Genomic DNA, 57,554 nt, shown 5'->3' with positions numbered 1-57,554 from the left:
TCACCTTTACCGGGGGCGACCCGGTCGTGCTGGACGACTTCCGGGCGCTTTGCGACAGGCTCCGCTATACCCACAAGACGCGTCCGAACTCCGCTCGGAGCGAACTGATCCGGATCTCCGGGCTCAAACCCTGGTTGCAGGAGACCGGTCTGCTCGGCAAGACCGCCTGGCAGAAGCGGGTTCCCGGGTTCGTGTTCCGGGGGGACGCCTGGCAGGTCAGTGCCTTTCTGGCCGCCTACTTCGCGTGTGACGGCTCCGTGACCCGGCGTGGCCGGGACCGGTATGACGTGCTCATCGAGTACTACAGCGTTTCCCGTGGCCTTCTCGAAGACACCCAGCACCTGCTGCTGCGGCTCGGCATCCAGTCGCGGCTGAAGCTCAAGCGCGGCCGCTACCAGGGCCGCCCGCACGAGTCCTGGCGGTTGTCGATCACCAGCCAGGACGACGCGGCGCGGTTCGTCGAGCGGGTCACGCCGATCGGGGAGCGCGGCGTGCGGCTGCGCGAGTGGGCACCGCGCCGGGATCGCTTCGACGAGCGGCTCGCGCCGGACCGGGTGGTATCGGTCGAACCGGCCGGCCTGCACGAGTGCCGCTGCCTCACCGTCGACGGCGACCACACGTTCACGGTCAATGACCTGGTCGTGCACAACACCACCCTGGCCAACATCGTGGCGGCCGAGCTGGCGACCGGGATCCGGACCACCAGCGGGCCGGTGATCGAGCGTTCCGGCGACCTGGCCGCGATCCTCACCAGCCTCGGGCCCGGTGACGTGCTGTTCATCGACGAGATTCACCGGATCGCCAAGCCGGCCGAGGAGCTGCTCTACAGCGCCATGGAGGACTTCCGGGTCGACGTGGTGGTGGGCAAGGGGCCGGGTGCCACCGCGATCCCGCTCGACGTCGAGCCGTTCACGCTGGTGGGTGCGACCACCCGGGCCGGGCTGCTGTCCGGGCCGATGCGAGACCGGTTCGGGTTCGTCGCGCACCTCGACTTCTACTCACCGGCCGATCTGGACGCCCTGCTGCACCGGTCGGCGCGGATTCTCGGGGTGCCGATCACCGACGCGGGAGCCGCGGAGATCGCCGGGCGGTCGCGCGGCACGCCGCGCATCGCGAACCGGCTGCTGCGGCGGGTCCGGGACTACGCCGAGGTGCGGGCCGACGGGGTGGTCACCGAGGAAAGCGCCCGCGAGGCCCTCAAGGTGTACGACGTGGACGCGCTCGGCCTCGACCGGCTGGACCGGGCCGTGCTGCGGGCGCTGATCGACTCGTTCCGTGGCGGTCCGGTGGGTTTGTCCACACTTGCCGTGGCGGTCGGTGAGCAATCCGACACCGTCGAGGAGGTCTGCGAGCCGTTCCTGGTGCGTGCCGGCCTGTTGGCGCGCACGCCGCGCGGGCGGGTGGCGACCGAGGCGGGCTGGTTGCATCTCGGCAAGACGCCGCCGTCGGGGACGATGCAGGGGGATCTCTTCGCACGAGACGTATGAAATCCCCTCGTAATGTGAACGTGATGTGTGCCGCATTCGGACTTCCCAGGTTGACCGATTAGACTCGCCGCGGTTCAACCGGGTTGTGTATATCGCCCCGACGCGTACCGCGACGTCGGCGGCCTACGGAAGGCTTTCTTGTGGTTCAGGCAGAACCTGCCGCCGGCTCGGCAGGAAACGGGTTCACCACGATCCTGTTCCTGCTCCTGCTCTTCGGCGTCGTCTATTTCCTGATGATCCGCCCGCAGCAGAAGCGGCGTCGTGAGGCTTTGCAGATGCAGTCGGCGCTCGGCCCGGGCGACCGGATCGTCACGATCGGCGGTCTGCACGGCACGGTAGTATCGATCGTCGACGATGTCGCAACCCTGGAGATCTCTCCGGGCGTGACCGTTCAGTTCGCTCGCCAGGCGATCTCCCGCATTCTTCCGCGGGAGGACGCCGCCGCCGAGACGGAGGCCGCCGATGAGGCGGCCCTCGTCGAGGAGCCGGTGGACGACACGATCACCGACACGCGTAAAAAGGACTGACAAATAGTTTCCGGATCGGCCCGCGGCGTGTTGAGCCGACGGGCCGATCCGTCCGGCCGCTGACCGGCCACTCACATCGGACTGACGCTGCCCGCGGGCGGCTGTGACAAACAGGGAGACCGAACGCCGTGGCACGACCACCACAGGGACAGATGCATCCCGGGCGGCAGCTTGCCGTGCTCGGCCTGGTCACCATTGTCCTGTTTCTACTGGCCTTCTTCGCGGCTGACGCCAAGGGCAGCTTCACCCAGCGGCTCGAACCCAAGCTGGGCCTGGACCTGATCGGCGGCACGCAGGCCACCTACATCGCGTCCGTGCAGGGCGGCCAGGTGCCGTCGAAGGAAAGCATGGAGCAGGCCCGCGGGATCATCGAGCAGCGGGTCAACGCGCTCGGTGTCTCCGAGGCCGAGGTGGTGATTCAGGGCGACCGCAACATCGTGGTGTCCCTGGCCGGCGAGGCCGACGACCAGCTCAAGGACCTGGCGCAGGCCGCGCAGATGCGGTTCCGGCTGCTCGTCGGGGTGACCGGCGATGTCGCGCAGACCGCGCTGAACCCGGCTTCCGCGGCGCCCAGTGCCCCGGCGTCGGGCGCGCCCAGCGCCCCGGCGGGTGCGCCCGCCTCGGGTGCTGCCAGCGCGCCGGCCGCCGTGCCCAGCGCCGCGCCGTCGGCCGGCGGCCAGGGCGGTGGCGAGATGGCCAAGGCACCGAGCCCGAGCACCAGCCCGTCGGCCGCGCCGAGCGCCGCACCGAGTGCCCCGGCCGCCGCGCCCGGGCCCGGCGACGAGCAGGTCACCAAGGCGGACGTGCAGAAGAAGATCGGCCCGGCCGCCTGGGCCGCCGCCGAGAAGCTGACCGCGCCGGTGGACCTGTCCGCGGACCCGAAGGCGGGCCTGCCGTTCGCCGGGTTCGGCAAGCTGTCCGGCGCCGAGGTGAGCGTGCTCGGCCCGGAGATGCAGTTCAACGTCCCGACGATCAGCTGCACCCAGCTGGACGCCCGGCCGAACGGCTCGATGGACGACGTCAACTCCCAGCAGACCGCCTGCTACATGGGCGCGAAGATCAAGCTGGACAAGGCGCCGGTGGTCGGTGACGACATCTCCAAGGCCAGCCCGCAGCTCGACCAGCAGTCCGGCCAGTGGGTGGTCTCGCTCGACTTCAAGAGCGAGGGCCAGACCAAGTGGGCCAACCTGACCCGGCAGGCGTTCCAGGCCACCTCGAACGACCCGTGCTACCAGGCGGCCACCGCGCTGTACTCGACCATCGAGCACTGCGCCGTGGCGGTGGTGCTGGACAAGACCGTGATCTCGGCGCCGCAGATCCAGGGCGTGCTGACCAGCACCTCGCAGATCACCGGCCAGTTCAACGCGGGTTCCGCCAAGGAGCTGGCCGACCAGCTCAACTTCGGTGCCATCCCGGTGACGTTCAGCTCCGGCCCGGCGCAGACCGTCTCCGCGACGCTGGGCATCGCGCAGCTGAAGGCCGGTCTGCTGGCCGCCGCGATCGGCATGGCCCTGGTGGCGGTCTACGCGTTCTTCTACTACCGCCTGCTCGGCTCGGTCATCTTCCTGAGCCTGGCGATCTCCGGTCTGATGACCTTCCTGGCCCTGGTCTTCCTCGGCCGGGCGGTGGGCTTCACGCTGACCCTCGCGGGAATCGCCGGATTCATCGTGTCATTGGGTGTGGCCGCGGACTCGTTCGTCATCTACTTCGAAAGATTGAAGGACGAGATCCACGAGGGTCGAAGTCCGCGCAGTGCGGTGCCCCGCGCCTGGGTGCGGGCCCGCCGGACGATCATCTCGGCGAACACGATCACCATCCTGGCCGCGGTCGTACTCTACGTAGTGTCGATCGGCGCGGTGCAGGGCTTCGCGTTCGCGCTGGGCCTGGCCACCGTGCTCGACCTGCTCGTGGTGTTCCTCTTCCGGCACCCGATCATGACGATGTTCGCCAACACCAAGGCGTTCCTGTCACCGCGGGTCAGTGGTCTCGGCCGCGTCCTGCGCACCGCCCAGACCGATGTCAAGGAGGCCTGAGATGGCCAAGGCCGGTCTCGCCACTCGCCTGTACCAGGGCGAAGCGAACATCAACATCGTTGGCCGCCGCAAGGTCTGGTTCCTGCTGGCGGCGCTGATCGTGGTGATCTCCGCGGGCAGCATCGCGATCAAGGGTTTCCACCTGGGTATCGAGTTCTCCGGCGGCACGTCGTTCAGCGTTCCGGCCACGACCAACGGCAAGACGGTGACGCTGGCGCAGTTCGAGGAGGCGGTGAACAGCGCCATCACGTCGGTCGACCCGGGAGCCGAGGTGCTGCCCGTCCAGGAGGTCGGCACCGGCGCCAACAAGGGCTACACGGTCCGCGCCTCGGCGCTCACCGCGCAGCAGGCCGAGCAGGCCAAGGCGCAGATCGTCGAGAGCCTCGGGGTGCCGCCCGAGCAGGTGAGTGACGACCAGGTGTCGCCGGCCTGGGGTGGTCAGGTAACCCGACAGGCCGTGATCGGTCTGATCGTCTTCCTGATCCTCGTGATGGCCTATCTGGTGGTCCGGTTCGAGTGGCGGATGGCGGCGGCGGCCGTCTGTTCGCTGATGCTCGACCTGATTCTGACGGCGGGCGTGTACTCGCTGATCGGATTCGAGGTGACGCCGTCCACCGTGATCGGCTTCCTGACAATTCTCGGTTATGCGCTCTATGACGTCGTGGTGGTGTTCGACAAGGTGCAGGAGAACACCCGCGGCATCACCGCGGGCAGTAGCCGCACCTATGCCGAGGCCACCAACCTGGCGGTCAACCAGACCCTGATGCGGTCGATCAACACCGGCCTGGTGGCGCTGCTGCCGGTCGGCGGCCTGCTCTTCATCGGTGCCGGCCTGCTCGGTGCCGGCACGCTGAAGGACCTCGGCCTGGTGCTGTTCGTCGGCATGGGCTTCGGCGTGGTGTCCTCGATCCTGTTCGCGGCGCCGGTGCTGTCCGCGTTCAAGGACCGGGAGCCCAAGATCAAGGCGCACACCGCCCGGGTCCTGGCCCGCCGGGCCGCGGCCAAGTCGGGCGACGTGGCGCCGACCGCGCGGCAGAAGCGCGAAGCGAACATGACCGCGTCCGACGAGGCGCCGGCGCTGGCGTCGTCCTCCTCGGGTGCCGGCTCGCCGGCGCCGCGGCCGGGCACCCGGCCGACCGCGAAGCGCAACGCCAACCGGGGCGGTCGTCCCGGTGGGGCCGGCAACCGGCCCAGCGGCGGCAATAAGCGCCGCTGACCTCTGCGACACCGAACGGCCCGCCGGTTCCGGCGGGCCGTTCGTCGTGTGGATAGGCTGTCGCCCGTGACCGATGAGACTCCCCGCGGCGACAGCGGGCCCGAGTTGGCGGCCGTGGTCGCGGCCGGCACGGTGGACGTGCCCGACTTCCCCAAGCCGGGCATCGTGTTCAAGGACCTGATGCCGCTTTTCGCCGACGGTGCGGCGTTCCGCCGGGTGATCGACGGCATACTGGCGCATCACCGACCGGACGGGCGGTCGGACGGTTTCGACGTGGTGGCCGGGGTGGAGGCGCGCGGCTTCGTGGTGGCCGCCGCGGTGGCGTACGCGGCCGGTTGCGGCGTGGTGCCGGTGCGCAAGGCCGGCAAGCTGCCGCGCAAGGCCCTGTCCGCCTCGTACGAGCTGGAATACGGCGAAGCCACCCTCGAGGTGCACGAGGACGCGTTCATCGCCGGACAGCGCGTTCTGGTCGTCGACGACGTGCTGGCCACCGGCGGCACGGCGGGCGCGGCGCTGGAGCTGGTCGAGCGGGCCGGCGGCACGGTGGCGGGTTTCACCGTCCTGATGGAGTTGGCCTTCCTCAAGGGCCGGGAGCGGCTCAGCCCCCGGACGGTGCACGCCCTGCTGACCGTTTGATCCGGCTTCGCCCGGACGATGCCGCTCTTTCGGAGGTTCGGCCGGGCCACCAGGGAAGACCGTACGGGTAGGATGGCGTTCCGAACCAGGTGACGAACTCTGGCAACGGACCGTTCCGGTCGACGGCGACCGGGGTGGTTCCAGGCGATGGTGTGAGGAGGCCGGTGTCCAGCGACGTCGCCCCTCCGGCGGAGGGCACGGTGCAGCCGACCGACAACTCACGGACCGGCACGGACGCAGTGGCGCCCGAGGCCGCCCCCGAGGCTGCTTCCGAGGCTCCGGCCGAGGAGGTCCGTACGCCCGCAGGCCCCCGTCCTGCGGTGCCGACGCCCGATCCGGACGTCACCCAGCCCATGCCGCCCGGCGAGGAGCCGACCGGCGGTTTCGGCCTGGCCAGCGCGCCCACCGGGCGCCGGGTCCGGGCCCGGCTCGCCCGGTTCAACGCGCCGTGGCAGAGCACCCAGGTGAGCGAGGTGCTCGAGCCGCTGATCGCGACCCACCGGGCCAGCCACCCCAAGGCCGACGGCCGCCAGCTGCAGCGCGCCTTCGACGTGGCCGCGCGCTGGCACTCGGGGCAATACCGCAAGTCCGGCGACCCGTACATCACGCACCCGCTCGCCGTGGCGACCATCCTGGCCAACCTGGGCATGGACACCACGACGCTGGTGGCGGCGCTGCTGCACGACACGATCGAGGACACCGACTACTCGCTCGACCAGATGCGCAACGACTTCGGCGCCGAGGTGGCGCTGCTGGTCGACGGCGTCACCAAGCTCGACCGGGTCAAGCTGGGTGACGCGGCCAAGGCCGAGACGATCCGCAAGATGGTCGTGGCGATGGCCAAGGACCCTCGGGTCCTGGTGATCAAGCTGGCCGACCGGCTGCACAACATGCGTACGCTGACCTTCCTGCCCCGCGCCAAGCAGGAGCAGAAGGCCAAGGAGACGCTGGAGATCCTGGCCCCGCTGGCGCACCGCCTCGGTATGAACACGATCAAGTGGGAACTCGAGGACCTGGCGTTCGGCACGCTGTTCCCCAAGCGGTTCGAGGAGATCAACCGCCTGATCGGCGAGCACCAGCCGCAGCGCGAGGCGTTGCTGCGCCAGGTGACCAACCGGGTCAGCCTCGACCTGAAATCCGCGAAGATCAAGGCGGAGACCACCGGCCGGCCCAAGCACCTCTACTCGATCTATCAAAAGATGATCGTACGGGGCCGCGACTTCAACGACATCTACGACCTGGTCGGCGTGCGCATCCTGGTCGACACGGTCCGCGACTGCTATGCCGCGCTGGGCGTCATCCACGCGAACTGGCAGCCGGTGCCGGGCCGGTTCAAGGACTACATCGCGATGCCGAAATTCAACATGTACCAGTCGTTGCACACGACGGTCATCGGCCCGACCGGCAAGCCGGTCGAGATGCAGATCCGCACGTTCGCGATGCACCGCACCGCCGAGTTCGGCATCGCCGCCCACTGGAAGTACAAGGAGCAGAAGGGCGCGACGATCGTCGGCCCGCCGGCGCACATCGACGAGATGACCTGGCTGCGGCAGCTGCTCGACTGGCAGCGTGAGGCGAGCGACCCGTCGGAGTTCCTCGACGCGTTGCGCTTCGACCTCTCCAGCCAGGAGGTGTACGTCTTCACGCCGAAGGGCGACGTCATCCCGCTGCCCACCGGGTCGACGCCGGTCGACTTCGCGTACGCGGTGCACACCCAGGTGGGGCACAAGTGCATCGGCGCGCGGGTGAACGGCAAGCTGGTGCCGCTGGAGTCGACGCTGTCCAACGGCGACGTCATCGAGATCTTCACGTCGAAGTCGTCGAACGCCGGCCCGACCCAGGACTGGCTCGGTTTCGTCAAGAGCCCGCGGGCCCGCACCAAGATCCGGCAGTTCTTCAACAAGGAGCGGCGCGAGGAAGCGATCGAGATCGGCAAGGAGGCGATCGTCAAGGCGATGCGCAAGCAGGGCCTGCCCCTGCAGCGCATGCTGACCAGCGAAAACCTCACGACCATCGCGCGCGACCTGCACCTGCCCGACGTGGCCTCGCTGTACGCGGCGGTCGGCGAGAGCACCGTCTCGGCGCAGTCCGTGGTGCAAAAGCTCGTGGCCGGCTTCGGCGGCGAGGAGGGCGCGGTCGAGGACATCGCCGAGACCGCCGTCGCGACCCGCCCGCCGCGCAACCGCAGCACCGCGCAGGACCCGGGCGTGGTGGTCAAGGACGTCAGCGACGTGTGGGTCAAGCTGGCCCGCTGCTGCACCCCGGTGCCCGGTGACGCGGTGTTCGGCTTCGTCACCCGCTCCGGCGGCGTGAGCGTGCACCGCGAGGACTGCGCCAACGCCGAGGACCTGCGCGACCAGGACGAGCGCGTGGTCGAGGTGAGCTGGAAACCGACAAGCGCGTCGACGTTCCTGGTGGCCATCCAGGTGGAGGCGCTCGACCGGCACAAGCTGCTCGCCGACGTCACCCGGGTGCTCTCCGAGGAACGGGTCAACATCCTCTCGGCGACCGTCACCACCACCCGCGACCGGGTCGCGGTCAGCCGGTTCACGTTCGAGATGGCCGACCCCAAACACCTCGGCCACCTGGTCGCCGCGGTGCGCAAGGTGGACGGCGTCTTCGACGCCTACCGCGTCACCAGCGGCGCATAGCAGGAGGGGCGGAGCCGATCGGCTCCGCCCCTCGCTATGTCACTTGCTGATCAGCCAGCAACGACCTGAAGTGTCTTGATGGTGATCTCTTTCTTCGGGTGACCGCCACCGGCCGACGCCTTGAACGCGCCGTCGTCACCCGCCTTGACCACGTCCTTGACGATGTCGAGGCCCGTGGTGATCACACCGAGCAGGGTGTAGTTGGCGGGCAGTTGGGTGTCCTCCGAGGCGATGAAGAACTGGCTGCCGGTGCTGCCCGGCTGACCGGTGTTGGCCATCGCGATCGAGCCCGCCGGGTACGGCTTGTTGGTGTCGGTCGGCAGGTTTTCCTCGGCCATCGTGTAGCTCGGGCCGCCCTGGCCGTCGGTATCCCGCCAGCCCTTGCCGGTGGCGAACGGGTCGCCGCACTGGAGCACCTTGAAGGTCTGCTCGTTCACCAGGCGGTGACACTTGGTGTTGTCCCAGAACTTCTTGTTGCCCAGGTATTCGAAGCTGGCCGTCGTGCAGGGCACCTTGGACTTGTCCAGGGTCGCCTTGATCTCGCCCAGGTTGGTGTTCATGACCAGGGTGGCGGTGCCGGTGTTCGGCACGGTCGCCGGTGGGGTGCCGACGTCCTTCACCTTGCCGCCCCCGCCCGGGTCCGGCGTCCAGGTGCAGGCCACCTGGCCGGCCGGGACGGCGGAGCCCGCCGTGGGGGTGCTGCTCTTGTCCTCGCGGGTGGCGGTCACGATCCACACCGCGGCACCGGCGATGACCACGACCGCGATCGCCGACCCGATGATCGCTTGACGCTGGCGGCGCTTGCGGGCGGACGCGGCGCGCTCGGCCATCTCCTTCTCGAGCCGGGCCCGCGCCGCCGCGCGCTGCCGGTCCTTGATCGACGACACGGTCTTCCTCCTGCTGGTTCTCGGCCTGGGGATATTAAGACTGGGCGCTAGCCGACGGCGCCGCGGAGGCGGCGGTCTCGCCGACGGTCAGGCTCTTGATGGTGATCGGGGTTTTGGGTTTGATCTTGCTGCCGACGCTGTCCTCCACCGTGGCGATCTTGCTGATCTTCGTCACCGTCTCCATGCCGCCGGAGACCGCGCCGACGATCGAGTACTCCGGGGTGGGCGGGGAGTAATCCTTGGAGAAGATGTAGAACTGGCTGCCGTTGGAACCCGGCGGGTTGCCGATCAGCGCGACCGTGCCGGCCGGGTACAGCGGGGTGTCCGCCGCCTTGGGCGCGGTGCTGGCGCTGGGCGACGGGTCCGGCGCGGCCGGAGTGTTCTCGCTGTAGACCGTGTAGGCCGGGCCGCCCATGCCGGTGCCCGTCGGGTCACCGCAGCGGATCGCGCCGAACGTCGTGATCTCGTGGCACGTGGTGTTGTCGAAGAATTTCTTCTCCGCCAGGAATCGAAGATTTTCGACGCCGCACGGTGCCTTCTCCCGGTCGAGGCTCACCGTGATCGGCCCGCCCTGATCGGTCGTGATGGTCATCGGCTGGGTGCCCAGGGTGGGGATGTCCTTGGTGGGCGGGGTGCCGACGTCTTTCAGATTGGTGTTTGTGGAAGTGCTCTGCGGGGTCCAGGCACATACGTCCTGTGCGGCCGCATCGGTCGATTCATCGGAGTCGAACGCTCCACCGATCCAGGCCACGCCCGCCACGATGACCAGCACGGCGACGCCGGAACCGACGCCGGCCAGCAGACGCCGGCGACGGCGCTCCTTGGTGGCACGCCGCGCCATCTGCCGATCGAGCTTCGCCCGCGCCAGCTTGCGCTGCCGGTCCCTACTGGAAGCCACCGAACGCTGTCCTTCCTCATACACCTTGTGACACGCCCGCAAGAGTGTACGGGTACCTCCTGAGAAAGTGGTGTGCCCCCGCCCGGCTAGGCTCGTTACGATTCGCACCTGTCTGCAGAGAGGGCTCGATGTGCTCGTCACCGGCGTGGAGGCGCAGGCCTTCGGCACCAATTGCTACGTGGTGGCCGCCGGCCCGGGTGAGCAGTGCCTGATCGTCGATCCCGGCATCGGCGTGCTCGACCGCCTCGACGAGGTGCTGGCCGAGCACCGGCTCCAACCGGCCGCCGTGCTGCTGACCCACGGCCACCTCGACCACACGTTCTCGGTGACCCCGGTGTGCGGCGCGCGCGGCATCACGGCGTACGTGCACCCCGGTGATCGAGAGATGCTCGCCGATCCCGCCAAGGGCCTGAGCGCCGACCTCACCCAGCTGTTCGGCGGCCGTCTGCCGTACGCCGAACCCGAGGACGTGGCCGAGCTGACCGACGGCGCGACGCTGGCCCTGGCCGGTCTCGAGATCCTGGTCGACCACGCGCCCGGCCATACCGGCGGGTCGGTGCTGTTCCGCCTGCCCGGAGACGACGCGCCGGTGTGCTTCTCCGGTGACGTGCTCTTCGCGGGATCGATCGGGCGCACCGACCTGCCGGGCGGCGACACGGGCACGATGATGACCAGCCTGCGGGACAAGATCCTGCCGCTGGCCGACGAAACGGTCGTGCTGCCCGGCCACGGTCCGGCCACCACCATCGGCCGCGAGCGCGCGCAGAACCCGTACCTCCGGGGTCTGGTCGCCGCGAATCCCGGCCGCGGTCTCTAGACAAAAGGAAGTTCTGTGCCTATCTCCGGCTTCCCCGAGTGGCTGCCGCCACAGCGCATGATCGAGCAGCGCGTTCTCGACCGGGTCCGCACCACCTTCGAGCTGTACGGGTTCGCCCCGCTCGAGACCCGGTCCGTCGAACCGCTGGACACCCTGCTGAGCAAGGGCGAGACGTCCAAGGAGGTCTACCTCCTGCACCGCCTGCAGGGCGGCACCGACGAGGAGGACCAGCTCGGCCTGCACTTCGACCTGACCGTGCCGTTCGCCCGCTTCGTGGTGGAGAACGCCGGCAAGCTCCAGTTCCCGTTCCGCCGCTACCAGATCCAGAAGGTGTGGCGGGGCGAGCGCCCGCAGGAGGGCCGCTACCGCGAGTTCCTGCAGGCCGACATCGACGTGGTCAACCGCGACAACCTGCCGTTCCACTACGACACCGAGATGCCGCTGGTGATCGGCGACGCGCTGGGCGGCCTGCCGATCCCGCGGGTCCGGATCCAGATCAACAACCGCAAGGTGTGCGAGGGCTTCTACCGCGGCCTGGGCCTGTCGGACACCGCGCAGGTGCTCCGCGTGGTCGACAAGCTCGACAAGATCGGCCCGGACAAGGTGACGGAGCAGCTGGTCGCGACGGCCGGCGCCACCCGGTCCCAGGCCGACGCGTGCGTCGAGCTGGCCTCGATCTCGGCCGAGGACGCCTCGTTCGCCGACGCGGTGCGCAAGCTCGGGATCACCGATCCGCTGCTCGACGAGGGCCTCGACGAGCTGGTCCGGGTGGTCGAGGCGGCCCGCGAGCACGCCCCCGGGCTGCTGGTCGCCGACCTCAAGATCGCCCGCGGGCTCGACTACTACACCGGCACCGTCTACGAGACACTGCTGACCGGGTACGAGCGGTTCGGCTCGATCTGCTCCGGCGGCCGCTACGACAACCTGGCGTCCAGCGGCAACGACCGCTTCCCGGGCGTCGGCATCTCGATCGGCGTGTCCCGGATGCTCGGCATCCTGTTCGGCCGGCAGGCCCTCGAGGTCTCCCGCAAGGTGCCGACCTGCGTGCTGGTGGCGCTGCCCCAGGAGGAGCAGCGCGCCGCCTGCGACCGGACCGCGGCGGCGCTGCGCCGGCGCGGCATCGCCACCGAGGTGGCGCCGGCCGCAGCCAAGTTCGGCAAGCAGATCCAGTACGCCGACCGGCGGGGCATTCCGTACGTCTGGTTCCCCGGCGAGCCGGACACGGTCAAGGACATCCGCTCCGGGGAGCAGGTCGAGGCGGACGCCACCACCTGGCAGCCGCCCGCCGCCGACCTGCACCCCGCGGTCACCGGCGCCTAGAAGGGGCGCGTCAGGTCGACCGTCCGCGGCAGCGCCGGCGCGGTGAACGTCTGCGCCGCGCCGGTGCCGCACAGCGCGGTCACCAGGAAATCGACGTACGCCACATCGATCGGGTGCGGCTCGGTCGGCGAGGTCTGGTACCAGGCCATGCTGTGCGCATAGGTCACCTGCCGCTCGCCGTCCGGGCTGTGCCACGAGACGGTCTGGTGCCCGACCGTGCCGCCGTCGTGGCCCCAGAACCGGCCGCACGGCAGGTCGACCGAGTACAGGCCGAGCCCGTACCCCTCCGCGCCGGTGGCGGTCTGCATCTCGGCGAGCAGGGCCGGCGACAGCACCCGGCCGGTGAGCAGTGCGCGGTAGAAGACGTTCAGGTCGCGGCCCGTCGAGATCAGCTCGCCGGCCGCCCACGCCCAGGTCATGTTGTACCGGGTGAAGTCGCGCAGATCGCCGTCCACCCAGGGCACGTACGCGTGCATGTGCGGACCCCGGATGCCCAGGTCGGACCCCTGGAAGTAGGTGTCGCGCAGGCCCAGCGGCCGGATGATCCGCCGCTGCACCTCGGCCCGGTAGCTGTGGCCGGTCACCTTCTCGACGATCAGCCCGGCCAGGATGTAGTTGGTGTTCGAGTACGAGAACGCGGCGCCCGGCTCGCCGGTGGGCGCCGCGCCCAGCCCGATCCGGACGAGTTCCGACGGGGCGAAGGTGGTCTCGCCCAGCCGGACGATGTCGTCCACGGTCTTGATCAATTCGGTGTCGTAGTCGCCGATGCCGCTCGTGTGGTTGAGCAGCATCCGGACCGTGACCTGCCGGCCGACCTCGCCGGGTACCAGCCGCGGCAGGTACCGGCCGATCGGGGTGTCCAGCCCGATCCGGCGCTCGCCGGCCAGCTGGAGCACGGTCGCCGACACGAAGGTCTTGGTGATGCTGCCGACCCGGTGCCGCATGCCGTCGCGGACCGGCGCGCCGGTGGCGACGTCGGCCACCCCCGCCGTGGGCGTCCACGTGCGACGGCGGTCGCGGACCTCGGCGAAGGCGCCGGGCATCCCGGCGGCGATCACCGCGTCGAGTTTTGCCTGGAGGGTCCGGCCGGTGTCGCCGGGCGGACCGGCGGTGGCCGGGCTCGCCGCCGCCGGCGCGATGAGCGTGGCGACCGCGGCCAAAGCGATCAGGGTGCGTCGCTGCACGTGCTGTCTCCCTACCTCGTGGCTCGGTCATCCATGGTGGTCGACGCGTGCCAGTACCGCTCTCCGGGAGAACGTGGCGGAATGTAGGAGTACCCCCGGGTAGGAGGCTACGGTTACGTAGGTTACGCAACCGTAGGGAGAGAACGAGTGGACCAGACTGCCCTGCTCATCGAGCTGGAACCCGTGGTGGCCACCAACCTGGACCGGCACCTGTCGCTGGCCAAGGAGTGGCTCCCGCACGAGTACGTGCCGTGGAGCGAGGGCCGTACCTTCGACGGCCTGCTCGGCGGTGAGGCGTGGCAGGAGGCCGACTCGAAGCTGCCCGACGTGGCCCGTACGGCGCTGATCGTCAACCTGCTGACCGAGGACAACCTGCCCTCGTACCACCATGAGATCGCCACGCTGTTCGGCCGGGACGGCGCCTGGGGCACCTGGGTGCACCGCTGGACCGCGGAGGAGGGCCGGCACGGCATCGCGATCCGGGATTACCTGACGGTGACCCGCGCGGTCGACCCGAACGCGCTGGAACGGGCCCGGATGGCCCACATGGAGTCCGGCTACAGCAACGTCAACGGCGACGACATGCTGAGCTCGATCGCCTACGTGGCGTTCCAGGAGCTGGCCACCCGCATCTCGCACCGCAACACCGGCAAGGCCACCGGCGACCCGATCGCCGAGCAACTGCTGGCCCGGGTCGCCGCGGACGAAAACCTGCACATGGTCTTCTACCGCAACCTGCTGACCGCCGCGTTCGAGCTGGACGCCGACCACGCCATGCGCGCGGTGGCCGACGTGGTCGCCGACTTCCAGATGCCCGGCGCCAACATCGACGGCTTCGGCCGCAAGGCGCTCTCGATCGCCCTGGCCGGCATCTACGACCTGCGCCAGCACCGCGACGAGGTGCTCCAGCCGGTGATCCGCCAGTGGAACATCTTCAACCGCACCGGCCTGTCCGCCGACGGTGAGAAGGCCCGCGACCGCCTCGCCGCGCACATGGACGACCTCGAGGCCCAGGCGTCCCGGTTCGAGGAGAAGCGCGAGGCCCGCCGCCTGCGGCAGATCCAGAAGCAGCAGTAACTACAGATCGAAGATCAGGCAACTGCTGGTCGCGTGTGCGGCCAGCTTGCCGCGGCCGTCCACCAGCCGGGCCTCCGCCAGCGCCGTGCGGCGGCCCCGCTGCAGCACCGACCCGGTGCAGGTTAGCCGCCCCGACGCGATCGTGATCGGGCGCAGGAACTTCACCGTGAGATCGAGACTCGTGTAGCCGACGCCGACCGGCAGCGTGGTGTGCACCGAGCACGCGGCCGCCGTGTCCAGCAGCGTCGAGATCACCCCGCCGTGCACGGTCCCCAGCGGGTTGTAGTGGAACTCCTGCGGGTCCAGCCGGAGCGTGACCGAGCCCTCCTCGGCCTCCAGGCCGGCCAGGTCGATCAGCTGCATGATGGGCGGCGCCGGCAGTTCGCCCCTGGCCATCGCCTGGAGCAGGTCGAGACCGCTGCGGCGGCCGATCAGCTCGGCGTGCACGGCCGGATCGGTCCAGCCGAAGGTACGGGTGCGGCCGTCCTGCTGGGTCTGCGTCATGGACGCAGGCTCGCACTGATTTGCTGCGTCTGTCAAACAGACCTAGCCTTTCTGTCATGTCTGCCACACCTGCGCTGGACTGGTCGATCGACGGCTGCACGATCGGCCGGACCATGGCGGTCCTCGGCGAGAAGTGGACCGTGGTGGTGCTGCGCGAGGTGTTCAACGGCATCCGCCGCTTCGATGACATGCGGGTCCGCACCGGCGTACCGCGGCAGGTGCTGGCCAACCGGCTGGCCGCGCTGGTCGAGCACGGCATCCTGCGCCGCGAGCCGTACCAGGAGCCGGGCAGCCGGGTGCGGCACGAATACCGGCTGACCCCCAAGGGTCTCGATCTCTACCCGATCCTGATCACGATGATCGCCTGGGGCAACCGCTACCTGGCCGATCCCGAGGGCCCGCCGCTGGAGTTCGTGCACCGCGACTGCGGCGAGCCGGTGCACGCCGAGGTGCACTGCGCCGCCGGCCACCGGGTGGGCGACCACCGCGCGATCGTGCCGCGTCCGGGTCCGGGGGCCCGTCGCCGTTAGATTGCCGACCGTGGCTGCGGTCGTTTCCTCCTGGGCGCCGCTGCGGCTGCCGGTCTCCGCACTCGGGGACCGGCGGAGGTCGAACACCTCCTTCCCACCCGTTAGCCGGATGTTTCGTAATTGTTCCGCATAACCTCAGTAATGGTCACCTTGGTCGAGCGGAGGAGGTGCCTTGCCGATCGCCGCCGAAATGCGCCGCGGCCGCCTCCTGATCATCGGTGGGGCTGCCGGTCCGGCGCTGCTCGGCCGATTCGTGCAGCTGGCCGGGGGAGCGGCGGCCCGGATCGTGGTGATTGCCACGGCCAGTTCCGCGCCCGCGTCGGCCGAGGCCGCGCACCGCGAGGCGTTCGCCGCGCTCGGCGCCGGTGACGTGCGGGCCCTGCGGCTGACCGTGCGGGCCGAGGCCAACGACGGCCGGGTCGAGCCGGTGCTGCGCCGGGCCACCGGAGTGTTCTTCACCGGCGGCGACCAGGAGCGGATCGCCGCCGTGATCGGCGGTACCGCCACCGACTCGCTGCTGCAGACGCTGGTCGCGGCCGGCGAGGTGGTGCTGGCCGGCACCAGCGCGGGCGCCGCCATGATGAGCGGCACGATGATCGTCGGCGGTGACGCGCCCGGGGTGAGCCGGGCCTGCGTGCGTACCGGACCCGGTCTTGAATTTCTCCCCGGCGTGCTGATCGACCAGCACTTCGCCGAGCGTGGCCGGGTCAACCGGCTGCTCAGCGCGGTCGCGTTGTATCCGCACGAGCTCGGCCTGGGCATCGACGAGGACACCGCGATCCTCACCGACGGCGACTACTTCGAGGTGCTGGGCAGCGGCGCGGTCACCGTGGTCGACGCCGGCTGCGCCGCCGACATCCGGGTCCCGGCCCAGGGCCCGATCACGCTGGCCGACGCGCGCATCCACGTGCTGCCCGCCGGACACATCTTCCACCTCACGGGACGCCGGCCGGTCGTCGACGCACCCGCGGCTCAACGGGGAGCAGTCCCATGAAGATCGAAAGCCTGCGCCGCCTGCGCGGCCCGAACGTGTACCTGTCCCGGCCCGCAGTGGTCGCGCGGCTGCGGCTGGAGGAACTGGCCGGCCGGGAGACCTCGGATCTCACCGGTTTCGCCGAACGGCTGCTGCGGGCGCTGCCCGGGCTGGCCGAGCACCACTGCGCGGCCGGCGCGCCGGGCGGGTTCGTCAGCCGGTTGCGCGGCGGCACCTATTTCGGGCACGTCACCGAGCACGTCTGCATCGAGCTGTCCCAGCTGATCGGGCGGGACGTCAGCTTCGGCCGCACGGTCTCCACCGACGAGCCCGGCTGTTACCGCCTGATCATGGAGTGCCCGATCGACGAGCCGCCCGAGTCGCTGGTGCCGCGCGCGCTGCTCGACGCCGCGGTCGACCTGGTCGGCGAGGTGGTGGCCGGGCGCACCTTCTCCAGCGTCGCGCTGGCCGCGGCCGGTGCCGGCATACCCGAGATGCAGCATGGATTCGCCGGTCGGCTGGCCGGCCTGGCGGCGCTCGCCGAACGGGAGGCGACCGGCCCGAGCACGCGGTCGATCATCGAGGCCGCCCGGCGGCGGGGCATCCCGGTAGAACGCTGCGGCGATCTCAGCCTGGTGCGCCTCGGCTGGGGCGACCGGCGCCGGCTGGCCTGGGCCGCGATGAGCGACCGCACCAGCGGCGTGGGCATCGACGTGGCCGGCGACAAGGAGATCACCCGGCGGCTGCTGGCCGACGCCGGCGTGCCGATCCCGGACGGCGGGCCGGCCCGGACCACGGCCGAGGCGGCCCGGCTGTTCGCCGAGCTGGGTGGGCCGCTGGTGGTCAAGCCCCGGCAGGGCCGGCACGGCGACCGGGTCACCCTGGGCGTGGCCACCGAGGACGACCTGGCCCGGGCGTTCGCCGCGGCCGGCGAGGACGCGGTGGTCGAGCGCCAGCTGGGCGGCCGGGACTACCGGGTGCTGGTGGTGGCAGGCGCGGTGGTGGCGGCCGCCGAGCGGATCGCCGCGTACGTGCTGGGCGACGGCCGCCGCACGGTGACCGAGCTGATCGACCGCACCAACACCGACCCGCGGCGCGGGACCGGGCACTCCCGGGTGCTGACCCGGATCACCGTGGACGAGAGCGTGCAGCGGGTGCTGGCCCGGCAGGGCCGGACGCTGGACAGCGTGCCGGAAAGCGGTTGCCAGGTGTGGCTGCGCGACACCACGAACCTGTCCACCGGCGGTACCAGCCACGACGTCACCGACCGGGTGCACCCCGACGTGGCCGGCCTGTGCCTGCGGGTGGCCGCCCTGGTCGGGCTGGACATCGCCGGCATCGACCTGCGGCTGCCGGACATCGCCGAGCCGCTGCGGCCGGTGGTCGACGGCGTCGAGCCGGCCGCCGGGGTGATCGAGGTGAACGCCGTACCGGGCCTGCGCATGCACCTGGCGCCGGTGCGCGGCCGGGCCCGGGACGTGGGCGACGCCATCGTCCGCTCGATGTTCCCGGCCGGCAGCGACGGCCGGATCCCGACCGCAGCGGTGACCGGCACCAACGGCAAGACCACGGTGACCCGGCTGACCGCCCACCTGCTCGGCGACACCGGCAAGCGGCTCGGGCTGACCACCACCGACGGGGTGAGCATCGACGGCCGGTGCATCTTCCGGGCGGACGCGACCGGGCCGCTCTCGGCCCAGATGGTGCTCGGCGACCCGGCCGTGCAGATGGCGGTGCTGGAGACGGCCCGCGGCGGGCTGATCAAGCGGGGCCTGGGCTACGACTGGTCCGACGTCGGGGTGATCACCAACATCACGGCGGACCACCTGGGCCAGGACGGGCTCGGCACGATCGAGGACATCGCGCACGTCAAGGCGCTGGTGGCCGAGCGGGTCCGGGACGGCGGCACGCTGGTGCTCAACGCCGACGACCCGTGGGTGCGCAGCCTGGTGGACCGGCCCCGGGTGCGGGCCGACCGCAAGCGGATCGTCTGGTTCGGCCTCGACGCCGAGCAGCCGGTGCTGGTCGAGCACCTGGCCAAGGGCGCCACCGCGTACCTGCTGCAGAACGGGTGGCTGGTGCAGGCGACCGGCGCCCGGCGGACCCCGCTGGTGCGGCTGGCCGAGCTGCCCGGCGCGTTCGGTGGTGCGGCCCTGCACGCGGCCGCGAACGCGCTGGCGGCGACCGCCACGGCCCGGGCGCTCGGTGCGGCGCAGGAGTCGGTGGTGCACCGGCTCGCCGACTTCGACCCGGCGGTGGCCAACCCGGGGCGGGGCACTCTGCTGCGGCTCGGCGACCTCTCGCTGTTCGTGGACTACGCGCACAACCCGGCCGCGCTCGCCGCCACGCTGCGGACGCTGCACCGGCTGTGGGGCGCGGAGCGCTGCGTGGCGGCCGTGACCCTGCCCGGCGACCGCCGGGACGACCTGCTGGCGGCCTGCGCGCAGGTGGTGGCTGACGGCGTGGGCCGGGCGGTGCTCTACGACGATGACGACCCGCGCGGGCGGCAGCCGGGTGAGGTGTCCACTCTGGTGGAGCGGGAGATGCGCGCCCGGCGGCCGAAGCTGCGCGCGGTGCGGGCCGTCGGCTGCCGGGAGGCGGTGACCGCGGCGCTGGACCTTTCCGCGCCGGGCGACGTGGTGCTGGTGCTCTACGAGAAGCTGGAGCCGGTGCTGGACCTGCTGGCCGGGCTGGGTGCGGTGCGCGGCGGGGCGATGCCGGTGCCGGTGCTGCCGCTGCGGCCGGCGCCGGGAGCGATGACGTCACCCGCGCGCGACCTCGTCAACGGAGCCCTGCGCCATTAGTCCGACTTTTAGGCCGTGCGACCGACTCGACACGCCGCGTGCTGAAGTTGGCACACCGAATGGGCTGAACAGGTGAGCGGTTCACCCGTTCAGATGGCTTTGCACAGGTGAAGCCTTCAACTTTTGCCATGAGGCGAGCATTTGAAGATCATCGAAGGATTCCACCCCTGGCTCCGGTGAGTGACGTATCGGCGACAGTCAGTGTGCAATTCTCGGTTGGACATTCAAGTATCTGGAATACCGAACTTTCCCCCGTACGGGGCAAAGTAGACGCCGCACCGCAAATACCTGCGGAAATCTGTCCTTGATCCGACTTTCAGGGTCTTGCCAGGTCACGCCACGGGTGGCATATGCCGGGAAACGGTCTGTAACGAGCCGCTGCTGACACGGGGACTCGACACCTCGTGATAGTGGCCGATCGTGGGCTAACATCCTCGCCGTCGATGGGGAATGCTCGGTCCAACGGCGGGCCGGTCTCGCCCCAACGTCGAGTGGCATGGCGGTGCAACTCGGCGTTTCTTCGAAGCGCGCATGTGGGGGCACATGAGCACGACGGACCTGCCCGGTTCGAGCCTGCTGGCCGGTCGCTACCGACTGGTCGAGCGGCTCGGTGCCGGCGGGATGTCAGTGGTCTGGCGAGGGTTCGACGAGGTGCTGGGGCGCCAGGTCGCGGTCAAGGTGCTGCCACCGTCGACCAGTGCCGACCCAGCCTTCCGGCGGCGCCTGCGAGCCGAGGCTCAGGCGGCCGCCCGGCTCAGCCATCCGAACATCACCAACGTGTACGACTACGGCGAGGCGACCACGGTCGACGGCGAGCCGGTCCCGTACGTCGTGATGGAGCTGATCGACGGCGAGTCGCTCGCCGCCGTGCTGGCCCGGGCGCGGCGGCTGCCATGGCAGCACGCGGTCCGGATCACGGCCGAGGTGTCCGCGGCACTCGCGGCGGCGCACTCGCGGGGCATCGTGCACCGCGACGTGACCCCGGCCAACGTGATGCTGACCCCGTCCGGCGCCAAGGTGGTCGACTTCGGCATCTCGGCGCTGATCGGCGAGAACGACATCGACCCGGACGGCAGCCTGCTCGGCACCCCGGCCTACCTCGCGCCCGAGCGGCTCGAGGGCGGTCAGGTCAGCCCGGCCACCGACGTGTACGCGGTGGGCCTGCTGATCTACCGCACGCTGATCGGCCAGTTGCCCTGGGACGTCGGCACCACGACCGCGCTGCTGCGCGCCCACCAGTACACCGAGCCCGACCCGCTGCCGCCGGTCGAGGGCATGCCGCACGCCGTGTCGGCGCTGGTCGGCCGTTGTCTGGAGAAGCGTCCGGACGACCGGCCGTCGAGTGCCGAGCTGGCGCACGTGCTGGCCAGCATCGCGGCGGGTGCGCCCGAGTCGGCCCGGGGCTACGTGCCGGACTGGGCCGAGAGTGGCGAGGACACCACGATCCTGCCGTCGGCGCAGCGCTCCTACCCGGACGTGATCCGGCGCGACCCGCCGCCGGCACCCGCCCGTGGTTCCGCGTCGGCGGCCATCCCGCCGTCCGCGCCGGTCGCCGGGGAGCCGCCCGCGCCGGCCCGGAACAGCCGGTTCGCCGGGCTGCGCACGGGTCCGGTGGTGGCGGCCGCCGCGGGTGCTCCGGCGCTGCGCAAGGCGTACGGCGACGACGCGCCCGACCAGGGCGAGGGCAATGCCGCCAGGTCCGGCAAGGCGGCCACGCGCGGCTCCAACGCGGCCAAGCACAACCGGCGCGTGCTGGTGGTGGCCGGTGCGGTGGTGCTGCTCGGCCTCACCACGTACGGCTTGAGCCTGGCGGCCGGTCCGGCCAGCCAGCGCGACCTGGGTGCCAACCCGCAGCCGAGCGTCGTGCCGGCCACCGGCAAGTGCGTGGTCAGCTACGCGGTCCAGGAGGACGTGAACGGCAAGTTCACCGCCAACGTGACCGTGGCCAACCGCAACGACGCCGCGATCGACGCGTGGAAGCTGTGGTTCATCCTGCCCGGCGACCAGGTGATCGTGCCGGACGGCAAGTCGCAGCTGGTGCAGAAGGGCAACACCGTCACGGTGACCTCGAAGGGCCCGCTGGACTCTCTCGACCAGGTGATCATGCCGCTGAACGGCACCTACGCGCACAACAACGCGGCGCCGCTGGCGTTCATGCTCAACAACCGCACCTGCGAGACGTTCGTGTCGGCCAAGCCGGGCGAGCCGGTGCGCCAGGTTGAGCACCTGTCGGACGGCAATGTACGGCTGAGCACCAGCCCGACGACGCGCAACCCGGTGCCGGGCATCTCGATCGACCCGACGGGCGGCGTGCACATCACGCCGACCACCCCGCCGACCGCGGGCTCCACCACCGGAGCGACGACCGGGACGACCACGGGCACGACGACGCAGGCGACCACCGATCCGCCCGCGCCGGCGCCGCCGACCACGACGCCGCCCACCACGGTGCCGACCACCGAGCCGACCACGGCCGCGCCGACGACGAGTCCCACCAAGGAAGCGCCGCCGACGCCGACCGAGACCGACGGCTGCGACCTCGAGGACCCCACCTGCGTGCTGCCGCCGAGCGGCTGACGCGGCACGACTGACGGCAACACGACGGCCGCCCGGCCGGAAACCATCCGCCGGGCGGCCGATCGCCGCGTTAGGGTTGAACCGACTTTTCCGGAGCGATCCGTGCCTCGGACATTGCAGACCGATCCGACGATCGTGCGGCGTGGCTGCCGCCGGCCGTCACCCGCGCGGGACAAAATCGCACCGGTGAGACCACATGAACGGTCGTACATCGGGGAGTCCGACATGATCAGCATTGTGAAAGATCTGGCGGCGGAGGCACTGTTCGTCTCCCACCTGCAACCGTCAGAATGCCCGACCCGGCAGGCAGTGGAGCAGGCGGTCACCGCCATGATCCTGCTGCACGGCAGCGACGGCTGCGCCGCCGAGGTGGCCACCGAGTTCGGTGACCATCCCGAGGTCGCGGTCCGCCGCATGAGCTGGGTGCACGCGGAACTCACCGGGGTGATCGCACCGCGCCGGGCGACCGCACTGCACTAATAGCTGAGCTTTTCTCGCAAAAAGCACCGCAAAAGCAACCGAGTTCGGCCGCCGCTGCACCTTTCGACGGCAAAAGTTCTCCTCGTAAGCCGGTTCCACAACCGGTCGTATGAGCGAGGAGGACCACGTGACCGCCGCGACCGAACTCCCCGCCACCATCGGCACGGCCCACGACGCGCCGTCCGCGCGTGACATCGAGGACCTGGTCCGCGAACACATGCCGATGGTTGGCCACCTGGTCCGGGAACTGCTCAACCGCGTCCCGGGCCACGTGCACTCCGATGACCTGTCCTCGGCCGGATTCGCCGCCCTGCTGGGTGCGGCGCGCTCGTTCGACGTGACCAGGGGCATCCCGTTCCACCGCTTCGCCGCGGTCCGCATCCGCGGCGCCCTCCTGGACGAACTGCGCGGCCAGGACTGGGCGAGCCGCTCGGTGCGGGCGAGGGCACGACGCAGTGCCGCGGCCAGGCAGGAACTGACCGCCGCCCTGGGCCGGACGCCCACCGACGCCGAGGTGGCCGAGATGCTGGGCATCGGCGTGGCCGAACTGGCCACCGTCGAGGACGACGTCCAGAAGGCCGCGCTGCTGAGCCTGCAGGGCTTTCCCACCGGCGCGGCCGAGGAGATGGTGCCGGAACTGTCCGAGGGTCCGGAGGACCTGCTGCTCAAGCGGGAACGCCTCGGCTACCTGCACCAGGCCATTCAGGCCCTGCCGGAACGCCTGCGGCAGGTGGTGACGGAGAGTTTCCTGCAGGAGCAGCCGCTGAGCGACGTGGCCGCGAGACTGGGCGTGACCGAGTCCCGGATCTCCCAGCTGCGCACCGAGGCACTGCAGTTGCTGCGCGAGGGCCTGAACAGCTCACTGGCCCCGGAACTCCTGACCGCGGCGGCCGGCGGCCCGCGAACCCGCAAGGGCTGCCTGCAACGCCGCCGGTCGGAGTACTTCGCCCGGGTGGCCCAGCAGGGCAACCTGCACACCCGGCTGGCACTGACCGACAGTCACGGCGTGCCGATCGCGGTAGCAGCGTAATTTTTCACCATATATAGGACGAGGGCGGCCGATGGCCGCCCTCGCGCCGTTACCGCACGCACAGCGGGTCGAGCGCCGCTCCCACCTCGCGGATGTCGGCGCCGACCGCGGTGGCCAGCACGCCCGGGCCGGACAGCGGCATCACGGCCGCGACCGGGGTGGGCGGCGGCATCATGGCCGCGACCGGGGTTGATGGCGGCTCGTTGGGCAGGGCCGGTGCCGCCACCAGGGTACCGATGGCCCGGCCGCGGCCCAGGACCGCGGCGCCGTCCCAGCCGGGCGTGGCCGGACCCACCGCGAGATCGTGGCGATACAGGGTGCGGCCGGCGTACCGGATGGTGGTCGTGGTGCGGACGTCGCCCGGCTCCTCGGCATGGCGGCCGCACACCAGGTCCTCGCGCCACAGCAGGGTCGCGCCGTCGGCCGCTTCGACGTGTGTGACGGTGTGGTGGTCGCAGCCGGCGGCGGCGATCAGCGGCTCGGGCAGCCAGGACAGGGTGGCGCCGGCCGCCACCGTGGCCCGGATCTCCAGGCGGGACGGTGGCAGGCCGGGGCGGCCGGGCAGGGCCAGTTGCGCGGCCACGCTGCGTACGGTCAAAACGGCGTCGGGACCCACCTGGATCTCCACCCGCAGGTCGTCGCCGCGCAGCGGGCCGGCGGCACCTCCCACCAGGTGCACCGTCACCCCGGCGCGGGTCGGCGGGCCGGTCCGCCGCAGCAGCAGCGGTGACTCGCCGTGCAGGACGGACAGGCGGGTGCCGCCGTGAGGTGCGCGCTCGGCGACGATCCGGGCAACAGCGCGCATCAGGCCGGTACGCGGGCCGCCACCAGCGCGCGGATCCAGTCGGCCACCGGGGTCGCGCCGCGGTCCTGCACCAGCGACAGGAAGACGGTGGGCAGGTCGCCGCGGCGGGCCCGGGCGTCGCGGTCCATCACCGACAGGTCGGCGCCGACCATCGGGGCCAGGTCGGTCTTGTTGACCACCAGCAGGTCGGCGGTGGTGACGCCGGGGCCGCCCTTGCGCGGGACCTTGTCACCGCCGGCCACGTCGACCACGAAGATCTGCCGGTCGATCAGGCCCTTGCTGAACGTCGCGGTCAGGTTGTCGCCGCCGCTCTCCACCAGCACCAGGTCGAGCGGGCCCAGGGTGGCCTCCAGGTCCTCGACCGCGTCCAGGTTGGCCGAGATATCGTCGCGGATCGCGGTGTGCGGGCAGCAGCCGGTCTCCACGGCGCGGATCCGGTCGGCCGGCAGCACGCCGTTGCGCAGCAGGAAGTCGGCGTCCTCGGTGGTGTAGATGTCGTTCGTGACCACGGCCAGCCGCAGCTCCTCGCCGAGGGCCCGGCACAGCGCGGCGACCAGGGCGGTCTTGCCCGAGCCGACCGGGCCGCCGATGCCGACCCGCAGCGCCCGCGGACCGGCGGCCAGCGGGGTGTGCGGGTCGACGCCGGGGTCGGGGTGGGTGTGCGGGACCTCGTCGGGGTCGTGCTGGTGCGGGTGATTGTCAGAAATGTCAGGATGCAAAGAGACGCACCTCCCAGGTGGCGTGGAGCTCGGCTCCGATGTCGAGCAGGGGAGCGCCCGCGGCCGGCAGCAGGTCGACCGGGTCGTCGCACCGGGCCGCGGCATCGGCGGCGATCCGGTCACATTCAGGGGCAAGAAGGGCCAAAAGACCATGCACGGCGTACGGGTCCAGCCCGAGTAGCCGGACAGCCGCGCTGGCCGGACCCGCGATCGTGCCGTGCGCGGCGGCGACGGCGGCCTCGGCCGGACCGAGCCCGGCGGCCGACGCGAGCACGCCCAGTGCCACCGGCTGGTGGGGTTCCCGGCCGATCTCGGGCAGCCGCCACATCGCCCGGCCGGCCCGCAGCAGGGCCCGGCCCTGCGCCCGGGACGCCTTGCGCAGGGCGGGTGACGGCGTGCGGGCGTCCAGGCCGTCGTCGAGCCCGGCCCAGGAACCCGGACGGCGGCAGGCCGCGGCGGCGAAGGCGGCCGACACCAGCCCGGTGGTGGCCAGCTTGCCGCGCAGGAACCCGGCCAGATCGGCGACGTCGCAAACCCGTCCGGCCGCGACCTGGGCCTCGAGCCCGCTGGAGTGGGCGTGCCCGCCGGACGGCAGCCTTCCGTCCGCGAGCAGCAGCAGGGTCGCCAGCATCAGAACAGGAAGTAGCGCTGGGCCATCGGCAACTCGGTGACCGGGTCGGGCTCGATCACCTCGCCGTCGATGCGGACCGTGAACGTGTCCGGTTCGACCTCGATGCGCGGGGTGGCGTCGTTCAGCGGCATGTCCGCCTTGCCCACCCGGCGGGTGTCGGCGACCGGGACCAGCGCCCGTTTCACCCCGATCCGGTCGGCCAGCAGGGCGTCGATCGCGGCGGGTGCCACGAACGCCACGGACGTCTGGGCCGGCACCACGCCGAACGAACCGAACATCGGGCGCGGCAGCATGGGCTGCGGGGTCGGTATGGAGGCGTTGGCGTCGCCCATCTGCGCGTACGCGATCATGCCCCCCTTGATCACCAGAGCCGGCCGGACGCCGAAGAACGCGGGGTCCCACAGCACCAGGTCGGCCAGCTTGCCCGGCTCCACCGAACCGACCAGCTCGGCCATGCCGTGCGCCGCGGCCGGGCAGATCGTGTACTTGGCGACGTAGCGCTTGGCCCGGTTGTTGTCGGCCGCGCCGTCGCCGGCGAGCGACCCGCGGCGGGCCTTCATCACGTGCGCGGTCTGCCAGGTCCGCAGCACCACCTCGCCGACCCGGCCCATCGCCTGCGAGTCGGAGCCGATCATCGAGATCGCGCCGAGATCGTGCAGCAGGTCCTCGGCGGCCATCGTGGACGGGCGGATGCGCGACTCGGCGAACGCCAGGTCCTCCGGCACGGCCGAGTTCAGGTGGTGGCAGACCATCAGCATGTCGAGGTGCTCGCTGAGGGTGTTGCGGGTGTACGGGCGGGTCGGGTTGGTCGACGACGGCAGCACGTGCGGCTGCGACGCCACGGTGATGATGTCCGGTGCGTGGCCGCCGCCCGCGCCCTCGGTGTGGTAGGCGTGAATCGACCGGCCGCCGATCGCGCGCAGCGTCTCCTCGACGAAGCCGGCCTCGTTCAGGGTGTCGGTATGGATCGCGGCCTGCACTCCCGAGGCGTCACAGACCCGCAGGCAGGCGTCGATCGCGGCGGGCGTGGTGCCCCAGTCCTCGTGCAGCTTGAAGCCGCCGGCGCCGCCGCGCAGCTGCTCCCACATCGACTCCTCGGACACCGTGTTGCCCTTGCCCAGCAGCAACACATTGATCGGGAACGTGTCGATGGCCTCCAGCATCCGGGCCAGGTGCCAGGCGTTCGGCGTGACGGTGGTGGCCTTGGTGCCCTCGGCCGGCCCGGTGCCGCCGCCGATGATCGTGGTGATGCCGGTGGCCAGCGCGGTGTCGAGGATGGTCGGGCTGATCAGGTGGACGTGGCTGTCGATCGCGCCGGCCGTGAGGATCTTGCCGTTGCCGGCGATCACCTCGGTGCCCGGGCCGATCACCAGACCGGGATGCACGCCGTCCATGGTGTCCGGGTTGCCGGCCTTGCCGACGGCCACGATCCGCCCGTCCCGGATCCCGATGTCGGCCTTGACGATGCCCCAGTGGTCGAGCACGACGGCGCCGGTGATCACGGTGTCCGGGGTGCCCTCGGCGCGGGTGGCCCGGGACTGTCCCATCGACTCGCGGATCACCTTGCCGCCGCCGAACACGACCTCGTCGCCCGGCTGCGGCCCGGCGCTGCGGTCCTCCTCGACCTCGATCAGCAGGTTGGTGTCGGCCAGCCGGATCCGGTCGCCGGCGGTGGGGCCGTAGAGGGCGGCGTACCGGCCGCGGTCCAGCCGGCTCATCGTGGGCTTCCGTTCTCGGGCTCGGCGGCGGGCTCCGCGGCCGGGCTTTCGGCGGCCGGCTCATTGTCGTCGGCGGCGTCCAGTGCCCCGCCGGCCAGTCCGCGCAGTCCCGGCACGATCCGGTTCCCGCCCAGCGCCACCAGGTCCACGTCACGCGGCATTCCGGGTTCGAAGCGCACCGAGGTCCCGGCCGGCACGGCAAGGCGAAAACCCCAGGCGGCCGTACGGTCGAAGTCGAGCGCGACGTTCGACTCGGCGAAGTGGAAATGCGAACCCACCTGCACCGGCCGGTCCCCGGTGTTCCGCACGGTCAGCGTCCGCACCTCGCGCCCTGGGTTGATCTCGATGGCCCCGTCACCCGGCAGAATCTCGCCGGGGATCATGCGATCGGCCCGTGCACGGTGACGAGCTTGGTCCCGTCCGGAAAGGTGGCTTCGACCTGCACCTCGCCCAGCATCTCCGGCACCCCCTCGAGGACGTCGTCCCGGCTCAGCACCCGCCGCCCGGCATCCATAAGCTCCGCCACGGTGCGCCCGTCCCGAGCGCCCTCCAGCAGAAACGCCGTGATGATCGCGGTGGCCTCCGGATGGTTGAGCTTGAGCCCCCGCTCCTGCCGGCGCCGCGCCACATCGGCCGCCACGTGGATGAGCAGGCGTTCCTGCTCGTGCTGGCTGAGGAACAAACGAACCTCCTAGGAATCCCAGCGATGCTCGCAGCCTCACGTTTCACACGTGTTACCCGCTATTTACCGCGGCATCCGGATTGATCAAAGCATGCGTCCGGCGCAGCGCGGGCGATTCCGCTCCACCAACGTCACGCCAGCGCCGCCGCCTGCAGCTGCGTCACTCCAGGGCTGCCGCCTCCACCTGGCGGCACACGCTGCGAACATATCCGACAACTGCTGCTTTAAGCGGACGCCTATCGGCCGCCGGAGCCGGCTCTTGGCGATCTACGGTCATCCCCGAACTGTCCCCGAACGGCAGATCGACAACATCGCGTCGCGGACAAGCGCCAGCGGGGGACGTTTGCGGCTAAAAGGTCCGGGCGAGCGCCGTATTGCCGGCGAGACCTGACATCCCGACTGCACCGCACGAAGATGACTCACCGGTGCCGTTCGCACCAGGATCCGAACCGGCCAGCGCCCACAGCAGACCTGAACGGGCGACCACCGCTGGTTTGCACCATGATCCGGCTCGGCAGGCGGCCCCTTCACCGATCTTGGCGCAGAGCCCACCCGGTTCGGTGGTGTCCACACCATGAGCCGGCCCGGCAGGCGGCCCTTCGCCGATCTTGGTGCGGAGCCCACCCGGTTCGGTGGTGTCCGCACCAAGATCTGCCGATGCCGCCACCCAGGTGCCAACGCTAGTTTGCCAACAGGTGTTGGTTTAGTTAAGTTGGGCGGAGCGATGGCGGCGCCGGGGATCGGCGTCGGAACTGGCGGCTGCGGGCTCCGGCGTGACGGCGCGGCCGGGGTGGGTGGCGGCTTTCGGTGTTCGCTTTCGGCGTTCGCGTTCGGCGTTCGCGTTCGGCTTTCGGTATTCGGTGGAGGGACTGGCGTGGGTGCGGGTGGACGGCGGTCGGATGCGACCAGGGCGGCCATTTTGGCTGCTGCCCGGGAGCGGTTTGCGCAGGACGGCTATGAGCGGGCCACCATCCGGGCGATCGCCGCGGACGCCTCCATCGATCCGTCGATGGTCATGCGGTACTACGGGAACAAGGAGAAGTTGTTCGCGGCGGCGGCCGAGTTCGATCTGCAGCTGCCGGATGTGCACTCGGTGCCCCGGGATCAGATCGGGGCCACGCTTGCCCGGCATTTTCTGGTTCGGTGGGAGCGGGACGAGACGCTGCCGGCGCTGCTGCGGGCGGCCGCCACCAACGAGGCCGCGGTGGAGCGGGTGCGGGAGATCTTCGGGCGGCAACTGCTGCCGCTGGTGACGGCGGTCAGTCCGGAGCCGGGCGAGGTGATGTTCCGGGCGGGACTGCTGGCGACGCAGATGCTGGGGCTGGCGTTGTGCCGGTTCGTGCTGCGGCTCCCGCCGGTCGCGGCCCTCACCCCGGACGAGGCCGCCGCCTGGCTGGGCCCGACGATCCAGCGATACCTGACCGGTTCGCCAGCCCGGGACTGACCCGCCACCTGGCCCGCCGCCTGGCCCGCCGCCTGGCCCGGCGCCTGGCCCGGCGCCTGGCCCGGCGGCCGGGATCGGCCCGGTGTTCCGCGGGCCGATCCCGTACCTGCTGAAGCGTCAATCGCCCACGTAGAGGACGGCGTCGATTTCGATCTCGAAGCCGGGGAGGTCGGCGGGGATCGTGGTGCGCGCGGGCAGGTGATCGCCGGTGAGGTACTGGCGGAAGATCTCGTTCATCTCCGCGAAGTTGTCGAGATCGCGCAGGTATACGCCGACCCGGACGGCCTGGTCGAGGCTCGCGCCGGCGGCTTCGGCAACGGCGGCGAGGTTACGGAACGCAGCGTGGGCCTGTTCGGCGAAACTGCCCGTGACGCGGGTGCCGTCGGGCAGCGCGGGGATGGCGCCGGCCAGATAGACGGTGTCGCCGGCCACGACGGCCTGGGAGTAGGGACCGCCGACGGGGGCGGCCTGGTCGGTGTGCACGGCACGTTTGGGCATGTCACAGTCTCCTCGGAAATTGTTCGGCCAGGCCGTCCGCGCCCACCAGCGGGGTGCCGAGCAGGGCGCGGAGATCACGGTCGCGGCGGGACAGGGCCGCGCGCTGGGCGTCGGTCAGCGGGATCCAGGGCGGAACCGGCGCGGGCAGTCGGGGGGTCATAAGTCGGCCGTTGCGGTAGGTGGCCAAGTTGACGAGACGCAGCGGTGATCGCCGGGTCTTGAGGTGGCAGTCGGTGACCTCGAACGGTTCCGCGCGCAGCTCGAACACCGCAAGATCGGCGGGCGCTCCGACCGTGAGGACACCGCCGGGCAGCCCGAGCGCCGCGGCGGGGGCGGCGGTGGTGGCGGTCAGCACCTCGTCCAACGTGAAGCCCACGGCCAGCAGCTTGGCCATCGTGGTGGGCAGGTCGAAAACTGGACCGTGCAGCGAGCGCGCGTGCAGGTCGGTGGAGATCGTCGCGGGACGAAGACCCAGGTCGAGCTGCCGCTCCAGCACGTCGAAGGCGAAACCGCCGGAGCCATGACCAAGATCAAACAAAACCCCGCGGGCGTACGCCTCCAGCGCCGCCGGTCCGACCGGAGTGGCCAGGCCGCTCGCGCAGTGCGTCACGATGTCGCCGGGGCGCAGCAGCCCGAGCACCTCGTCGAGGTCGGGCGGCGCGGCCCCGATGTGGACCATGACCGGCACCCGGCTGGCGTCGGCGACGGCCAGCGCGCGGCGCAGCGGCTCGACACCGTGCTCGCCCACCGTCTCGCGGTCGATGCGCACCTTGAGGCCGCGGATCAGGTCGCGGTGCCGCGCCACGGTGTCGATCGCCAGCGGGACGTCGCAGTTGGCCAGGTCACGGGACTCGCCGGTGCGGCCGGCCAGCCCGACCGCCGAGATGTTGAGCAGGGCGGCGACACGGACCTCGGCGGTAGCGGCGACCTGTCGCAGACCGGGGAGCGTGTAGGACCCGGCCGAGCCGGCGTCGACCCAGGTGGTGACGCCCGAGTGCCACGCGATCGGGTCGGGGTCGATGCCCCAGTAGCCCGGCCCGACGTGCGTGTGCAGGTCGATCAGGCCCGGCGTGAGCAACGCGCCACTGAGATCCACGACCGTGCGCGCGGTGCGGGGCAGCGCGGGCCCGGTCGCCGCGATCACGCCCTGGTCGACCGCGACGTCGAAGGGTGTACCCCCGGTTAGCAGCAGGTCCCAGTTAGTGTTGATCAACTAACTATATCTGGGGGTGCGCGTTGATCCCGTGGCCTTCGTCGGTCTCCTCCGCGCCGGGCCTGGCCGAGCCCGTTGATTCTCCCGAGGGCTACCGCCTGACGATCTCGCCCGCCGGCGTGGAGATCGTCGGAGGGTCGCCGGCCGGCGAGTTTTATGCCCGGCAGACGCTGCGCCAACTCGAGATGACCGGCCTGCCGGAGTACGTGCGGATCGTCGACCGGCCGCTTTTCGCCTGGCGCGGCGTCATGCTCGATGTGGCGCGCCATTTCCTGCCGGTGCCGGACGTGTTGCGGTTTATCGACCTGGCCGCGTTTCACAAGCTCAACGTGTTGCATCTGCACCTCACCGACGATCAGGGCTGGCGCATCGAGGTGCCGGGCCGCCCGCGACTCACCTCGGTCGGCGCGTGGCGCCCGTCCACGATGCTCGGTGCAAGGATCCATGAGAGGTACGACAAGAATCCGCACGGCGGTTTCTACACCGAGCGCGACCTGCGCCGGATCGTCGAGTACGCCGCCGACCGGCACATGACCGTGGTGCCCGAGGTGGACATGCCCGGCCACATGCAGGCGGCCATCGCGGCATACCCGGAGTTGGGAAACGGCTACGCGGGCCCGGTGCGCACGTCCTGGGGCATCTCGTCACACGTGCTGAACATGCGCCCGGCCACGGTGGACTTCTGCCGCGAGGTGCTGTCGTACGTCTGCTCGATCTTCCCGTCGCCGCTGATCGGGATAGGCGGCGACGAGTGCCCGGTGTCCGAGTGGGCCGACGATCCCGTTGCTCGCCGGCTGGGCGGCGCGGGGGCGGTGCAGGGCTGGTTCACCGGTGAGATGGCCGCGCACCTGGAGTCGCTGGGCCGCCGCGTCTTCGGCTGGGACGAATTGCTGGCCCGGGGCGCCCCGCAGTCGGCCGTGATCGCCGCGTGGCGCGGTGCCGAGCCGGCGGCAGTGGCGGCGCGGGCGGGCTTCTCGGTGGTCTCCTGCCCCGACATGACGTGCTATCTCGACTACCGGCAGTCGGACGACCCCGGCGAGCCAACCCCGGTCGGCACCCTCCTCGCCTTGCCGGACATCTACGGCTTTTCCCCCGTCCCGCCGGGCTTGACCGACGCGGCGGCCGCACGTGTCCTGGGCGGCCAGGCCAACGTCTGGACCGAACATATGGAATCCGCCAGCCGCGTTGACTACATGGTCTATCCCCGCCTGTGCGCCTTCGCCGAGGCGGTGTGGGGCCCGGTCGGCTACGACTCCTTCCGCAGCCGCCTCGACGAACACCTGACCAGGCTGGACGCCCTGGGCGTGAACTACCGCCCGATGTCCGGCCCGCGCCCGCAGGACGCCCGCCCCGGCGCGCCGGGCAACCCTCGCTCACACGCCGACCGCCTGGCCGAACTGCACGAGATGACCGCCGACCTGCGTTATCCACAGGCCGGCTGATTTCGGTGGTGATCACGGATCGGGGTTGGCTACCTTCCGCGGGTGCCCGCCCTCCCCATCAGCAAGACCCAACTGGACAAGCTGGGCGACCGGCTACGCGACAGTCCTCACCCCGCCGACGCCGACCTCGACCTGCTCGAACTGGTGCTGGGCGCTTACCGGGAGGCCCTGCACATCGTGACCACTACCCTTGAGCGCCTCGGCCTCGAGCCGGCCGTTCGCCTCAAGACCGTCGGCACCACGGTGGACAAGCTGCGCCGGGAACGCGGCTGCAGCCTCAAGACGATCCACGACCTGGCTGGCGCCCGCGTCGTGCTTGCCGGCGACCTCGATGCGCAAAAACGCGGCGGTGGACCGCTTCTGCGCCGCGCACCCCGATCCCGTGCCGACTCGCATCGATCGGCGCACCGATCCGCGCGCCGGTTATCGCGCGGTGCACGTCGTCGTCCGGGCCGACGGGATTCCGGTCGAGGTCCAGTTCCGGACCGAACCACAGGACATGTGGGCGCAGGCATTCGAAGATCTGGGTGACCGGTGGGGGCGCCAGATCCGCTACGGCGGAGGCCCATCGGGCGACCGGAAATCCGCCGCCGTGCCGGGCGGTGCTCTCGGGCTATCTGGCATATCGGGCCGCTCGGGCCCAGGCGCAGGGGCAGCTGCGCGACCAACTGGACGACCTGGCTCGCCGGGTCGAGATGGAGGTTCCGCGGTTGTGAAGTACTTTCTGCTCGTCTACGACCGGCGGGCGGGGCAACTGCTCGCCGAGACCGAGTTCGACGACCATGCGGTCGCCGTCAAGGAGCGCTTCCGGGTGGAGCGGGCCGCGGCCTGGCGGGCCGAGCGGCCGGAGGCCGACGTGGAGGTTGTCGTGCTCGGGGCGGCGTCGGCCGCGGTGATACGGCGGACCCACGCGCGGTATTTCAAGTCGGCCGGACAGATCCTGCGGGAGGCGGCTAGCGGTCTGGCGGGTGCCCAGCAGATTCATTGATGGCGAAACGTCGATGAACCGGGGAGGTTACTCGTGCGTAATAACGCGTGTAGAGGCGGTGACCTTTCAAGCTGGGGGCCGACATGGCGGCGTTCGAACCCGCTCGGATCATCTCGCGCCTGCGCATCGGGCGTGTGTTTCATCGGGCCGCGCATACCGGGGGGCCGGTCCGGCGGCGGCGGATTGCGTGGGCGGCCGGCGGGGTGGGGCTGGTGCTCGCGGGCGGCATGCTGGTGCTCGCCGTGCCGGTGCCATTTGTGGACGCGATTCTCGCCGGGCAGATCGCCGATCGGGTGAAGGGACAGGTGGCCTGCGCGGGGTCGCTCGCGGTGGAGCCGACCGTCAAGGTGGGCGGTGGCCGGCTGCTGCCGCAGGTGCTCCGGCAACGGCTCGCCGAGGTGCAGCTGACGGTGCCGGACGCGACCCTCAGCGGCGTACCCCATGCGGCTTTCAGCGCGACGATGCGGGACGTTTCGCAGCCGGACGGGAACAGCACCCACGTCGGGAGCATGGAGGCGGCCATCACCGTGGGGTTCGCCAACATGCCGTCGGCCGACGGGGAACCCGTGCCCTCCTACCAGCGGGCCGAGGACGGCGGGCTGACCGTCAACGTGCTGTCGCCGCGGGAGAACTCCAAGAACGTCAAGGCCAAGCTGTTCCTCAAGATGCAGATCCAGGGTGCGACCGTACGGTCCGTGCCGCAGCGCCTGGAGATCTTCGGGCAGACGCTGCCGGCCGCTGAGGTGTCCGACCTGACGGGAGGCGTACGGTCACAAGATTTGCCTGATTTGCCGGACGGGGTGAGTTACCGGTCGATCACGCCGCGGCGGGACGGGCTGCACGTGGAGATCGCCGGGGTGTCCACCACCAGGCTGAACACGCTGCCGCCGCAGGTCGGTGACCGGGACGTGACCTATGTGGCCGAGGACGGGCTGCTCGGGATCTCCACGTCGGTCGGGATCGAGCCGATCATCAACGTGCCGCTGACCATCTTCACGGCGCCGCGGCTCACCGGCGGGACGCTCACCCTGGAGCCGCAGACGGTGCGCATCCTGGGCGCCGACCGCCGGACCACCGACCCGCTGGCCCGGCTCGTGCTGTCCCAGATCGACCAGGAAAGTCTGACGCGTACGCTGCCGGCCCTGCCCGCCGGCGTGCGGTACCGCTCGGTCTCGGTCGACGACGACGGGATCAAGCTGGTGATCAGCGGCGTCACCACCCGGCCGTTCTCGGCGCTGGCGCAGCCCAAGGACCGGCCGACCGTCTACAGCGCCGAGGGCGGGCTGCTCACCGCGACCGTCACCGGCTCGCAGGAGGACACCCCGATCGTGCTGCACGCCAAGCCGCGGATCACCGGCACCACCCTGGACATCGCGCCCGAGCAGATCGAGATGTTCGGCACCCGGTTCCCGGCCAAGAACGTGCTGGCCGAGGTCAAAGCACAGGAGACCTCGTACGACCTGCAGCCGCTGCCGCCGAATCTGGCCTACCAGAGCGTCGCCGTACTCCCGGAGGGGCTGCTGATCCGGCTGGCCGGGCGGGACGTGACGCTGACCAAGGGCGCGCTCACCGGCGACACCGAGTGCTGACAGCTCAGGCCGGCTGGAGCGCCTCGACCTCGGCGGCGGTGCCGATCTCGGCGCGCCGCGCCGGGTGCTCGACGTAGCGGCGGACGGTGGCGGCCGCGAACTCCGGATCGATGTGCAGACGGTCGACCGGCAGCACCCGCTTGCGGGTGCCGCCGGCCTCGGTCCGCTCGATCAGGATCGGTGCGCGCAGGTTGTGCCGGCCCGACGGGTGCAGGGTGTCGTCGGCCAGGTCGTCCCAGCGCACCGAGAAGCCGTCGCGGCTGCGCACCACGGTGAGCCCGTCGGGGGTGAGGATCAGGATCGGATGGCCCAGCAGCAACCGCACGGTCAGCGCGGCCATCAGCACCGCACCCAACCCGATGAGGATGCCGCCGAGCGTGTCGAGGCGGCCGGTCGCGGTGGCGGCGGTGCCGGCCGCCCAGCCGCCGACCACGGCCGTCGTCCCGGCCGGCAACGGCCCGGGTGTCGCGGTGAAGCGGCGGTGTTCCGGGTCGGCCTGCCAGGCCGCCGGGCGTTTCCGGGCGCGTCCCAGGACTGCCAGGTAGCCGCCGAGCGCCACCACCACACACGCCGCCCGGGCCCCCAGGGTCACCTCGGCCGAGGGCTGGGACGGGTGCAGCCACAGGTTGGTCAGCGCGCTGAGCACGCAGGCGACCAGCATGAACGGGATCGCCAGGAGACGGGCGGCGCGGGGCGACACTCCCGGAGTGTATGACCGGGTTGACGGGCGCGTGGCTGTTCTGTTCGGATGCCTTCCGATGGAGTTTGACGAGCCGGTGGAGTTTGACGAGTACGTGCGGTTCATGGCGTACGGCAATCAGTTGATCGAGGTGCACGCCCGGCTCCGGGAGATGCTCGACGACCTGCGCGACGGCGTGGTCCCCGAGCCGGATTTCGAGGCGCACTGCGTCGCGTTCTGCGCCGAGGTGACCCGCCATCACACCGGCGAGGACGAGACCGTGTTTCCGCTGCTCGCGGCCCGGCACCCGGAGCTGCGGGACTTCCTGGCCGGGCTTGCCCGGGACCACGAGATCATCGCGGGCCTGCTGGTCAAGGTGCGGGCGACCGCCGATCCGGCCGACCTCGACGGGCTGGCCGCGATCCTCGAGACGCATTTCCGCGGCGAGGAGAAACGCCTGGTCGAGGTCATGAACGCGATCGATCCGGCGACACCCTTGAGCGGCCTGGCCCGATGAGCGGCCCGATGAGCGGCCCAATGAACGGCACCGAGGTGCCCGAGCCGCGGGTGGACTGGCGGTGCAAGGGCTTCTGGCTGCCGGACGGCGAGCGCACCGCCGCCGACTACGCGCGCGAGCGGCCCAGCCTGTTCGGCGGCGGCTTCACCTGGCCGGTGCTGGTGCTGCGCCGGTCGGCCGCCGAGGCCAACATCGCGACCATGGCGGAGTACTGCCGCCGGCACGGGTTCGACTTCGCCCCGCACGCCAAGACCACGATGGCGCCGGGCCTGCTGGCCGCCCAGTTCGCGGCGGGCGCGTGGGGGATGACGGTGGCCACCGCCAACCAGGCGCTGGTGCTCAAGCGGCTCGGCGTCGAGCGGGTGCTGATCGCCAACGAGGTGCTCGACCCGGCGGTGCTGGGCTGGCTGGGTGGTCAGGCAGGCGTCTTTCTCCAGGTCGATTCCGTTCCGGCGGTACGCGCTGCGGCCGGTCACCGGCTGCGCCTGCTGGTCGAGCTGGGTCACCCGGGTGGCCGGACCGGCGCGCGGACGCTGGACGAGTTGGCGGCGGTGGCGCGCGCGGTGCACGAGGCGGACGGGCTCGAGCTGGCCGGCGTCACCGCGTACGAGGGCGGGTTGCCCGACCAGCCGGCGGTCGACGAGTTCCTGGACCGGCTGGTGGCCGGGGTGACCCGGCTGCGCGCCGAGGGTCTGCTGCCGGACGGCGCGCTGGTGTCGGCGGGTGGCAGCGCCTGGTTCGACCGGGTGGTGGACCGGCTGGCCGCGCTGCCGCGCGATCTGCGCCGGGTCCTGCGCAGCGGGGCCTCGGTCACCCACGACGACGGTTTCTATCGATTCCGTACGCCGTTCCGGCGAGTGCCCGGTGAGGGCCCGCTCACCGCCGCGCTGGAGCTCTGGGCGCAGGTGCTGTCCACTCCGGAGCCCGGGCTGGCGATCGCCGGGATGGGCAAGCGGGACGCCCCGTTCGACGAGGGCCTGCCGGTGCCGCTGGAGGTGCGGCGCGACGGTGCCTCGCGGCCGGCCGATTTCACGGTCACCAGGCTGAACGACCATCACACCTATCTGGCCGGGGCGTCCGATCTCGAGCCGGGCGACCTGGTCCGGTTCGGCATCTCGCATCCGTGCACGGCGTTCGACAAATGGCGTTACCTGCCGGTGGTGGACGACAACCATCGGGTGGTGGACATCCTCCAGACTTACCTCTGAAATTGTCGGACCTCCGGTGGACGATGGGGCCATGGCGAACTTCTGGCTGGAGTCGTGGGACGAGCGCGGGCCGGCCTTGGAGCGGCGGGCGAACACGCCCGAGATGCACGCATATCTGGGTGGGGTGGAGTCCGATGACTCGATCATGGAGCGTCATCGCCGCATCCTCGAGATGACCCGCACGGGCACCGGGGCGATGTTCCTGATCATGTCGGAGGACGACCCCGACCCGGTCGGCTCGGTCGGCTACTGGGAACGCGAGTGGCGGGGCCGCACGGTCTACGAGATGGGCTGGAAGGTGCTGCGCGCCTACCAGAGCCGCGGGTTCGCGGTCGGCGCCGCGCTCGCGGTGCTCGGGCTCGCCGCCGCCGAGGACCGCCACCGCTGGGTGCACGCCTATCCCCGGGTCGACAACGCCATGTCCAACTCGGTGTGCTCGCGGGCGGGTTTCGAGTTGCAGGGCGAGACGGATTTCGAATATCCGAAGGGCAATCCCATCCGGTGCAACGACTGGCGGTTCGACCTGAAGGAGGTGGGCGGCCCGTCGTGACCTTCCGCGACCGATCCGTTACGGTCGATGGCATGAGCGGCGTCCGATGAGCCTTGCGGAGGGGCAGGGTGGCTATCGGGTGCGTTTCGACTGGGGCCCGGTGGGTGCCGACGTGGTGGCGCCCGGTGCGGCCTTCGTCGCGGTGGTCGACGTGCTGTCCTTCACCACGACCCTGACCGTGGCCGTGGAGCAGGGCATCCGCGTCCTGCCCTACCGCTGGCGCGACGACTCGGCGGTGGACGTGGCCCGCCGGCACGGCGCGATGCTGGCCGTGCTGCGCAAACAGGCCGGTCCGGGCCAGATCACCCTGTCGCCCGAGAGCATCCTGAACGCCAACCTGCGCGCCGACGGCATCGACCGCCTGGTGCTGCCGTCGCCGAACGGCTCGGCCATCTCGGTCCGGCTCGCCGACGCCGGTGTCACCGTGGTGGGGGTGTCGCTGCGCAACGCCAAGGCGGCCGCCGAGTGGGTGCGCGAACGCGCCGGCGACCGGCCGGTCGGGGTGGTGGCGTCGGGGGAGCGGTGGCCGGACGGGTCGTTGCGGCCCGCGGTCGAGGACCTGTGGGGTGCCGGGGCCTTCCTGGACGGGCTGGCCGGCCCGGCGCCGGACGAGGGGTTCTCGCCCGAGGCGGCCGCCGCGCTGTGGGCGTACCGCGGGGTGTCACCGGCCGTGGGCAGCGCGCTGCGCGAGTCGGTCAGCGGTCGCGAACTGCGCGGTTACGGCTTCGCGGGCGACGTCGAGGTGGCCGCCGCGGTGGGCGTGACCGCAGTGGTGCCGATCCTGCGGGACGGCTGGTTCGTCGACGGTGGATCGTGCACCTGACCGCCACCGGGCGATAGTCCCCGGTTCACGGAGCGTCCCTAACGTCGGCGCACATGACGAGGATCTTCCGTAGGGTGCTGGCCGGCGCCGGCGTACTGGCGCTCACCGTGGCCCTGACCGGCAATGTGTCGGTGGCATCCGCACCGCCGCGGGTCGCGGTGCCGACGCTGACCGGGTTTGCGTCGTTGCCGGCCGGGACTTTCGTGCCCGGCAGCGAACCGTCCGGCAGCCAGGTCACCGGCAACACCAACGGCTTCCCGGTGCCGTTCGCCGACCAGCCGATCCAGGGCTTCTCCGGCATCGTGGCCAATCCGGACGGCAGCTTCGACGTGCTCTCCGACAACGGTTACGGCAACCAGGCCAACTCGGCCGACTTCCTGCTGCGCATCCAGCGGCTCGCGCCGTCGTTCCGGTCCGGCACGATCGACGTGCTCGGGGGCCTCACGCTAACCGATCCGGACGCGTACGTGACCTGGCCTTTGACCCGCGCCGACCGGGTGCTGACCGGAGCCGATTTCGACGTCGAGTCGATCGCGCGGCTGGCTGACGGCAGCTACTGGATCGGCGACGAGTTCGGCCCGTACCTGCTGCACTTCGACCGCGCCGGCCGACTGCTGGGCGCACCGGTGCCGCTACCCGGCGTGGTGGCACCGGAAACCGCGGCCCGAACCGGCGCAACGGCGACGGCCAGGAGCAGCAAGGGTTTCGAGGGCTTGGCGAAGTCTCCGGACGGCCGCTACCTGTACGCGCTCCTGGAGGGCGCGGTGACCGGCGACCCGGCCGGCCAGTTGCGGCTCAACGAGTTCGACCTGCGAACCGGCAGCTACACCGGCAAGCGCTATGCCTACCCGTTGGAGAACCCGGACCTGGCCATCGGCGACGCGATCGCCATCGACCAGAACCGCTTCCTGATCATCGAACGCGACGGCGGCCAGGGCCCGACCGCCGTGGTGAAGCGCCTCTACGTGGCCGAGCGCCGCGGCGGCAGCCTCACCAAGACCCTGCTGGTCGACCTGATGAATATCGCCAACCCGCGCAACCTGGGCGGCTTCGGCCCGACGTTCACCTTCCCGTTCCAGACCATCGAGGACGTGGTGATCCTCGACCCGCACCGGATAGCCGTCCTGAACGACAACAACTTCCCGTTCTCGACGGGCCGTGCCGCGGGCGTGGCCGACAACAACGAGTTCATCACCATCGAACTGCCGGCGTCCCTACGCCCCGACCGCCGAATCCTCACCTGAAACCGAACGCCGGGCCGGCGGTCCCACCGGCCCGGCGTTCCCCGCGGTTAGCGTTCGGGGGTGAGCGAGCGACGGGTGATTCTCAGCGGGTCCACGTTTGAGGAATTGATCGGGTATGCGCGGGCCGTCGTCGACGGTGATCGGGTTTACGTGTCGGGGACTACCGGGTTCGATTACGCGACCATGACCATTTCCGATGATGTGCTGGCGCAGGCCGAGCAGTGCCTGCGGAACATCGGGGCCGCTCTCGACGAGGCCGGCTGCGGCTTTGCCGACGTGGTTCGCGTTCGTTACCTGCTGCCGGACCGGGACGATTTTGAGCGCTGCTGGCCGGTTCTCCGGCGGTATTTCGGGGCGGTACGGCCGGCCGCCACCATGATGGTCTGCGGGCTGGCCGATCCCCGGATGCGCATCGAAATCGAGGTGGACGCTCGCCGCCGGGGGTCGCCCGGATAGGTGAGTCCCCTCAGCGGGGGATGGGGCTGATTCATCGACGCATCTATGGTCCCCTTTACGCCGATTTGCCGCCCCGCCTCGGAGTCGCCTCATGTCTGTGTTCCGCGCCAACAACGCGAACGCCAACGCCGCGAACGCCAACGCCAACGCCGGGAACGCCAACAACATCAACTCGCGGGGCCGGGACCCGTACCCGATCAACCGGGGCCGGGACGACGCCGTGCCGGACGGGCCCACCGAGCGGATCGACGACCGGCCGCAGCACCGGCGGGACCGGATCGCCTGGCTCGGCGTGCTGGTCGCGGTCTTCTCGCTGACCACCTCGGCGGTGGCGGTGCTGGCCGCATGGCGGGCGCTGACCCTCGCCGAGCGGGCACCGGCCGCGGCCGCCGCGGCGGCGCAGGTGCGGCCGGCGGTCACCGACTTCGCCGTCAGTTATGCGCAGGAACCGCTGCGGGTCCAGGTCGGCTGCTCGGCCGTCCTCTTCGTCGACCTGGACGAGCCCCGGGCCAACGCCGTCGAGAAGGTCAGCGACCTGCGCTACGACAGTCGTTGTGGCACCGAGCCGCCGCGTCTCACGCTGGGGCCCGGCGCGGTCGCCGGCGCGCAGGTCAAGGACGCCGACACCGACGCGGCCGGCTGCGCGAAGGCGATCCGCACCAGCCCGCTCGGGCCCGGTGCCAGCGCCGAGGTGAAGAAGGGCGCCGTGCTGTGCGTGCTGACCGGTGGGACGCCGGCGGCGATGGCGCTGGTGGAGGTGACCGACGTGGGCCAGACCGGCACCGCGGGGATGCGGGCCACGTCCTGGAAAGTCACGGCCTGACGGCGGTCGCGCGGGGCGCCCTGACAGAATGTCGGGTGCGCCCCGTACATCTGTGAGGAGACATTCCCGTGATCCGTACCCATGACGCCGGCAGCCTGCGCGCGAGCGACGCCGGCACGACGGTGACGCTCGCCGGGTGGGTGGCCCGCCGGCGCGACCACGGTGGTGTCATCTTCGTCGATCTCCGGGACGCCTCGGGCGTCGTGCAGGTGGTCTTCCGCGAGGAGGATGCGCACGCGCTGCGCAACGAGTACTGCATCAAGGTCGTCGGCGAGATCAGCAGGCGGCCCGAGGGCAACGAGAACCCCGACCTGGCGACCGGCGAGATCGAGGTGGTCGCCGCGCAGCTGACCGTGCTGTCCGAGGCCGCGCCGCTGCCGCTGCCGGTCGACGACACGGTCACCGCGTCCGACGACCTCCGCCTGAAATACCGCTACCTCGACCTGCGCCGGTCCGGGCCGGCCGCGGCGCTGCGGCTGCGCAGCCGGGCCAACCAGATCGCCCGCGAGGTGCTGCACGCCCGCGACTTCAACGAGATCGAGACGCCGACGCTGACCCGGTCGACGCCGGAGGGCGCCCGCGACTTCCTGGTCCCGGTCCGGCTCCAGCCCGGCACCTGGTATGCCCTGCCGCAGTCCCCGCAGCTGTTCAAGCAGCTGCTCATGGTGGCCGGCCTGGAGCGGTACTACCAGATCGCCCGCTGCTACCGCGACGAGGACTTCCGCGCCGACCGGCAGCCCGAGTTCACCCAGCTCGACATCGAGATGTCGTTCGTCACCCAGGACGACATCATCGCGCTGGGCGAGGAGATCGTCTCCCGGCTGTGGAGCGAGCTCGCCGACTACCAGGTGCAGCTCCCGATCCCGCGGATCACCTGGACCGACGCGATGAACCGGTACGGCTCCGACAAGCCCGATCTGCGCTACGGCCTCGAGCTGGTCGAGCTGACCGACTACCTGCGCGGCACCGAGTTCCGGGTGTTCGCGGGCGCCATCGACAACGGCGGCTACGTCGGCGCGGTGGTCATGCCGGGCGGCGCCTCGCAGACCCGCAAGGAGCTGGACGGCTGGCAGGACTGGGCCAAGGCGCGCGGCGCCCGCGGCCTGGCCTACGTGGTCCTCGATCAGGAAACCGGCGAGCCGAGAGGCCCGGTCGCCAAGAACCTTTCCGAGGCGCACCTGTCCGGCCTGGCCGACGCGGTCGGCGCCAAGCCCGGCGACGCGATCTTCTTCGCCGCGGCGCAGGAAAGGCGGGAGGCGCAGGAACTGCTCGGCGCGGCCCGCATCGAGATCGCGAAACGGTCCAACCTGATCGACGAGGGCGCCTGGGCGTTCTGCTGGGTCGTCGACGCCCCCATGTTCGAAAAGACTGATGAGGGCGGCTGGACCGCGGTCCACCACCCGTTCACCTCGCCGAACGACGAGTGGATCGACAAGTTCGAGGAGGCGCCCGACCGGGCTCTCGCCTACGCGTACGACATCGTCGTCAACGGCAACGAAATCGGCGGCGGCAGCGTCCGTATCCACCGCGCCGACGTGCAGAGCCGGGTCTTCGACCTGCTCGGCATCTCGCCCGAGGAGGCGCAGGACAAGTTCGGCTTCCTGCTCGAGGCGTTCAAGTACGGCCCGCCGCCGCACGCCGGCATCGCCCTCGGCTGGGACCGCACCTGCATGCTGCTGTCCGGCAACGAGTCGATCCGCGAGGTCATCGCGTTCCCCAAGACCCGCGGCGGCTACGACCCGCTGACCACCGCGCCCACCCCGATCACCGCGCAGCAGCGGCTCGAGGCGGGCATCGACGCCAAGCCGAAGCCGGCCGCCGGCACCCCGGGCACCGACGGCCAGGCGGTACGCGTGGAGCACTCGAACTGACGACACACCGGTGGCCGTACGGAATGCGTACGGCCACCGGTTTTGTGAGACTGTCGGCGTGCAGCCGATGATTGTGGACCGGGTGGAACAGGCCTATGTGGGCCGCCGCGAGTCGATCACCATGACCGAGTTCGCCCGGGTTGCGGACCATCTTCCCGACATGTTCGGTCACCTGGCCGAGCGCGGCCTGGTCCCGGCCGGCCCGCCCTTCTTCCGGTACCGCGTGATCGACATGTCGGCCGACCTGGTGGTCGAGGCCGGCATCCCGGTGGCCGGACCGGTCGACGTCGCCGAGCCGCTGTTCACCGAGCACCTGCCCGGCGGCCGGTACGTCACAGTCAGCCACATCGGGCATCCCGACGAGTTGGTGGCGGTCACCTCGCGCCTGCTCGACTGGGCCCGCGAGCAGGGCCTGACCTGGGACATGGAGCCGACGCCGACCGGCGAGGTGTGGGGTTGCCGACTCGAACTGCTGATGACCAACCCCGCCGAAGAGCCCGATATGCACAAATGGGAGACGGTTCTGCTCTTTCGGCTGGCTGACTGATCCACGGTGGAGTTTGACGCCGGTGGCGTCCGGGGTACATGCCGCTCACCAGGCTCTCACCCCCACGGAGGACCAAATGCTCGCCATCGCCGCAGCCGTCGTTTTCGGTATCTGGCTCCTGCTCGACCTGCTGGACACCAACCTGGGTGCCCCCGACCTCTTCAACTTCCCGACTATGGCCTCGATCGGCTTCCTGCTGCTGTCGCTCTACCTGGCCGGCATCGGCAGCGGCCCGCGCGGCACCGGCACCGGCACCGGCAGCGGCCGGCGCTTCTACGGCCGCCGTCCCGGCCGCGGTTGATCCACAGGCTGTCCACCCATCCGGGCACCGGCCCACCGCACGATGCTGATGTTGCATTTCGGGCATCGTGGGGCGGGCCGGTACTGTCGGTGCCGATGGAAACGGACGGGCTCTTCTCCCTGGCGCAGCCCGGTGGCGTACAGACCGCGTCACCGGCCACGACCGCGTTCAGCGCACCGTCCGCCGATTCCCCATTGCCGGTGCGGATGCGTCCCGCCATCCTCGACGAACTGGTCGGCCAGGAACACCTGCTCGCGCCCGGCAGCCCGCTGCGTCAGCTGGTGACCGGCGCCAGCCCGATGTCGGTGATCCTCTGGGGCCCGCCCGGCACTGGTAAGACCACCATCGCCCACCTGGTCGCGACCGCCACCAACCGCAAGTTCATCGCCATGTCGGCGCTCTCCGCCGGTGTCAAGGACGTGCGCGCGGTGATCGACACGGCGCGCCGGGAGCGGCGGTACGGCGGCGCACCCACCGTCCTGTTCATCGACGAGGTGCACCGCTTCAGCAAGACCCAGCAGGATTCGCTGCTCGCCGCCGTCGAGGACCGCACGGTGACGCTCCTGGCGGCCACCACCGAAAACCCGTACTTCTCGGTCATTTCGCCTTTGCTCTCCCGGTGTGTGCTGCTCACCCTGCGCGCACTCGGCGACGACGAGGTCCGGCGCCTGCTGCGCCGCGCACTCACCGATGAGCGAGGGCTGGGCGGTGCCGTCACGCTTGCTCCCGACGCAGAGGATCACCTGGTACGCCTGGCAGCGGGCGACGTTCGAAAGGCGCTCACCGCGCTGGAGGCCGCCGCCGGCACGGCCGTGGCCCAGGGCAGCGCCGAGATCGACGTGCCGACCGCCGAGAAGGCGGTGGACGTGGCGGCGGTCCGCTACGACCGCGACGGCGACGCCCACTACGACGTGATCAGCGCGTTCATCAAGAGCATGCGGGGCAGCGACCCGGACGCGGCGCTGCACTGGCTGGCCCGGATGCTGGTCGCCGGCGAGGACCCGCGGTTCATCGCCCGGCGCATCGTCATCTTCGCCAGCGAGGACGTGGGCATGGCCGACCCGCAGGCCCTGCTGGTGGCGACCGCCGCGGCCCAGGCCGTGCAGCAGGTCGGCCTGCCCGAGGCGCAGCTCAACCTGGCACAGGCCGTGGTGCACCTGGCCACCGCGCCCAAGTCCAACAGCGTCACCATGGCGCTGGGCGCCGCGATGGCCGACGTGCGCGCCGGCAGGGGCGGCACCGTTCCGGCCCACCTGCGCGACGCCCACTACCCGGGCGCACGTGGTCTTGGTCACGGTCGCGGCTACCGCTACCCGCACGACGATCCGCGCGGGGTGGTCACGCAGCAGTACGCTCCAGACGATCTCACCGACGTCGATTACTACCAACCGACCGAGCACGGGGCCGAACGCGCAGTCAGCGAGCGGGTTCCCCGGTTGCGCCGGATCGTCCGCGGGCAGCCACCAGCCGGCCGCCCCGCCGCTCCGCCAACCAGCGCCGACCGCGCGGCGGGTGGTGCTCCGGCCCCGGATGCGTCACGCTCTTCGCTTAACGACGCGCCGCCGGCACCGCCACCGGCGACCGACGACGTGCCGGCGCCCGAGGCCCGGGCAGACGACAGCGGCGAAACCGCCGGAGAGGAACAGCCGTGAAACGGCCCGACGACGAGGCCGACCTGCGCAACGAAGCCGCGGCGCGCAAGGGCCGCCGGTTCGGTCGCGGACGTCCCGAGCCGGCGGAGCTCGAGGAGGTCCCGCAGGAGGAGACCGGCTGGCTGGACGACCTGCGCACGGCCAAGGAACAGCGCGGCGCGATCGGCCCCGGCACCCTCGCCGGCGAGGGCCGCACCAGCAAGTCCGGCCGCGTGGCCCCCGGCCCCGGCGACAGCCTCGACGACGACCAGCCCTTCCGCGGCGGCGGCCCCGGCTGGCAGGACGGCAGCGGCGCTTTCCCGGCCGGCGGCCGGTCGCCGGCCGCGCCGGTGTCACCCGGCCAGATGCCGCCGGGCCAGATGCCGCCGGGTCAGATGCCGCCGGGTCAGATGCCTCCGGGCCGGGTGCCGCCGGGCCAGATGCCGCCGGGCCGGGTGCCGCCGGGCCAGATGCCGCCCGGGCAGGTTTCGCCGGGTGCGGGCGCGCCGGGCCGGATGCCGCCGGGTCCTGTTTCTCCGGGTCGTGTGCCGCCGCCCGGTCAGGCCCCGCCCGGCCGGATGCCGCCGGGTCCGGTGTCGCCGGGCCGGATGGCAGCCGGGCCGGTTTCACCCGGCCCGATGGGCGCCGCGCCGGTGTCCCCGGCCGGCGGCGGATCGCGCCGGGGCGGGGCGGGTATGCCCACGCAGGTTCCCGGCCAGGGCCGCCGTCCCGTCGACCCGATGAGTCCGGGCCCGGTGCCGATGTCCGGCAATCCGCCCGCGGTGCCCATGTCAGGCAATCCGCCTGCGGTGCCTATGTCGGGCAATCCGTCTGGGGTGCCTTTGTCCGGCAATCCGGCCGGGGTGCCTGTGTCGGGCAACCCATCAGCGGTGCCGATGTCCGGCAACCGTCCCGACGTGCCGATGTCTGCCAACCGCCCCGAGGTGCCGATGCCCGGCGCCCGGCCGGATGGGCCGATGCCGGGTGGCCGCGCCGATGGGCCGATGCCGGGTGGCCGCGCCGATGGGCCGATGTCCGGTGGGCGGCCCGACGTGCCGATGTCCGGTGGGCGGCCCGACGTGCCGATGTCGGCCAACCGGCCCGACGTTCCCCTGTCCGCGAACCGGCCCGAGGTTCCGGCGTCGCGGCCGGTGTCGCCGGCTTCCCGGCCGGTTTCACCCGCTTCCCGGCCGGTGTCGCCGGCTTCGCGGCCGGTCTCTTCGGCGCCGACTCGTGGCCGTGACCGATTCCGGCCGGACGGGCCGCCGCCTGGCGCGGCGCCCGGTCGTGCCCCGATGTCCGGTCCGGTGTCGCCAGCCGGTGGGCCGCCGCCTGCGGGTGGGCGGTTCAGCGGTGGCACACCGAGTTTCCCGGGCGGAGGACCGGGCTACCCCGGCGACGGCGGTGGCCGGCACGGCGAGGACGGCCGCGGCCCGGCACGCCACGGCGCGGCGGCGGAATTCGATGACAGCGGGCGCCACGGCGCCTTCCCCGGGGCCGAGGACGGCCGCGGGCAGCGCGGTCGCGGCAGCCGGGCGATCCCGTCGCCGGGCGCGCCGCACGACGGCCCGCAGCACGGCCGCCCGGGCGGCCCCGGACACGGCGGACCCAACGATGCCCAGCCGGGTGGGGCGCGCCACGGTGCGGAGCCGGGCGGCTTCGTACCGGATGGCAGCCGCGGTGCCGGAGGACGTGGCGCTGACGGACGTGGCGCTGGCCGCGATCCCGGTGGCCCGGGTTCGGGTCGTCCCGGTGCTGGTGGGCCGGGTGCTGGTGGGCCGGGTGCTGGTGGGCCGGGTGCTGGTGGGCCGGGTGCTGGTGGGCCGGGTGCTGGTGGGCCCGGTGTGGGCGGGCCGGCCAAGCCGGCTCGGGCGTCGGCCAAGGTCGCGCCGCCGGTGGTGCCAGGACGGCAGGGTGCTCGGATGCCGGCCGTGCCGGGACGCGCCGGCGCGATGGCCGAGCGCACCGGCGCTGCGGCGCAGCGGCCGGGTGAGAACGGTGGGCCGGGCGGCGGCCGTAACGGCCGCGGTGGGCCGGGCGGGCGCGGTGGTCCGCAGGGACCGGCGCGTGGTGGCCAGCAGGACGGAGCTTTCGGCGGCCAGCCGGAACCGGGCACCCGCGGTGGTCCGCCGGGGCCCGGCGCACGAAGTGGAACCCAGGGGCTGGGCGCACGAGGTGGTCCGCCGGGGCCGGGCGCACGAGGTCCCCAGGGGCCGGACGCACGCGGCGGTCAGCCGGGCGCGGGAGCGCGTGGGGGGCTGGCGACCGGGGCTATGCCGGCCGGTCCGGTTTCGCCGGGGCGTTCGCCTGCGGCGGGGCCGCAACACGGTCCCGGCCAACACAGCCAACCCGTTCCGGGCGCGCCCGGGACGAACGGACCGGCCGGCGCACCCCAGCGCCAGCCGCTCGCGGCCCAGCACAGCCAACGTCTGCCGGACGGCGGACAGCACGGTCAGCGGCCCGAGGGCGGACAGCACGGTCAGCGGCCCGAGGGCGGACAGCACGGTCAGCGGCCCGACGGCGGACAGCACGGCCAGCGCCCCGACGGCGGACAGCACGGCCAGCGCCCCGACGGTGGGCAGCACAGCCAGCGCCTGCCGGACGGCGGCCAGCACGGCCAGCGGCCCGAGACCGGGCAGCACAGTCAGCGCATCGCCGACGGTGGGCAGCACAGTCAGCGCCTGGAAGGCGGGGGCGGGCAGCACGGTCAGCGTCTTGACGGCGGGGGCGGGCAGCACAGCCAGCGTCTGCCGGGTGCCGGGCCGGACGGTGGGCACAGCCAGCGGCTTCCCGCCGGGGGGCCGAACGGGCAGGGTGGCGGTCCGCGCGGTGCGGGACCGGCCAGCCGGTCGCCCGGTGGGTCGGGGCCGGGGCCTTCGGGTCCGATCGGTCGCGGTTCGGCGCCGGGGCGCAACGGTGCGGGCACGGCCGCGGTGGCTGCTGCCTCCGTCGGCAGTGCATCGGTCGGCAGTGCCTCCGTGGGGGTGGGGAGCGCTTCGGTTTCCGTTGCCTCCGCCTCTGTCAAAGCAGCCGCCGCCGGGACACTCGCGCCGGGCAAGGGGGCGGCCTCCGGGCGTACCTCGGCACCGGAGCGCGGGGAACCCGGCGTACCCCCAAGGGGTGAAGCGTCACCGGTAGTCGGCGCCAAAGCCGCCGCGGCGAAAGCCGCCGGGGCCCGGCCTCCGGTGCCCGCCAAGGCCACCGAGGGCGCGGGCGGGCTGCGCGGGGCCGGCGAGGAACTGCGCAACCAGATGCGCAGCAAGCGGCAGTTGCGGGTGGTCACGCTGCTGTCGATCGCTGTGGTGGTGCTGGTGGTGCTGCCCGCGTTCTTCGGGCTGCGGTCGGCCACCAAGGATCCGGTGTTCAGCTCGCTGGACGCTCTCGACGTGCCGGCCTGGGCCGCTCAGGAAGCCGTGGACCAGGGCAGTGGGAGCCGGTGGTGCTTCTTCGAGTGCCGGTTCCGGGAGCGGATCACGCAGTCCGAGCAGCCGTTCAAGGAGACCACCCGGGCCTACTCGGACGCACTCCGGGCCGCCGGCTGGCAGCCGTGGACCGTCGGCGCCTGCCCGGAGACGCCGGTTGCGGCCGACCAGGGCACCTACAGCTGCTGGAAGCGCGACGAGTTCACTCTGGACCTGTGGGTCCGGCTGCCGGAGTGCGCGGTCGACCAGGTCGCGGCGCAGGACCCGGCCGCGGCGGGCCTGCAGTCGACGGCGCCCGAGCCGACGGCGGAGTGTGTCGGATCGACCGTCAGCATCAAGGTGCAGAACGCGATCTACGACCCGCGGGGCAAGCCCGAGACTGGCGGTCAGCCGCTGATCGGGGAGACGCCGGACCCGGTGTTGTCCAACGATCCGCTCTTGGAGCCGACACCCGCGCCGTCGTGAAGCGGGGGGCGGTGACGGACGGTAGGGTCTGCACGTTGACTCGCCGAACCCGACACCACCCCCAGAGGAGACGCGCCTGATGGACGCCGGAGAAATCGCAGGTCTGATTGCGGCGGGCGCCTTCCTGATGCTCGTCATCGTGCTGGCCATCCCGCTGCTCAAGCTGGGCCGCACGATGGACGCTGCCACCCGGGCGATCAACGAGGTCACCGACCGGACCGGGCCGCTGCTGGGCAACGTGAACGAGACGGTGGAGAATGTGAACACCGCACTCGGCCAGGTCCAGGTCTCTTTGGACGGTGTCAACGTGCAGCTCGCCAAGGTCGACACGATCACCGAGCACGCGGCGCACGTCACCGCCAACGTAGCCAACCTGTCCACGGTCGTGGCCGCGGCCGCGGCCAACCCGCTGGTCAAGGCCGCCTCCTTCGGGTACGGCCTGCGCAAGGCGGTGGCCAGCCGGCGTAGGGCCGACGAGGACCGCGAGGTCCGCGCCACGATCAAGCAGCGCCGCAAGTCCGGCCGCTGAGCCTCCCAGCGAAAGGGAATCTGCCAACTATGAAGCGCCTGCTGTGGCTGGGCGTCGGCCTGGCCGTCGGCGCCCTGGTGGTGCGCAAGCTCACCCGTAAGGCGAACGAGTTCACCCCGTCGGGCATCGCCACCTCGCTGTCGGAATCCGCTGGCGGCCTGGTCGAGTCGATGCGTAACTTCGTGGATGACGTCCGTGACGGCATGCACGAACGGGAGCAGCAGATCAATCAGGCGTTCGCCGAGGGCGAGTTGTTTGACCAAGGGCTGACCGAGCTCGATCGGGACAGCCAGGAGGGGAACCGATGAAGACGGCGGAGATCAAGCGGCGCTATCTGGCGCATTTCGAGGCCAACGGGCACACGGTCGTGCCGAGTGCCCCGCTGCCGGCCATCGACGACCCCAACCTGCTGTTCATCAACGCCGGCATGGTGCAGTTCGTGCCGTTCTTCCTGGGTCAGCGCACGCCGCCCTACCAGCGTGCGGTGAGCGTGCAGAAGTGCATCCGGACGCCGGACATCGACGAGGTCGGCAAGACGTCGCGGCACGGCACGTTCTTCCAGATGAACGGCAACTTCTCGTTCGGCGACTACTTCAAGGCGGGGGCGATCCCGCTGGCGTGGGAGCTGTCCACCAGGCCGCAGTCCGAGGGCGGCTTCGGGCTCGACCCGGACAAGATCTGGGCGACCGTCTACCTCGACGACGACGAGGCCATCGAGATCTGGAAGCAGACCGGGCTGCCGGCCGAGCGCATCGTGCGCCGCGGCAAGAAGGACAACTTCTGGTCGATGGGCATCCCGGGACCGGCGGGTCCGTGCTCCGAGCTCTACTACGACCGCGGTCCGGCGTACGGCCAGGACGGCGGCCCCGAGGTGGACGAGGACCGGTTCCTGGAGTTCTGGAACCTGGTCTTCATGCAGTACGAGATCACCGACGTGAAGTCGAAGGAGGACTTCACGATCGTCGGCGACCTCCCGAAGCAGAACATCGACACCGGCATGGGCCTGGAGCGCATCGCGTCGATCCTGCAGGGCGTCGACAACCTGTACGAGATCGACGAGGTCTACCCGATCCTGACCCGGGCCGCGGAGATGACCGGCAAGCGCTACGGCGCGCAGTCCGGCCACTCGGCGGCGGAGTCACACCCGGACGACGTACGGCTGCGGGTGATCGCCGACCACGTGCGGACCGCGCTGATGCTGATCGGCGACGGCGTGACCCCGTCCAACGAGGGTCGCGGTTACGTGCTGCGGCGGATCATGCGCCGGGCGATCCGGTCGATCCGGTTGCTGGGCTGGCAGGCGCCCGCACTGCCCGAGCTGCTGCCGGTGGCGCGCGACTGCATGGCGCCGTCGTACCCGGAGCTGGCCGAGGAGTTCGGCCGGATCTCCTCGTACGCGTACGCGGAGGAGGACTCGTTCCTGTCGACCTTGCGGCAGGGCACCACGATCCTGGACACCGCGATCACTGAGACCCGCAAGTCGGGCGGCAAGCAGCTGTCCGGCGCGCAGGCGTTCCAGCTGCACGACACGTACGGCTTCCCGATCGACCTGACCCTGGAGATCGTCGGCGAGCAGGGCCTGTCGGTCGACGAGGCCGGCTTCCGGCGGCTGATGACCGAGCAGCAGGCGATGGCGAAGGCCGACGCGGCGGCGCGCAAGACCGGCCACGCTGACCTGTCGGCGTACCGCAGCGCGCTGGATGCGGGCGGCCCGGTCGAGTTCACCGGCTACCAGGAGGTCACCCGCGAGTCCCGGGTGCGCGCGCTGATCGGCAGCAGCGGCCGGATCGAGGTGGCCGGCGAGGGTGACTTCGTCGAACTGGTCCTCGACTCCACCCCGTTCTACGCCGAGGGCGGTGGCCAGCAGGCCGACACCGGCGTGATCAACGTGGGCGGCGGCCAGGTCGAGGTCGTCGACGTGCAGCAGCCCCTCCCGGGCCTGATCGTGCACAAGGCGCGGGTCGTCCGTGGCGAGGTGCGCGCGGGTGAGAGCGGCCTCGCCGAGATCGACGTGACCCGGCGCAAGGCGATCTCCCGCTCGCACACCGCGACCCACCTGGTCCACCAGACCATGCGGGCGTTCCTCGGCGAGTCCGCGACCCAGGCGGGTTCGCTGAACGCGCCGGGCCGGCTGCGGTTCGACTTCAACACCCCGGGGGCCGTCTCGCCCGCGGTACTGCACGACGTCGAGCAGCAGGTCAACGAGGTGCTGCTGCGCGACCTCGAGGTACACGCGTTCATCACCTCCCAGGCGGAAGCGCGCCGGTTGGGCGCGATGGCCCTCTTCGGGGAGAAGTACGGCGATGAGGTCCGCGTGGTTGAAGTCGGCGACTATGCGCGGGAACTGTGTGGCGGAACCCACGTCGCCCGTTCGGGGCAGCTGGGGCTCGTGAAGATCCTGCACGAGTCCTCGATCGGCTCCGGCGTGCGCCGGGTCGAGGCGCTGGTCGGCATCGACGCGTTCGGCTTCCTGGCCAAGGAACACCTGCTGGTGAGCCGGCTCGCGGAGCTGTTCCGGGTGCCCGGTGACCAGGTCGCCGACCGGGTCGAGCAGACCGTCACGGCGCTGCGCGACGCCGAGAAAGAGCTCGAGAAGCTGCGCGCGCAGATGGTGCTCGGTGGTGCCGGTGCGCTCGCCGGGCAGGCGCGTGACCTGCGTGGCGTCGCGTACGTCGGCACCGAGGCACCCGAGGGCGCGGCCGGCAACGACGTGCGTACGCTGGCCCAGGAGATCCGGGGCAAGATCGACTCGGTGCGTCCCGCGGTCGTCGCGGTCGCGGCCCGGGCCAACGGCAAGGCGTCGCTGATCGTGGCGGTCAACGGTGCGGCCAAGAGTCGCGGGCTGTCCGCGGCGGATCTGGTCAAGGGCGCGCTCTCCGGCCGGGGCGGCGGCAACGCCGATCTGGCGCAGGGTGGCGGCGTGCCGGCCGACCAGGTTCCGGCGCTGCTGGCGGCCGTGGAGCAGGCGGTGGTCGACGCCGCCGGGTAAGCGAAACTTAAGGGGGCAACCGAATGAGCGCTTTGTCGCGGGGTAGGCGGCTGGGCGTTGATGTCGGTAAGGTGCGCGTCGGGGTCGCGGTCAGCGACCCTGACGGGATCCTGGCCACCCCCCTGGTCACGGTGCCCCGTGACATGGGCGCGGCACCCGATGCCGTGCCCGGCGATATAGCCGAGCTCGTTCGTCTCGTGGGGGAACACGAGGCGGTCGGGATCGTGGTGGGGCTTCCCGTGCGCCTCAATGGCGCCGAGGGCCCTGCCGCCATCGACATTCGTGCGTACGCTGGGCGACTGGCGGAAGCGGTCGGCGCGGTGCCGATCGTTCTGGCGGACGAGAGGATGTCGACCGTGGTCGCAACCCGCAGGCTCGCCGAACGTGGCGTCCGGGGTAAGCGGCAACGGGCGGTCGTCGATCAGGCGGCCGCGGTGGAGATCCTCCAGGGCTGGCTGGACGCGCAGCGGAGGCAGAGATGATCGACGAGCTGGACTTGGCGTTCGACGAGCATGCCGAGCGCGGCCGACCACGGCACCGGCGAGGTGGCCGCGGCGGCAAGAAGAGCTCGGGCAAGTCCGGCGTCGCGTTCTTAATGGCTTTTGTCCTGCTTGCCGTGCTCGGTGGCGGCGTGTTCTTCGGCTACAACAAGGTCAAGGGCTTCTTCACGGCGGCCGACTACGACGGTCCGGGCACCGGAACGGTGCAGGTCACCATCGAGAAGAACGCGACGCTGACCGACATCGGCAACACGCTCGTGGACGCCGATGTGGTGAAGAGCACAAAGGCGTTCGTCAATGCCGCGAACGAGAACCCGCGGGGCAAGAACATCCAATCCGGCACCTACAACATGCGGAAGCAGATGTCGGCCAAGAATGCCGTCGACATGCTGCTGGACCCGAAGAACAGGGTCACCGCGGGTATCACCATCCCCGAGGGCAAAACCGCGAAACAGACGTACGAACTGCTCGCGAAGGCCACCAACATCCCGGTGAAGGACTTCGAGACCGCCGCGAAGAATCCCGAGGATCTCGGCGTGCCGGGCTTCTGGTTCAACCGCCGGGACGATCAGCAGGCGCGGAAGTCCGTCGAGGGGTTCCTCTTTCCCGATACGTACGAATTCGACCCGAAACTCACCGCGAAGCAGATTTTGCAGGTGATGGTGAAGCGGTTCGTCACGGTCGCCACCGAACTGGGATTCGTCGACGGCGTGCAGAACAACCTGTCGGTGTCGCCGTTCGAAGGACTGATCGTGGCCTCGCTGTCGCAGGCCGAGGCCGGCGTACCCAAGGACCTGCCCAAGGTGGCCCGGGTCGCCTACAACCGGGCCTACAAGGCCAACATGCCGCTCGAGTTCGACGTGACCGCGAACTACTGGCTCGACCTCAACGGCAAGAGCGCGAAGCACTCTGGCGAGCTCACGGCGCAGGAACTCGACGACCCGAAGAACCCGTACAACACCAAGAGCAAGCGCGGGCTCCCGGCCGGGCCGATCAACAGCCCTGGCAAGTCCGCGCTCGAGGCCGCCATGAAACCGGCCTCCGGTAACTACGTGTACTTCGTGGCGATCGACCGGGACGGCAACTCGGCCTTCACCGAGGACTACGGGCAGCACCAGAAGAACATCCAGACCGCCTGCAAGAACGGGGTCCCACTCTGCTGACGATCACCACACGCCGCGCCGCGGTGCTGGGCCAGCCGATCGCGCACTCGCTCTCGCCGGTGATCCACAACGCCGGGTTCGCGGCCGCCGGGTTGTCCGGGTGGAGCTATGTCGCGATCGAGTGCGGCGAGGCCGGCCTGGCCGGCCTGCTGGCGGGTCTCGGCCCGGAGTGGGCCGGGCTGTCGCTGACCATGCCGCTCAAGGCCGAGGCGCTGCGGGTGGCCGGCGCCGCGTCGCCGGTCGCGCGGGCCACCGGCGCCGCCAACACGCTGGTGCGGCGCGGCGACGGCTGGTACGCGGACAACACCGACGTCACCGGCATGGTCCGGGTGCTGCGCGAGGCCGGTCTGTGCCCGGAGCCGAGCGTGACCGTGCTGGGCGGCGGCGGCACCTGCCGGGCCGCCCTCGGCGCGGCCGCCCAGCTGGGCGCGACCGAGGTGACCGTGGTGACCCGGCGGCCCGAGGTGCGCGAGGAGCTGCGGCCGGCCGCCGAGGCGCTCGGCATCGGGCTGGCCGGCGGCGAGTGGGCCGACGCGGCGAAGCTGTTCGAGGCCGACGCGGTGATCTCCACGGTGCCCAAGGGCGCGGCCGACCACCTGGCCGCCGAGGTGGCCTGGCGGCCCGGAACCGTGCTGTTCGACGCGATCTACGACCCGTGGCCGACCCCGCTGGCTGCCGCCGCGTCCGCGCAGGGCGTTCCCGTGGTGTCCGGCCTCGACCTGCTGCTGGCCCAGGCGCTCAGCCAGTTCGAGCAATTCACCGGGATCGCTCCCGCTCCGGAGGCGGCGATGCGGGCGGCGCTGTTCGAGGCGGCCAGCCGCCGCTGAGTGTTCCGCTGGGTGTTCCGCTGGGCGGGACGACGGCGGGGGACCGGCGGCACCGGCGTGCAACGTGCCACACTGTGGCACGTGTTGCGCTGGCTTACCGCAGGTGAATCGCACGGACCCGCCCTTGTCGCGCTCCTCGAGGGAGTGCCCGCCGGGGTCGAGGTGACGACCGAGGAGATCGGCCGTGATCTCACGCGCCGCCGGCTCGGCTACGGTCGTGGCGCCCGGATGAAGTTCGAGCAGGACGTCGTCGAGGTCATCGGCGGTCTCCGGCACGGGCTCACGCTGGGCAGCCCGGTCGCGATCCGGGTGGGCAACAGTGAGTGGCCCAAGTGGGAAACCGTGATGGCCGCCGACCCGGTCGACCCCGAGGAACTGGCCGCCCAGTCCCGCAACGCCCCGCTCACCCGGCCCCGTCCCGGGCACGCCGACCTGGCCGGCATGCAGAAGTACGGGCACACCGACGCCCGGCCGATCCTGGAGCGCGCCAGTGCCCGGGAGACCGCGGCCCGGGTCGCGGTCGGCGTGGTGGCCAAGGCGCTGATCCGGCAGGCGCTCGGCATCGAGATCGTCTCGCATGTGATCGAGCTGGGCTCGGTGGCCGCCAAGACCGGCCTCATTCCCAAACCCGAGGACGCCGAACGCATCGACGCCGACCCGCTGCGCTGCCTCGACCCGGAGGCCAGCGCGCGGATGGTGGCCGAGGTCGACGCCGCCAAGAAGGACGCCGACACCCTGGGCGGCATCGTCGAGGTGCTGGCCTACGGGGTGCCGCCGGGCCTCGGCTCGCACGTCCAGTGGGACCGCAAGCTCGACTCCCGGCTGGCCGCCGCGCTGATGTCGATCCAGTCCGTCAAGGGCGTCGAGATCGGCGACGGCTTCACCCAGGCCCGCTCGCGCGGCTCGGTGGCGCACGACGAGATCATCCCGACCGCCGACGGCGTCCGCCGGGTCACCGACCGGGCCGGCGGGCTCGAGGGCGGGATCACCAACGGCGAGCCGCTGCGGGTCCGGGCCGCGCTCAAGCCGATCTCCTCGCTCAATCGGGCGCTGCAGACCGTCGACGTGACCACCGGCGAGCCGGCCACCGCGATCAACCAGCGGTCGGACGTCTGCGCGGTGCCGGCCGGCGCGGTGGTGGCCGAGGCGATGGTGGCCCTGGTGCTGGCCGAGGCGGCCACCGAGAAGTTCGGCGGTGACTCGGTCGCCGAGATCCGCCGCAACCTGGCCGGATACCTGGACTCGCTGGTGATCCGCTGATGGCGCCGGCCGCGGTGGTGGTCGGCGCTCCGGGTGCCGGCAAGTCCACGGTCGGCGAGGCGGTCGCGGCGCTGCTCGGCGTGCCGTTCGCGGACACCGACGCGATCATCGTGGCGCGCGAGGGCCGGCCGATCCCGGACATCTTCGTCGACGACGGCGAGGACGCGTTCCGGGCCATCGAGCGGGCCACGATCGCCGAGAGCCTGCGCGACTTCGACGGCGTGCTCGCGCTGGGCGGCGGCGCGGTGCTCAGCGAGGACACCCGCACGCTGCTGCGCGAGCACACCGTCGTCTATTTGTCGGTCGAGCTGACCGACGCGCTCAAGCGGGTCGGTCTGGGCGGTGGCCGCCCCCTGTTGGCGATGAACCCGCGGGCCACCCTGAAATAC

The 57,554-nt window shown here is 71.3% G+C and carries 54 protein-coding genes and 2 pseudogenes (2 of these 56 running past the window's edge); 40 read left to right on the top strand and 16 right to left on the bottom strand.

The window, feature by feature from the left end; genetic code table 11:
- From Ari01nite_RS51640 to Ari01nite_RS00775, 7 genes and pseudogenes are all read left to right on the top strand, one after another.
- Positions 1–458, top strand: a pseudogene (locus tag Ari01nite_RS51640) (LAGLIDADG family homing endonuclease) (its annotated part extends 559 nt beyond the left edge of the window); the annotation flags it as partial.
- 153 nt (positions 459–611) lie between these two features.
- Positions 612–1,487 (top strand): annotated as a pseudogene (ruvB, locus tag Ari01nite_RS49530) (Holliday junction branch migration DNA helicase RuvB); the annotation flags it as partial.
- 140 nt (positions 1,488–1,627) lie between these two features.
- On the top strand, positions 1,628–2,014 hold the full coding sequence (gene yajC, locus Ari01nite_RS00795; RefSeq protein ID WP_203778442.1) for a preprotein translocase subunit YajC: 387 nt from the start codon (positions 1,628–1,630) through the stop codon (positions 2,012–2,014).
- 152 nt (positions 2,015–2,166) lie between these two features.
- Positions 2,167–4,047, top strand: a complete 1,881-nt coding sequence (gene secD / locus Ari01nite_RS00790) for a protein translocase subunit SecD (RefSeq protein ID WP_203778675.1) — start codon at positions 2,167–2,169, stop codon at positions 4,045–4,047.
- 1 nt (position 4,048) lies between these two features.
- Entirely contained in the window at positions 4,049–5,263 is a 1,215-nt protein-coding gene (gene secF, locus Ari01nite_RS00785; protein WP_203778441.1) for a protein translocase subunit SecF, read from the top strand.
- Positions 5,264–5,329: 66 nt separating this feature from the next.
- Complete coding sequence (locus Ari01nite_RS00780; RefSeq protein ID WP_203778440.1) at positions 5,330–5,899, top strand: adenine phosphoribosyltransferase; 570 nt, start codon at positions 5,330–5,332, stop codon at positions 5,897–5,899.
- A 164-nt stretch (positions 5,900–6,063) separates the two neighbouring features.
- Positions 6,064–8,550 carry a RelA/SpoT family protein gene (locus tag Ari01nite_RS00775; RefSeq protein WP_203778439.1) on the top strand — a complete coding sequence of 829 codons (2,487 nt, stop codon included), beginning with the start codon at positions 6,064–6,066 and terminating at the stop codon, positions 8,548–8,550.
- Positions 8,551–8,600: 50 nt separating this feature from the next.
- On the opposite strand, the gene Ari01nite_RS00770 is transcribed toward Ari01nite_RS00775, so the two are convergent.
- Together Ari01nite_RS00770 and Ari01nite_RS00765 are read right to left on the bottom strand one after the other, a co-directional pair.
- On the bottom strand, positions 8,601–9,437 hold the full coding sequence (locus Ari01nite_RS00770; protein WP_203778438.1) for a peptidylprolyl isomerase: 837 nt from the start codon (positions 9,435–9,437) through the stop codon (positions 8,601–8,603).
- 34 nt (positions 9,438–9,471) lie between these two features.
- Positions 9,472–10,335 (bottom strand): peptidylprolyl isomerase, encoded by an 864-nt coding sequence (locus tag Ari01nite_RS00765; protein WP_203778437.1) that lies wholly within the window; start codon positions 10,333–10,335, stop codon positions 9,472–9,474.
- Positions 10,336–10,465: 130 nt separating this feature from the next.
- Between Ari01nite_RS00765 and Ari01nite_RS00760 the strand changes: the two genes are divergently transcribed.
- Positions 10,466–11,152: an MBL fold metallo-hydrolase gene (locus Ari01nite_RS00760; RefSeq protein ID WP_203778436.1), complete on the top strand. Its 687-nt coding sequence runs from the start codon at positions 10,466–10,468 to the stop codon at positions 11,150–11,152.
- A gap of 15 nt (positions 11,153–11,167) precedes the next feature.
- Positions 11,168–12,472 (top strand): histidine--tRNA ligase, encoded by a 1,305-nt coding sequence (gene hisS / locus Ari01nite_RS00755; RefSeq protein ID WP_203778435.1) that lies wholly within the window; start codon positions 11,168–11,170, stop codon positions 12,470–12,472.
- Here the strand turns inward: hisS and Ari01nite_RS00750 are convergent.
- Positions 12,469–13,656, bottom strand: a complete 1,188-nt coding sequence (locus Ari01nite_RS00750) for a serine hydrolase domain-containing protein (protein ID WP_239162381.1) — start codon at positions 13,654–13,656, stop codon at positions 12,469–12,471. The two genes, hisS and Ari01nite_RS00750, sit on opposite strands and share 4 nt — an antisense overlap.
- 147 nt (positions 13,657–13,803) lie before the next feature.
- Between Ari01nite_RS00750 and Ari01nite_RS00745 the strand changes: the two genes are divergently transcribed.
- Positions 13,804–14,733 (top strand): acyl-ACP desaturase, encoded by a 930-nt coding sequence (locus tag Ari01nite_RS00745; protein ID WP_203778434.1) that lies wholly within the window; start codon positions 13,804–13,806, stop codon positions 14,731–14,733.
- On the opposite strand, the gene Ari01nite_RS00740 is transcribed toward Ari01nite_RS00745, so the two are convergent.
- On the bottom strand, positions 14,734–15,237 hold the full coding sequence (locus tag Ari01nite_RS00740) for a PaaI family thioesterase (RefSeq protein ID WP_203778433.1): 504 nt from the start codon (positions 15,235–15,237) through the stop codon (positions 14,734–14,736). It abuts the gene before it with no gap.
- Positions 15,238–15,293: 56 nt separating this feature from the next.
- On the opposite strand from Ari01nite_RS00740, the gene Ari01nite_RS00735 reads away from it, so the two are divergent.
- The 6 genes from Ari01nite_RS00735 (at position 15,294) to Ari01nite_RS00710 (ending at position 23,631) form a co-directional block, all read left to right on the top strand.
- A complete protein-coding gene (locus Ari01nite_RS00735) occupies positions 15,294–15,767 on the top strand; it encodes a winged helix-turn-helix transcriptional regulator (protein ID WP_203778432.1) in 474 nt (157 codons plus the stop codon).
- A 172-nt stretch (positions 15,768–15,939) separates the two neighbouring features.
- Positions 15,940–16,761, top strand: coding sequence for a cyanophycinase (locus Ari01nite_RS00730; RefSeq protein WP_239162380.1), 822 nt, complete (start codon positions 15,940–15,942; stop codon positions 16,759–16,761).
- Positions 16,758–19,544, top strand: a complete 2,787-nt coding sequence (cphA, locus tag Ari01nite_RS00725) for a cyanophycin synthetase (protein ID WP_203778431.1) — start codon at positions 16,758–16,760, stop codon at positions 19,542–19,544. The genes Ari01nite_RS00730 and cphA overlap by 4 nt, the downstream gene beginning before the upstream one ends.
- Before the next feature lie 543 nt (positions 19,545–20,087).
- Entirely contained in the window at positions 20,088–22,121 is a 2,034-nt protein-coding gene (locus Ari01nite_RS00720) for a serine/threonine-protein kinase (RefSeq protein ID WP_203778430.1), read from the top strand.
- A gap of 225 nt (positions 22,122–22,346) precedes the next feature.
- Positions 22,347–22,601 (top strand): hypothetical protein, encoded by a 255-nt coding sequence (locus tag Ari01nite_RS00715; RefSeq protein ID WP_203778429.1) that lies wholly within the window; start codon positions 22,347–22,349, stop codon positions 22,599–22,601.
- Between the two features lie 127 nt (positions 22,602–22,728).
- Entirely contained in the window at positions 22,729–23,631 is a 903-nt protein-coding gene (locus Ari01nite_RS00710) for a sigma-70 family RNA polymerase sigma factor (RefSeq protein ID WP_203778428.1), read from the top strand.
- 49 nt (positions 23,632–23,680) lie between these two features.
- Here the strand turns inward: Ari01nite_RS00710 and Ari01nite_RS00705 are convergent, their stop codons facing one another.
- From Ari01nite_RS00705 to Ari01nite_RS00680, 6 genes are read right to left on the bottom strand one after another with little or no spacing between them, the layout of a single operon-like run.
- Positions 23,681–24,436, bottom strand: coding sequence for an urease accessory protein UreD (locus tag Ari01nite_RS00705; RefSeq protein ID WP_203778427.1), 756 nt, complete (start codon positions 24,434–24,436; stop codon positions 23,681–23,683).
- Positions 24,436–25,155 carry an urease accessory protein UreG gene (gene ureG, locus Ari01nite_RS00700; protein ID WP_307837733.1) on the bottom strand — a complete coding sequence of 240 codons (720 nt, stop codon included), beginning with the start codon at positions 25,153–25,155 and terminating at the stop codon, positions 24,436–24,438. Before ureG ends, Ari01nite_RS00705 begins: the two co-directional genes overlap by 1 nt.
- Positions 25,145–25,786, bottom strand: coding sequence for an urease accessory protein UreF (locus tag Ari01nite_RS00695; RefSeq protein WP_239162379.1), 642 nt, complete (start codon positions 25,784–25,786; stop codon positions 25,145–25,147). Before Ari01nite_RS00695 ends, ureG begins: the two co-directional genes overlap by 11 nt.
- Positions 25,786–27,504: an urease subunit alpha gene (locus Ari01nite_RS00690; protein WP_203778426.1), complete on the bottom strand. Its 1,719-nt coding sequence runs from the start codon at positions 27,502–27,504 to the stop codon at positions 25,786–25,788. Before Ari01nite_RS00690 ends, Ari01nite_RS00695 begins: the two co-directional genes overlap by 1 nt.
- Positions 27,501–27,887, bottom strand: coding sequence for an urease subunit beta (locus tag Ari01nite_RS00685; protein WP_203778425.1), 387 nt, complete (start codon positions 27,885–27,887; stop codon positions 27,501–27,503). The genes Ari01nite_RS00690 and Ari01nite_RS00685 overlap by 4 nt, the downstream gene beginning before the upstream one ends.
- Positions 27,884–28,186 carry an urease subunit gamma gene (locus Ari01nite_RS00680; RefSeq protein WP_203778424.1) on the bottom strand — a complete coding sequence of 101 codons (303 nt, stop codon included), beginning with the start codon at positions 28,184–28,186 and terminating at the stop codon, positions 27,884–27,886. Before Ari01nite_RS00680 ends, Ari01nite_RS00685 begins: the two co-directional genes overlap by 4 nt.
- A 919-nt stretch (positions 28,187–29,105) precedes the next feature.
- Here Ari01nite_RS00680 and Ari01nite_RS00675 point away from each other — a divergent pair.
- Complete coding sequence (locus tag Ari01nite_RS00675) at positions 29,106–29,630, top strand: TetR/AcrR family transcriptional regulator (RefSeq protein WP_239162378.1); 525 nt, start codon at positions 29,106–29,108, stop codon at positions 29,628–29,630.
- 117 nt (positions 29,631–29,747) lie between these two features.
- On the opposite strand, the gene Ari01nite_RS00670 is transcribed toward Ari01nite_RS00675, so the two are convergent.
- Together Ari01nite_RS00670 and Ari01nite_RS00665 are read right to left on the bottom strand one after the other, a co-directional pair.
- Entirely contained in the window at positions 29,748–30,128 is a 381-nt protein-coding gene (locus tag Ari01nite_RS00670; protein ID WP_203778422.1) for a RidA family protein, read from the bottom strand.
- Between the two features lies 1 nt (position 30,129).
- Positions 30,130–31,341: an amidohydrolase/deacetylase family metallohydrolase gene (locus Ari01nite_RS00665; RefSeq protein WP_239162377.1), complete on the bottom strand. Its 1,212-nt coding sequence runs from the start codon at positions 31,339–31,341 to the stop codon at positions 30,130–30,132.
- A 23-nt stretch (positions 31,342–31,364) separates the two neighbouring features.
- On the opposite strand from Ari01nite_RS00665, the gene Ari01nite_RS00660 reads away from it, so the two are divergent.
- Positions 31,365–32,783 carry a beta-N-acetylhexosaminidase gene (locus Ari01nite_RS00660; RefSeq protein ID WP_239162376.1) on the top strand — a complete coding sequence of 473 codons (1,419 nt, stop codon included), beginning with the start codon at positions 31,365–31,367 and terminating at the stop codon, positions 32,781–32,783.
- A gap of 93 nt (positions 32,784–32,876) precedes the next feature.
- On the opposite strand, the gene Ari01nite_RS00655 is transcribed toward Ari01nite_RS00660, so the two are convergent.
- Positions 32,877–33,179 (bottom strand): hypothetical protein, encoded by a 303-nt coding sequence (locus Ari01nite_RS00655; RefSeq protein WP_203778696.1) that lies wholly within the window; start codon positions 33,177–33,179, stop codon positions 32,877–32,879.
- Between the two features lie 316 nt (positions 33,180–33,495).
- Between Ari01nite_RS00655 and Ari01nite_RS49525 the strand changes: the two genes are divergently transcribed.
- A complete protein-coding gene (locus Ari01nite_RS49525) occupies positions 33,496–33,771 on the top strand; it encodes a hypothetical protein (protein WP_239162375.1) in 276 nt (91 codons plus the stop codon).
- An 83-nt stretch (positions 33,772–33,854) separates the two neighbouring features.
- Positions 33,855–35,360 (top strand): LmeA family phospholipid-binding protein, encoded by a 1,506-nt coding sequence (locus tag Ari01nite_RS00645; protein WP_203778420.1) that lies wholly within the window; start codon positions 33,855–33,857, stop codon positions 35,358–35,360.
- Positions 35,361–35,364: 4 nt separating this feature from the next.
- On the opposite strand, the gene Ari01nite_RS00640 is transcribed toward Ari01nite_RS00645, so the two are convergent.
- A complete protein-coding gene (locus tag Ari01nite_RS00640) occupies positions 35,365–36,060 on the bottom strand; it encodes a hypothetical protein (protein WP_203778419.1) in 696 nt (231 codons plus the stop codon).
- A gap of 58 nt (positions 36,061–36,118) precedes the next feature.
- Here Ari01nite_RS00640 and Ari01nite_RS00635 point away from each other — a divergent pair, with 58 nt between their 5' ends.
- The 11 genes from Ari01nite_RS00635 to Ari01nite_RS00585 all read left to right on the top strand — a co-directional run bounded on the left by Ari01nite_RS00635 (position 36,119) and on the right by Ari01nite_RS00585 (position 46,031).
- Positions 36,119–36,556, top strand: a complete 438-nt coding sequence (locus Ari01nite_RS00635) for a hemerythrin domain-containing protein (RefSeq protein WP_203778418.1) — start codon at positions 36,119–36,121, stop codon at positions 36,554–36,556.
- An 8-nt stretch (positions 36,557–36,564) separates the two neighbouring features.
- Positions 36,565–37,764, top strand: a complete 1,200-nt coding sequence (locus tag Ari01nite_RS00630; protein WP_239162374.1) for an alanine racemase — start codon at positions 36,565–36,567, stop codon at positions 37,762–37,764.
- Positions 37,765–37,795: 31 nt separating this feature from the next.
- Entirely contained in the window at positions 37,796–38,314 is a 519-nt protein-coding gene (locus Ari01nite_RS00625) for a GNAT family N-acetyltransferase (RefSeq protein WP_203778417.1), read from the top strand.
- A 79-nt stretch (positions 38,315–38,393) separates the two neighbouring features.
- On the top strand, positions 38,394–39,137 hold the full coding sequence (locus Ari01nite_RS00620; protein WP_438872114.1) for a 2-phosphosulfolactate phosphatase: 744 nt from the start codon (positions 38,394–38,396) through the stop codon (positions 39,135–39,137).
- Between the two features lie 53 nt (positions 39,138–39,190).
- Complete coding sequence (locus Ari01nite_RS00615; RefSeq protein ID WP_203778415.1) at positions 39,191–40,381, top strand: esterase-like activity of phytase family protein; 1,191 nt, start codon at positions 39,191–39,193, stop codon at positions 40,379–40,381.
- 60 nt (positions 40,382–40,441) lie between these two features.
- Entirely contained in the window at positions 40,442–40,837 is a 396-nt protein-coding gene (locus Ari01nite_RS00610; RefSeq protein ID WP_203778414.1) for a RidA family protein, read from the top strand.
- Between the two features lie 91 nt (positions 40,838–40,928).
- Positions 40,929–41,660, top strand: a complete 732-nt coding sequence (locus Ari01nite_RS00605; protein WP_239162373.1) for a hypothetical protein — start codon at positions 40,929–40,931, stop codon at positions 41,658–41,660.
- Positions 41,661–41,728: 68 nt separating this feature from the next.
- Complete coding sequence (aspS, locus tag Ari01nite_RS00600) at positions 41,729–43,531, top strand: aspartate--tRNA ligase (RefSeq protein ID WP_203778413.1); 1,803 nt, start codon at positions 41,729–41,731, stop codon at positions 43,529–43,531.
- A 67-nt stretch (positions 43,532–43,598) separates the two neighbouring features.
- Positions 43,599–44,078: a GyrI-like domain-containing protein gene (locus tag Ari01nite_RS00595; protein ID WP_203778662.1), complete on the top strand. Its 480-nt coding sequence runs from the start codon at positions 43,599–43,601 to the stop codon at positions 44,076–44,078.
- A 76-nt stretch (positions 44,079–44,154) separates the two neighbouring features.
- Positions 44,155–44,379: a hypothetical protein gene (locus Ari01nite_RS00590; protein ID WP_203778412.1), complete on the top strand. Its 225-nt coding sequence runs from the start codon at positions 44,155–44,157 to the stop codon at positions 44,377–44,379.
- 95 nt (positions 44,380–44,474) lie between these two features.
- Positions 44,475–46,031, top strand: a complete 1,557-nt coding sequence (locus Ari01nite_RS00585; protein ID WP_203778411.1) for a replication-associated recombination protein A — start codon at positions 44,475–44,477, stop codon at positions 46,029–46,031.
- A gap of 538 nt (positions 46,032–46,569) precedes the next feature.
- On the opposite strand, the gene Ari01nite_RS00580 is transcribed toward Ari01nite_RS00585, so the two are convergent.
- Complete coding sequence (locus Ari01nite_RS00580) at positions 46,570–47,106, bottom strand: hypothetical protein (protein WP_203778410.1); 537 nt, start codon at positions 47,104–47,106, stop codon at positions 46,570–46,572.
- A 79-nt stretch (positions 47,107–47,185) separates the two neighbouring features.
- A complete protein-coding gene (locus Ari01nite_RS00575) occupies positions 47,186–48,787 on the bottom strand; it encodes a hypothetical protein (protein ID WP_203778409.1) in 1,602 nt (533 codons plus the stop codon).
- A gap of 408 nt (positions 48,788–49,195) precedes the next feature.
- Between Ari01nite_RS00575 and Ari01nite_RS00570 the strand changes: the two genes are divergently transcribed.
- The 9 genes from Ari01nite_RS00570 to Ari01nite_RS00530 all read left to right on the top strand — a co-directional run.
- Positions 49,196–49,897 carry a hypothetical protein gene (locus Ari01nite_RS00570; protein WP_239162372.1) on the top strand — a complete coding sequence of 234 codons (702 nt, stop codon included), beginning with the start codon at positions 49,196–49,198 and terminating at the stop codon, positions 49,895–49,897.
- Positions 49,898–49,976: 79 nt separating this feature from the next.
- Positions 49,977–50,426, top strand: a complete 450-nt coding sequence (locus Ari01nite_RS00565) for a DUF948 domain-containing protein (protein ID WP_203778408.1) — start codon at positions 49,977–49,979, stop codon at positions 50,424–50,426.
- A gap of 29 nt (positions 50,427–50,455) precedes the next feature.
- Complete coding sequence (locus Ari01nite_RS00560; RefSeq protein WP_203778407.1) at positions 50,456–50,734, top strand: hypothetical protein; 279 nt, start codon at positions 50,456–50,458, stop codon at positions 50,732–50,734.
- Positions 50,731–53,415: an alanine--tRNA ligase gene (alaS, locus tag Ari01nite_RS00555; RefSeq protein WP_203778406.1), complete on the top strand. Its 2,685-nt coding sequence runs from the start codon at positions 50,731–50,733 to the stop codon at positions 53,413–53,415. The genes Ari01nite_RS00560 and alaS overlap by 4 nt, the downstream gene beginning before the upstream one ends.
- Before the next feature lie 23 nt (positions 53,416–53,438).
- Entirely contained in the window at positions 53,439–53,897 is a 459-nt protein-coding gene (gene ruvX / locus Ari01nite_RS00550; RefSeq protein WP_203778405.1) for a Holliday junction resolvase RuvX, read from the top strand.
- Entirely contained in the window at positions 53,894–55,078 is a 1,185-nt protein-coding gene (gene mltG, locus Ari01nite_RS00545; protein WP_203778404.1) for an endolytic transglycosylase MltG, read from the top strand. The genes ruvX and mltG overlap by 4 nt, the downstream gene beginning before the upstream one ends.
- Positions 55,075–55,905, top strand: a complete 831-nt coding sequence (locus Ari01nite_RS00540) for a shikimate dehydrogenase (RefSeq protein WP_438872117.1) — start codon at positions 55,075–55,077, stop codon at positions 55,903–55,905. Before mltG ends, Ari01nite_RS00540 begins: the two co-directional genes overlap by 4 nt.
- An 81-nt stretch (positions 55,906–55,986) precedes the next feature.
- Positions 55,987–57,165 (top strand): chorismate synthase, encoded by a 1,179-nt coding sequence (gene aroC / locus Ari01nite_RS00535; RefSeq protein ID WP_203778403.1) that lies wholly within the window; start codon positions 55,987–55,989, stop codon positions 57,163–57,165.
- Positions 57,165–57,554, top strand: the 5' portion of a protein-coding gene (locus Ari01nite_RS00530; protein WP_203778402.1) for a shikimate kinase. The gene runs 114 nt beyond the window's last position; only the first 390 of its 504 coding nucleotides appear in the window; its start codon is at positions 57,165–57,167; its stop codon lies beyond the right edge, outside the window. Before aroC ends, Ari01nite_RS00530 begins: the two co-directional genes overlap by 1 nt.

This window comes from Paractinoplanes rishiriensis (genome assembly GCF_016862375.1).
Lineage (GTDB): Bacteria > Actinomycetota > Actinomycetes > Mycobacteriales > Micromonosporaceae > Actinoplanes > Actinoplanes rishiriensis.
The sequence above is the reverse complement of the archived record's forward strand: the minus strand, read 5'-3'. Positions and strand labels throughout refer to the sequence as shown.

Coding starts and splice junctions, on each gene's coding strand:
- secD (WP_203778675.1), top strand. CDS start 2,167: ATGCATCCCGGGCGGCAGCTTGCCGTGCTCGGCCTGGTCACCATTGTC.
- secF (WP_203778441.1), top strand. CDS start 4,049: ATGGCCAAGGCCGGTCTCGCCACTCGCCTGTACCAGGGCGAAGCGAAC.
- Ari01nite_RS00740 (WP_203778433.1), bottom strand. CDS start 15,237: ATGACGCAGACCCAGCAGGACGGCCGCACCCGTACCTTCGGCTGGACC.
- Ari01nite_RS00735 (WP_203778432.1), top strand. CDS start 15,294: ATGTCTGCCACACCTGCGCTGGACTGGTCGATCGACGGCTGCACGATC.
- cphA (WP_203778431.1), top strand. CDS start 16,758: ATGAAGATCGAAAGCCTGCGCCGCCTGCGCGGCCCGAACGTGTACCTG.
- Ari01nite_RS00720 (WP_203778430.1), top strand. CDS start 20,088: ATGAGCACGACGGACCTGCCCGGTTCGAGCCTGCTGGCCGGTCGCTAC.
- Ari01nite_RS00715 (WP_203778429.1), top strand. CDS start 22,347: ATGATCAGCATTGTGAAAGATCTGGCGGCGGAGGCACTGTTCGTCTCC.
- Ari01nite_RS00705 (WP_203778427.1), bottom strand. CDS start 24,436: ATGCGCGCTGTTGCCCGGATCGTCGCCGAGCGCGCACCTCACGGCGGC.
- Ari01nite_RS00695 (WP_239162379.1), bottom strand. CDS start 25,786: ATGCTGGCGACCCTGCTGCTGCTCGCGGACGGAAGGCTGCCGTCCGGC.
- Ari01nite_RS00690 (WP_203778426.1), bottom strand. CDS start 27,504: ATGAGCCGGCTGGACCGCGGCCGGTACGCCGCCCTCTACGGCCCCACC.
- Ari01nite_RS00685 (WP_203778425.1), bottom strand. CDS start 27,887: ATGATCCCCGGCGAGATTCTGCCGGGTGACGGGGCCATCGAGATCAAC.
- Ari01nite_RS00670 (WP_203778422.1), bottom strand. CDS start 30,128: ATGCCCAAACGTGCCGTGCACACCGACCAGGCCGCCCCCGTCGGCGGT.
- Ari01nite_RS00655 (WP_203778696.1), bottom strand. CDS start 33,179: ATGCGAGTCGGCACGGGATCGGGGTGCGCGGCGCAGAAGCGGTCCACC.
- Ari01nite_RS00645 (WP_203778420.1), top strand. CDS start 33,855: ATGGCGGCGTTCGAACCCGCTCGGATCATCTCGCGCCTGCGCATCGGG.
- Ari01nite_RS00635 (WP_203778418.1), top strand. CDS start 36,119: ATGGAGTTTGACGAGCCGGTGGAGTTTGACGAGTACGTGCGGTTCATG.
- Ari01nite_RS00630 (WP_239162374.1), top strand. CDS start 36,565: ATGAGCGGCCCAATGAACGGCACCGAGGTGCCCGAGCCGCGGGTGGAC.
- Ari01nite_RS00625 (WP_203778417.1), top strand. CDS start 37,796: ATGGCGAACTTCTGGCTGGAGTCGTGGGACGAGCGCGGGCCGGCCTTG.
- Ari01nite_RS00615 (WP_203778415.1), top strand. CDS start 39,191: ATGACGAGGATCTTCCGTAGGGTGCTGGCCGGCGCCGGCGTACTGGCG.
- Ari01nite_RS00605 (WP_239162373.1), top strand. CDS start 40,929: ATGTCTGTGTTCCGCGCCAACAACGCGAACGCCAACGCCGCGAACGCC.
- Ari01nite_RS00595 (WP_203778662.1), top strand. CDS start 43,599: ATGATTGTGGACCGGGTGGAACAGGCCTATGTGGGCCGCCGCGAGTCG.
- Ari01nite_RS00590 (WP_203778412.1), top strand. CDS start 44,155: ATGCTCGCCATCGCCGCAGCCGTCGTTTTCGGTATCTGGCTCCTGCTC.
- Ari01nite_RS00585 (WP_203778411.1), top strand. CDS start 44,475: ATGGAAACGGACGGGCTCTTCTCCCTGGCGCAGCCCGGTGGCGTACAG.
- Ari01nite_RS00565 (WP_203778408.1), top strand. CDS start 49,977: ATGGACGCCGGAGAAATCGCAGGTCTGATTGCGGCGGGCGCCTTCCTG.
- Ari01nite_RS00560 (WP_203778407.1), top strand. CDS start 50,456: ATGAAGCGCCTGCTGTGGCTGGGCGTCGGCCTGGCCGTCGGCGCCCTG.
- alaS (WP_203778406.1), top strand. CDS start 50,731: ATGAAGACGGCGGAGATCAAGCGGCGCTATCTGGCGCATTTCGAGGCC.
- ruvX (WP_203778405.1), top strand. CDS start 53,439: ATGAGCGCTTTGTCGCGGGGTAGGCGGCTGGGCGTTGATGTCGGTAAG.
- mltG (WP_203778404.1), top strand. CDS start 53,894: ATGATCGACGAGCTGGACTTGGCGTTCGACGAGCATGCCGAGCGCGGC.